Raw genomic sequence first — 57,671 nt, forward strand, 5'->3', positions numbered from 1 at the left:
TATTGTCCGTAGTTTTTTGATAGGTGGCATTGACAGCGATATTTAGCAAATCTTCATGTTTAAATTTAACTTCAGCATCTAGGCCCTTTACCAATACTTTTGAGGTGTTTTCATAACGTATTATTTGGGAATTAGATAAATAGACCACTGGGGCAATAAAATTTTCAGCATCCCGCAAAAAACCGCCAGTTTCAAAAAAGAGACTATTGCTATTCCAATTGATACCATAGAACAACCCCAAATTGAAATTATGACTGTTTTCTGGTTTCAATTCGTTATTAGCTATTACAGTATACCCGTTACCGAACAGTTCGCCCACTTCCTGCAAACGATATGCTTTTTCATAAGAGGCTTTAAGCCCAAAATTCTCTTTAAAACTGTAACGAGACCCTATACCATAACCTATATAATCGTTCCACTGGCTAAGTGTAACCCTTTCTCCTTGAGATCCTAAACCTACAGCAAAAGGCTCATCTAACTGTAGTCCATAGTACTTAACAAAAAAAGTATTAGTTAATTTTTTGTCCAAAAAAGCTTGTTGATATGAGAGCCCTATATTGTGTTTTGCCAATTTTCCTGGAGCATCGTCTTCATCTACATTCAATTCATCCCAATTAAAGTTCTTTATATGGTCCAAAGTGTAATTAATACCAAAAGAATGCTGTGGTGTCATCTGGTAACTGAGATTGGTACGTACAAATTTCTTTGGGCGATTTATATGGAAAATAGACGTGTTGCTCCCAAACTCGCTACTGGGTCTTTCTTGATAGGTACCATCCCAATAATAGCGTCTGTTTAAAGTATCGGAAACTATATATTTATCTTCGGACAGAGATGCAAAAAGACTAACATCAAAATTTTTGGTTAACAGGTCTTTTTTTGCATAGCGTAATGTTCCCGAATAGGCATTTCCATTTCTTACAACACCTCCATAAACGACATCTTGATTGGTTCCAGTTTGGATTTGTTTATCAGTTTCGGAATAGCTTCCTCCAATAAAGAAAACATCTGCCCAAGGTTTATTGGTAAGTCCCAATTCCAATTGCCCAAGTGCGGTTTTATATTGGTCATGAAATCTTTTAAAATCACCCGTAACGAACTCTGAATTGTCTTCATCAATGACCTTAATGGCACGCACACCATACATGGTGTAATCGTTATCGGAATAATTTACAAATCCAGAAGCTTTTAATAATAAGCCTGTTTTTTTGTTTATGTATTGCCCTGTAATAGATGCCTTGTGGGTATTGAACGAACCAGCACTATATGAAGCATCTAAATAGTTGGTCACATTTTTATTAGTTATAATGTTAACAGCACCGCCTAGAGCATCAGACCCCAAATGTACTGGTACCACGCCTTTATACACTACAACCCTTTCTGCTATATTTACTGGTATGTTATTCAATGACATACTACTCCCCATGACATCTAATGGAATACCATCTATAAAAAATCGTACTGCCTTACCTGAAAGTCCGTTAATAGAGAACTCGAAATCTGAACCTACACCGCCCTGTTCCCTGACCTTAACACCAGTACTTTTATTAAGAACCTCGTTAAGGTTTAATGTCGTGTTAGACAGTTCTTTTAATTCAATGGCATTTACACTTAAAGGTAGTTCCTTTGTTTGACGAGATTTTGATTTACTCATAATCATAACCTCATCTAAATCATTGGATGCTTCTTTTAAAATGAAATGATGGGTAATAGTTTTACCATTTTTTAGTACAACCTCTTTTTCAACAGAAACATACCCCATAAAGGATGCTATTAGGGTGTAATTTCCTGGTGGTGCTGAAAATATAAACTGTCCATCATCATCTGCAACAGCTCCGTAGGTTGTATGCTTTAAACTGATGTTGGCAAAACTTATGGGGTCTCCACTTTGGGTTTTTATAGTCCCTGATATTTTACCTGAATTATCTTGAGCGTGACCAGTAATTATCCAGAAACATAAAGATACCAATAGCAAATATTTAGTATATTGCATACTACTTTTAATTATTAACAGTTAAAGGTTAACCTACACCGTTTTAATGGTTTAGGACAGTCTAGGTAGGTACGAACTATCTAGGCTTTTTTTATTTATTATTGTGTTTAGCTTAGAAAAAATTGTAATCGAGGGAAATAAGCCTTAAAACCAGCCTCGTCCACCAAATGAGTTTTTTCAAAACCATTATTATCTTTTACTTTGAAAGCAAAATATCGGATGCCTTCTTTATAATTTACACTTGCATTTTCTGAGTTAAGTACGCGATATCCTATCGCTCTTTTATGATTGTGCATAATTTCTACTTTTCCAGAAAAGACCACTTCGCTTTTCGTTTTTTTCCAATCGGAAATAATATCTTCAATACAATCGTTCTGTATTAGAGTAAAATTTCTACCAGCTATAGGTATTTGTTTTGTTTCTTTAATACAATTACCATTGATAGCCACTGTAGAATTGTTTGATGTGTTATCAAAAATTGATATTGACGAATACCCTACAAAAAATAATACAATACATGCCGCAGCATAACCCGAAATTTTTTGGTACAACGGAACAATTTTAACAGTAGGTTTCTTAAAAACTTCGGAAATCTGTTGCCACATTTTTTGTTTGTGAGCTACTTTATTTTCCGCTTTGGAAAGTTGCAAAGGTGCATCGTCAAAAATATCGGATGTTAACCATTTTTCTACTACTTCCTTTTCAATTTTGGTACAGTGACCTTTGTAATATTTTTCTAAAAGTTTGCCATCTACTTTCATTTTTTTATTCAATTTTAAGATGAATTAAAAAAAGCTCGATTAGGGCTTCATTATAGTAGTAGCATAACTCTTATTTTACCGAAGTATAAAATGTATTTTTTTTTGAAAAAAAATTAATTACGTTGGTTTTAGCTCCTAAATTGGGACACCGATTTTGAGGAAAGTAGCATTAAACAAGCTGTGTACTTAAGTTTGTTTTTAAGAACTTTAATGCTTTACTAATGTGATATTCTACTGCTCGTTCAGTTATCTGGAGTTGAGATGCGATTTGCTTATTACTTATTCCCTGCTCACGGCTCATTTTAAACACATTTTGGCATTGACATGGTAATTTATCTACTAAAAGCCCCAATTCTTCAACCAAAAGTGAAAAAGAAACGTCATTCTCTGTACAATTTGCAGCATCACAATAATTTTCACAGGCTTTGTTTAAGTTGTTTTCTCTAATTACCTTATTTCTGTAATATTCAGCTACTTTTAATTTTGTTGCTCTAACTAAATAATTTTCGATATTCTTGATTTGTAAATTTTCTCGTCTTTCCCATAGCGATTTAAAAATTTCCTGAGTCATACCTTGCGCCAACTCAACCTTTTTGGTATTGTTATAGCTAACGGCATAAACTTTTTCCCAATAAGTATTATAAACCTTTTCAAACTTCTTTGGAGTTTTAAAGTCAGTAATCTGAAGGAGATTTGTATTTGATTTTTTACGGAACAATTTTAATGGTGCAATTTTTGCCAAAGGTAGTCTTATTTGGAATAATTCCAAATAAGTATCAAATACTTTTATGAAAACCCTCTTTTAATGTCCTATAAATTAGATATCATATTATTATAAAACCTACAGAAAACTCTTGAAGGTCTTTGGTAATTCAGTATACAAGACTTAAGTCATGTCTGTTTTTAAAGTGAATTATATCTACTTTTAGTATGATAGCTAGTAAGACCATAAATCAAGAAATAAAATAATCGGTCCTTACCCTAAAAGAAAGCAAAGACCGAAAATTGTCTAACTAAAAAGTGATGATTTTATATAATTACTACCATAATTTACCAATGTTTTGAATTATTCCTCCATCTAAAGTACTAACAATAGTAAAATCATTAACAGAGTTTTGTTTTAATATTACGGCTTTATCGTTCGCCTTTATGAAACCAGAGTAATAATTGATTCCATCAAAATTACCTCGAAACAATATTCTACGATAACCTTCAAGTGCAGAATATGGTTCTACCGCTTTAGAAGCAAGATCAATTAACACCGTGTGGCTTACTGATTCGTCACCCCACCAGTTCCATGCGTCATCATAAGCATCGGGCCAAGCAACTTCATCATATTCTAATACAAGCTGATTTTTGTAAGCAAATACAACGTTACTACCATATGTAACAGGAACAACGTCAGAAAAATTAAATTCAAAACTAGGGTCAAAGTTTCCTTCAGCGTCTATTTTTAATAATGTATATGGAGAACCATATTTAGAGCTATCTATATCATAATAATTATAATAAAATCCATTTTCTGTGTTTGGTTGTATAAACCTGTTCCCATTAATATCTGTTAAAGGCCAGTAACCCGCATTAAGAATACGGTTGTCTTGTTCGTATGTTATACTTCCCGATGATGGATCAAAAACTCCTAAGGTAGAGCCTCCTTGTGGGAATAGATTTTCACAACAAGTATATTGAGCGTAGCATACAGGCCAAGCAACTTTTTCATTTAAGGCAAAACCATACCCTGTTGCCCACATAGAAAGACCACTAGAAGCACCATTAAGTGCGGATTCTACATTGTATGTATTGCTAATTTTCATAGTTGTAGGATTCCATTCCATCACTACGCCTTCTTCCAAATCAGCTAAGAATGCTTGAGTTTCAGAAAGAAAAACAAGTGATCTTGTTGCACTAATTCCAGTTGATGCATAACTAAGTACACTTTCAGTTTTAAATTCAAGAGTTACTTTATCTACACTCCATTTTGTAATTGTAGCTGATGAACTGGCTATAGTATAAACATATTCCTCAAAGAACCAAGTACTTACGTCTGAACCTAACTCTAAGCCTTGTGATATATCAATAGTAGTAAGCGGTTCTTCTGACGCAATTAAGTAAAAAACATGACCTTCTGGATATTCAATAGAATAATTTTGTACCCACGCTGACTCTTTTTCATCTCCATCGTTTATAGTAGTTTCTGTATCATCGTCTTTGCAAGAAGTAAACCCTGTTGTTATTATTGCAATTAAGAGCATAGTTTTCCAAGCCCATCTATTATTTGTTTTCATTTTTATATTTTTGGTTTTACAATTATTTAAATTGGCCTGCGTTTATGGAAATGTGTCCTTGTCCGATACATTTCCTAGCAGGTTTTTGTTTTTTATATCGCTTCTCTCGATATACGTTATATTTATTCTTCGTTTATTACATAAGTATTGGTTTTAAAATTGAGTGGTGAGTTTTAAATACAAAGCCCTGCCTGGTCGTTGTAAACCATATAAATCAAAAGTCTTTGCGTTCGTAATATTTTGTGTTTCTATAGTTAAGGCATTCTTACTATCTATTTTATAGGTTATACCAACAGCATGTGTTGTTTGCTTTGGTACTTCTATTTTATATTGCGATAAACCTGAACTTTCCCAACCAATAAAAAAAGAGTGTACATAACGGGCATTCCAAAATAAAGATAGTTGGTCATTTTTTTTCAATACATTTTGTAATTGGTATTCTGCTCCACCATTAACAAAGAAGTAAGGTTCATTTGGTATTCGATCATCCTTAAACAATGAAAAAGGACCTGTATCGGAAGTATTGAAGTAAGATAAGTAGGTAGTGTTGGCGTTTAAACTAAATCCTTTAACAAAATCTTTTATTTTTCCACCTAATTCTACACCCTGCGAGTTGGCACTCCATACATTTTGATATTCACCAAAACCTTCGGTATCTACAACCAAAAATATAAGATTATCTATCTTACGTATAAAGAAGTTTCCCTGTAGTTCCCATTGTGTAGTATGGTTGATATTGTTTTTATAATGCCATTGTAGGTTGACATTGTGACTACTTTCCGGTACTAGCTCTAAGTTTTTTAACGTCTTTTGTCCATCTCCAAAAATTTCATCTTGTTGTGGTAATCGGTACGCATACTCGTAACTTATTTTAGTAGAAAAACGGGAAGACCAATCATATCTTAATCCATTGCCTGCACCGAAATTGTTAGCAGAACGTTTATCTATATTCACTATTTCTAGGCTAGGATCCAGCGACTCGATTCGTATATTTTGTTGGTAATTTTTTACAAAAGCAATGTTTTGCAATTTTCCTTCGTTAAAATCTGCTGTGTATTCTAGTCCAGTAACAAAATCAAAAAGGTAATAATCATCTAAAGCCTCATCAAACCGTCCATCTACTAATAAATCATCTCCAGTACGGTAGGTATACGTAGGTGCAAGAGCTAATTTTAATATGTGATTATTATTAATAGCATACACTGTTTGTTGTCTGGCAAACCAATTTTTGCTTTTGGTAATTAAATTATCGGCATCGCCAAACTCACCTGCTATACTGTTCTCTCTTACAATTTCTCCAAACCAATTGTATAAATTATAGCCTAGGTCTAAAGATTCTCGTTCGGTATAGTTGTAACCTCCATTAAGGTTTAACTTCCAACGGTCTGCTATGTTTATGTTGTATCGTAGATTAGTACCAACCGAAAAATTGGTAAAATGCACTTCACCAAATGGATTGCCCGCTACCGCATTGTTGATACCAAAATCGGGGTAGCTAATAAGTCCTGGAGATTGGCTATTTTGCACTTCATTGGTATAATTACCAAAATAGCTTTCTACACTTAATTCATTTGCCCATTTTTTGTTTCGGATACCTAATCTTAGGTTTGTACCATAAGCACAGTAGGCATCATGAAATCGTTCTACTGTTTCTTGATGTAATTGCCCTTCATCATTATCAACAGCAACATCTATTTTGTAATTGTTGTCCGTGTAGTCGTAAAAACCAGCAACATTAAAAAAAAGTCCTGTTTTATCACTAACATAACCAATACTACCTATGGCACGATGAGTATTGAAAGATCCTAATTGATAGGATGCCGACCCCGACCAGCCATTACGTTCTTTTAAGGGGACTAGATTTACGGCACCACCCAAAGCATCCGCTCCAAATACTATAGGTACCATGCCTTTGTATAATTCAATTCTACTAATAGCGTTTACAGGAACATTGGCAATACCAAAGGCATAGGATGAAAAATTCAAAGGAATACCATCGTAAAAAAACCGAACTTTATCCCCTGACAAACCGTTAAGTGAGAATCGAGTATTAGAGCCTAATCCTCCACTACGTTGTACCGTTACACCTTCGGTTTTTGCCAACACTTCTCCCAAATCTGCAGATTGAAGCTTAACTTTTTTGGTTTCGATAACTCCTACCGCTTGTGCTGTATGCTCTAATTTTCTCTTTTCGGTCTCCGCACTGATGACTACTTCGCTCAAACTGGTGACATCTTCTTCAAGGGTAAAATTTACAGAGGTCAATGGGGCATCTTGGATACGAACGGATTTCGTTTGGGTTTTATACCCTACCATTTTAGCAGAGATACGATAGGTTCCGTTAGGCAATTTCTGTAAATTATAATTGCCTTCCTCATCCGTGGCAGTAGCCATATTAAGGGAGTCTATGATAACATGTGCATATATAGCCGGTTCTCCGGAGGAATCCGTGACCTTACCATGAATCGCAAAAGTATTGTTGTTTTGTGACATTAATTGGATGCCTTGTGTAAACAAAAGCAATGCTATAATATATTTCATATTCTTATGCTATGTAAGGTTCAATACTAAAATCACCTTTTAACATGCTAAATATTTTTGGAACTGAACGATGAGGAGTATTATCGGCTATAAGTGTAGATTTATGGTTATTACCCATTAAATAATAGGTCTGTTTAGGTATTAAAATATAGGTATTATCACCTACTTTAATTGTTTTTTTAGATTTGGAGTCATTATTTAATTTTAAGCTTCCGTTAAATTGTAGGCTAAAGACATCACCTGTTATTTTTACATGGGTTTCATCCCCGCCATAAACAAAAAGGTTATTGGATTGTTGTTCGGTAATAGCCTCTGCCATGGATGTATTACTGGTCGTGGAAAAACGACCTGCAAAGAAAACAGCGATAATAAAACATGCTACAGCTGTATAACGCATAACCGTTCTATACAATGGCAAAACTTTTGATTTCGATTGATGTTCGAATAAAGTTGTGTGAAGTTTTTGTTTGATATTTTGAATGGAATCGCCGAATTCTTCTTCGGAAAGGGTCATATGGTCATCTTCGACCAACAACCATAGTTCAATTTCCTTTTTTTCGGCATCGGTACATTTACCTTGGTTATATTTTTTGAGCAGTTCTTTGGTGATTTTCATACTTGTGCTTTTATAGTATATCGCACAAAAGGATACCAACCCTGAGCCTTAAGTCAAAAAAAAAGATTTATTAAAAATTTGAGTAGAAAAATAGAAGCACCGTATAAGAGTATTCAGTAATATTTTCCCGTAAATACCTTAGTGCCTTGGTCATGTGGCTTTCTACCGTTTTAACGGAAATAACCAATTGCGATGCAATTTTTTTATTGCTCAGCCCTTGTTCTCTACTCAATAGATATACCGTTTTGCAGGTCTTGGGAAGCTGTTCTACAAGTGTATCCACTTTGGTTTGCAGTTCAGCAACGGCATAATCGTCTTCCGTGGTATTGACAACATCAGAGAGCAATTCCATATCTTCAACATGGTGTAGCGCTTGCCTATGTTTCTTTCTAAAAAAATCTATAGTTTTTAGTTTTGTGGCTCTTATCAAGTATTTTTCAATGGAACCATCTGTATTATATATTTGGTTTCTTCGTTCCCAAATCGACCTAAAAATATCATGTACTATTTCCTCTGAATCTTCCCTATGTTGTATTCGGCTATAGCAGATAGTAAACAATTTACGTGCGTAACCTTCGTAAAGCGTATCAAAACCCTTTTGGGTTCTAAAATCTGTAGGGGTTTTATAAATTTGGGCCTTTTTCAAAAACAAGTTTTGCCATTTAGTACTTAATGTACTTTAAAGGGCTACATTTTTTTGTCAAAGATAATGTTATTTGGAATAATTCCAAATAAGCATCAAATACTTTTATGAAACCCTCTTTTAATGTCTTTTAAAATTAGATATCATATTATTATTATAACCTACAGAAATACTCTTGAAGTTCTTTGGAAATTCAGTATACAAGACTTAAGTCATGTCTGTTATAAAGTGAATTATATATACTTTTAGTATGATAGCTAGTAAGACCATACATCAAGAAATAAAATAATCGACCCTTACCCTAAAAGAAAGCAAAGGCCGAAAACAATCTAAATAAAAGGTGATGATTTTATATAATTACTACCACAATTTGTTTATAACAAGTGGTCCTTGTTCAAAAGTAATTACAACTGTAAAATCATCAACCGAATTTTGCTTTAACACATCGGTTACCCAATTGTTAATACTGGTGTCCCAGGTATATGCAGAGAAATAATTAGAGCCATCAAAAGTACCTCTATAAAGTATTGTACCATACCCATCTAAAGCAGTGTATGGTGTTACCTCTTTAGTGTCCATATCGATAGACACTGTATGGTTTATTGAGGTGTCTCCCCACCAATCCCATGCGTCATCATAGGCATCTGCCCATACAGCTTCATCATAATTCATTACTATCTTATTATCATATACATAAACAATTCTACCTCCATATGTTAAATCAGGAATTGCATCGGTATAATCAAATTCAAAACTAGAATCAAAACTTCCATTTTGGTCCATCTTTAATAACACAAAAGGAGAACCAAATTCATCACTATCTATATTAAAATAATTATAGAAAAATCCGTTTTCTATATTTGGTTGTATATACCTGTTCCCATTTTCGTCGGTCACAGGCCAATAACCTGCATTAAGTAAACGGTCGTCTTGTTCATATGTTAAGGTTCCTGTTGAGGGGTCGAACACAGCTACGGTAGCCCCTTCTTCTGGAAACAAATTTTCGCAACAACTTTCAATATAGTAATTCACTGGCCAAGCAACTTTCTCATTTAACGCAAACCCTATTCCTGTCTATAAATCCTTTTAATAAGGCGGGGGCTGTACCCCACCAATTTGGATAAACAAAAACAAGATGTTTTGCTTTTTTTATTAATTCCCAAACCATGAGCAAATCTGGCTCTGACTCCGTTCTTTTCCTATACCCATATTTCAAGTTTAGAGAAAATTCTAAATCAGCTAAATGGATGAGTTGACAATCCGCTTTAGAATAAGTTAACTCCTATTTTATATTGTTCGACTAAAGCGGAACATAAACTCTATTTATATGTATATCAATTAATTAATAGTGTGTTTTTTATGATTTTTAATAAAAGTACTCGTTCATCTACTACTTTGTTACTTTATAATTTCCTGCGGTAGATTTGAAAGTTCTCATTAACCTTGTCCAGGTATTTATTTGAGAAATAGCTAAAGTTAGATTACAGATTTCTTCTGTGCTAAAAAATCTCGTTAATGAATCAAAAATTTCATTTGAAATATCTGTTTTACTTAATTCTGTTAGTGATTCTGTAAACTGAAGAACTGCTTTTTCTTTATCTGTAAAGAACGACGTTTCATTCCAAACACTAAGCGTTGACGTTCTTAATTCGGTTTCTCCAGTATGTTTTAACTCTTTGTAGTGCATATCAACACAATATGCACATTTGTTAATTTGAGCCACTCGTAAACGTATTAGTTCTAAAAGTTGAAAATCTAATGATGAGTTATTGATATAATTTTCAGTAGATATCATATTACCCATCATTTCTTTTGGGATTTCATTAAATGTAATTCGTTCCATAATTTTATTGTTTTAATTTTGAAACAAACGTATTACATGTGTACGTCTTAAAAATTAAGACATCTTAAGAAATAAAATTTATTTAGTTTTTCTTAATTCGCTTAAATATTCAGGTGTCATTTTTAAATAAGAAGCTAACATATATTGAGGAACTCTTTGAATAAAATTTTGGAAAGAAATTAATAAAACCATGATACCTGTCTTTACTTTTCATTTGTAAATAAAAATCATGTCTACGCTTATTGGCAATTAGCATATTTTCAGTAACAATTCTAAAGAATCGCTCTAGTTGAGGAATTGAAAAATAAAGTTCCTCTAAAACATCTTTATTAAATAGTAATAGTTGTGTTTTTTCAATGGCTTGTATGTATAAACGAGATGGGGTTTGCGTAATATAACTTTCCATATTTGTTAACCACCAATTTTCAAGAGCAAATTGAGTTATTTTTTCATTCCCTTTATGGTCAATGTGAAAAGAACGAATTAATCCACTTATAATGAAATATTTGCTTTTACAGATTTGTCCTTGTTGAAGAATATATTCTTGTTTTTGAAATGTTTTTGATTCTAGTTTGGTATAAATCTCATCGATTGCTGTATTACTAAAATCTACGTATCGATTAAAATAATTTTTGAGTTGCTCTTTATCAGTGTTTAATTTCATTGAAATAATGTCTGTTAATGCATTCCTGATTACCTTTTTAAACAAAAAGACATTTATGAAAGTTACTTTACATTTAGGTGTGTGACTTGTTCATAATGATCAATATAAGAAACTTATGACAAGGTACTGAGTAAGTATAAAAACTAATCAGTATAAATTATTCTCTAAACAGCACCAAATTTTAGAGTTTAGTTAAAATAATGTTAAAAAGGGGCTAATTCGGGGGCACTAAATTTTTAGACTTCTTAAAAGCCCTTTAAAACTTGACAAAACAGAAGTTATGGATAGTTCCTCTTTCTCCGCTGAGGAATTACCAAAAGCCGATAAATATAGTGTTTATCGATTTTTTTAATTTTATCAATTGCTAAATAATAGCAAAAAATGAATCATGCCTAAAAGTTGTGTTTAGGCAAAAATTCTGGTTAATCTGAATAAAAAGAATTCTACATTTTTTGACGTCTCTAAAATCATTTTCTAACTTGACTAGGACTAATTCCAAATTTTCGTTTAAATGCCGTAGAAAAATGTTGTGGATTTTTATAGCCTATTTTATCTGAAACTTCATTGATGGATAGTTGTTGATTCCGCAGCATTTTTTTAGCCTGTTCCATTTTCGTGTCTCTTATGTACCCGAAAACAGTTGTCCCAAATACATTTTTAAATTCTTTTTTCAATGTGCATTCGTTTGTACTCACTATTCTTGCTAAATCGGACAAACACATTGGGCTATTTAACTCACTTAAAATTATTTCCCTAGCATAATACATCTTATCAATAATAGTTTTAGAAGTATTCGCATTGACAAAACATACGTCACACAATCTAATTTGATCCAATTGTAACAATAAAAGTTCTAAAACTTTAGCTTCCAAAAATAACTGCCTGTATTTACTTTTCCATGAGCAGTTTATTATTTCGTTTATGATGACGAGCATTGGAGATGTTATAGGGTGATTATGTGGACTTAAAAAGCCTATTTCTTTATTCTGTATTATTTTTTTGAACATATCAAATAAACCATCATCAGGTAGATATTGCTCAAAAAAAGTTGGCTTAAGATTTATCTCAAAAATGTACATATCTGGTGAATTCCATTCCATTTTTCCTCGAATATGATTACAATAAAAAATGTTATGCGTATTGTTTCCGATAGAAAAATTGTTAGGTAGACTATTTATTGAAGTATTCGAACTTCCTTGAAGAGTAAAATGCATTTCCACCGTTTCTTCATCAAACTCAAAAAACAGTGTTGTCTTTTCCGAAAACGTACTACTGCCATAACCTATCTTGAAATTATCCAATATAATTTCTTTATACCTCCCCTTTAAATCTTTGTAATCGAAAAACATGTCCAACTCATGAATACCTACGTCATCAATACTGTATTCATGTTTTCCAGATTCAAACACAATATTCTCAACATCTTTTAAATGTAATTTTAATCCCATAATCTTATTCCGTTTGGCGTAAATTTTATTCCGTACAGCGTAGTTGATGTAATCATTTGACAACTACATTTGCGTCGTAAATTTAGTTATTTATAATTAATCTAAATAATATTTTCTTGTATTCTTATAATGTTCAAAGTCCAAAAATTAACCAAAATTATTACCATGCTTAAACTAAAAATATGCTTGTTACTCTTAATTTTTCCAATTGCATTTGCATTTGCTCAGTCCAATCAAGCAACAATAAAAGGAAGTGTATATGGAAAGAATCAAAAAACGTTGGTCTTTGCGAATATTTTTATTGAAGAATTACAAAAGGGAGCCATTTCAGATAAAGATGGGGAGTTTGAGATTACTAACATTCCTTATGGCGATTTTACGGTTACGGCTTCTATGGTTGGACATATTACTATATCAAAGCAAATAACAGTGAGCGACAATAAGGTAATACATATTGATTTTGTTTGCCCAGAAAATAACACTCAACTTCGAGAAGTTGTTGTAACTGCTGAAAAATATGAAAACTCACTTCAAAAGGTGTCCGTGGCAATGACTGCTTTGGGAGCAGAGATGATCGAGCAACAAAAAGTGGTACAAATCGGTGATCTTTTAATGAGTTCCCCAAATTTTATGGCCATGAGCGCAGGTTCGCCTACACTCAACACAATAGCTTCCAGGGGTATACTTACCTTTTCTACCGATCCAGCCTTAGGCGTATATATAGATGGTGTACCTATGTTCGCAGGATACGGAAGTTCCTTGCAGTTAATGGACATTGAAAGAGTTGAAATCCTCCGCGGTCCACAAAGTACACTATACGGCAGAAATGCTCTTGGAGGAATTGTTCAGGTGATTACAAAAAAACCTACCAATCATACACGTGGTTTTGTCGAAGTCAGCTTGGGGAATTATAACCACCAACGTTACGGTACAGGTATCTCTGGCGCTCTGATAAAAGATAAATTGTACGCTGGGTTTAATGGTCTATATGATTCACATAAGGGGTATTTTATCAATGAATTTACAGGAAAGGACTTTGATTTTCCCAAGAGTTACAACGGAAACCTATATCTAAAATACCTGGCTTCTGACAAACTGAGGTTTACCCTGAATGCCAAGGCGGAAAGAAACGATATTCAGGGAACCTTTCCCTATGCCATGAATTTTGAAACAGCCTTGGCAAATCCGCGCACCGTTAACCAGAACGGAACCAATATAGAGGTAAGAGATTTGTTCAATACTTCCTTTACCGCCAATTACAGAGCCTCAAAGTACAAGCTGTCCTCGATTACTGGTTATACTTACAGGCAACAACTTTATGAGGATTATGATCAGGACTTTACTCCTTTTGATCTTATTATATATGAATCTAAGGCACAAGATCAGAAAACAATAACTCAGGAATTCAAAATAGTAACGGATCAAGGTGAAAAATGGCAGTTTACAGGGGGCCTTTTTGGGTATTATGACCGCTTTAAATCTCCAAACACTTCGCGATTCAATGCTGATTATGCCATGTTCGACCCCAATGCACCATATGCCAGTATACTGGTTAGTACAGCTAGTCTGTTCGGGTTGGCTGTCTATGGCAATATAGTTTATAACCTCTCAGATAAATGGAAATTATCGGCTGGACTGCGATACGATATCGAGGATCGTGACATGATTACCTATTCCGAATTTGAAAAAGAACCGAATCCTGTTCAAGTTTCCGAAGAAACCAAAATAAACGGTAGCAACAATGCCTTTTCACCAAAACTGAACTTATCGTTCAGTCCTAATGATGATCTGATGTTCTATGCTGGGTATGCACGTGGGTTTCGTCAAGGAGGATTTAATCTGTATACTACCGATTCTAATCATTTTACCTATGATCCAGAATATACAGATAATTTTGAGTTGGGGGTAAAATCAGAATGGTTGAATCATAAGTTGCGTGCCAATTTAGCCTTGTTCCATATTAATTGGAATAATCAACAACAAAGCATAAATTATCCCAATTTATACATAGACAATGTGGGCGAGATGTCTAGCAAGGGAATCGAATTGGAACTCACCGCACTGCCGTTCAAAGGCTTGGAGGTATCCTATAATTTTGGATACACCGATGCCGAGTATCAAACACTTATTCTTCCAGATACCAATGGTATAGAACAAAACTATGAAGGCAATAAGCAAGTTTTTACACCTAACTTCAACAGCAGCTTGTCTCTAACATACAATCAAAAACTGGGCAATAACCTAGAGCTTTACGTATTGCCCCAATGGAAATTATTGGGCAAACAATACTTCAACTATTATAACGACTTGGAACAAGATCCCTTTAGTCTTTTCAACCTCAATATAGGTGTTACATACAAAAACTACGAAATCAGTTTATGGGGCAAAAACTTGGCAGACACCAAATATCTTTCCTTTGCCTATGCTACCGCTACAGCAGATCAAGCCCCTGTACTCTATGGTGATTCACCACGTACCATTGGAATTACCTTAAAGGCAAAATTCAACGGTTTACATAATGACTAGTCACCCCTAAATTATCTAAATGATGAAGATTGCTAGATACATTATTCGTTTTTTATTAACCTCAATGTTTATTTGGGCAGGAATTGAAAAGCTTTTTCTTCCGTACAATCCGTCGGTATTTCGTGCTAATACCGCTGAAGCTGCCGAAGGCAACCTACCATACTAAAAAAACAAACCACATGGATTTAAGTCTAAAAGACAAACAAAAACAACTTATTTTAAAGGAACCTTTACATAAAGTCATGTGGAAAATGTCTATTCCCGCCATAGTCGCTATGGTATTATATGGGTTAAATGCTTTTATGGATACCATTTATGTTGGGCAGTTACTAAATGAAGAAGCATTAGCAGGTGTTGCCATTGCATATCCATTAACAGGTATAATGCTGGGTTTTGGATCTTGGGTTGGTACTGGAGCAGGTAATTATATAAGCATACTTTTAGGTAAAAATGATAACGATATATTAATTAAAGTTATTCCCAATGCAACGCTATTTACATTAATTGGCACGTTAATTTTTGCTATTCCCTCTTATATTTTTTCTGAAGAACTTATTGCATTTATGGGTGGTAGCGGCACCGTATTAAAATATGGAACTTGTTATTTAGAAATCACACTATTGGCATCGCCATTATGGGTATATGCCTTACAACTTAATTTCATTGTTAGAGCAGAAGGAAAAATGAAAACTGCTGCCATTATTATGGCTTACGGACTAGTTATAAATATTATTCTAACCCCTATATTCATTAATTACTTTAATATGGGAATTGGTGGTGCCGCTTGGGCAACCAATATAGGCATGTTTATATATTGCATAGTTGGATACCTTTATTATAAAAATGGGAAAGCATCATTTGTAGCAAATATCAACCTTATCAGATACGACAAGGAGATATTCCTGAAGATTATAAAATTAGGATTCCCTGGTTTTATAATGAGTCTGATGGGATTAATCCAAGCCGCAGTGGTTTTTAATGCCATAGTAAATGTAGGAACAGAAAGAGATTTGGCCTTTTTTGCCGCAGCCAATCGTATTATGCTCTTTTTAATGACACCTTTATTTGGATTGATGCGAGCTTTACAACCCGTTGCTGGCGTTAATTTCGGAGCAGCCCAATATACACGTGTCAAACAAAGTTTTTTGCTATTTTCTAAAACAGGCTTGTGGCTTATACTACCATTTTGGATGTTTTTAATGGCATTTCCAGAACTCAATATAAAAATGGTATTGCCTAATATGGTATTAACACCTGCCGATGTTTTCAATTTTAGAATCTATATGGCCATTTTGCCTTTTTTACCCTATGTATTTATGGCATTAACCTACCTACCCGCCATCAATCGTCCCAAACCTGCCAGTATTATAGGTGTGGCAAGACAGGTGCTATTTTATGTACCTATCATGATTTTTTTACCAAAATATATAGGTATTAAAGGCATTTATTATGGTGCTACCCTTATTGATATTGTAATCACGTTTTGGATTGTGTATGTGGTCTGGAAAACATTTTCAACGGTATTAACATTAAAAAAATGAAGCTAAGCCATATTCTATACAAAGTCGATAATTTGCATGCAGCAGTTAAAAAATTCAAGGAAGAGGGTTTTGTGATTGAATATGATACCCAAAACAGATTATTAAAGCATAAGGTACTATTCCCTAACGAACAACATATTCCGTTTTTAATGACCTTTTTCAATAAGAATCCAAAACCAAGCAAAGGTTTTGCGTATCCCAATGGGATAAAGGGTATTAAAAGCATCTCATTTGGAACCCAAGAAAAGTTCATTCCTCTTATAAAAGAACTCTGTAACGACCCAGCCCTAAAATTATATTTAGGCAATGATGTAAAAGATTTGGAATACGAAACAAAATAATAAACATAATAGATTATGAAACTTGAAATAAAAAATCTTTCAAAAACATATAGTAATGGCGTAAAAGCATTGCAAGATGTGAGTTTAACTATAGAAAAAGGTATGTTTGGATTACTTGGTCAAAACGGAGCTGGTAAATCTACCTTAATGCGAACTATTTCTACTTTGCAAGACCCAGATTCAGGACAGATAAACTTTAACGATATTAATGTTTTAAAAAAACCTGAAGACTTACGAAAAGTGTTAGGATACCTTCCGCAAGAATTTGGAGTGTACCCCAATGTAACAGCAGATGAATTACTAACCCATATTGCAGACATGAAGGGTATAGTTAACAAAGGAGAACGCAAAGACACTGTGGAAGCACTCTTGCAAAAAGTAAACCTCTACGACGTTCGTGACAAAAAACTTGATGGTTACTCAGGTGGAATGAAACAACGTTTTGGTATTGCCCAAGCGCTTTTAGGTAACCCTGAACTCATTATTGTAGATGAACCCACCGCTGGACTAGATCCCATGGAGCGTAACCGTTTTTATAATTTGCTATCTGAATTAGGTGAAGATGCTGTGGTTATTCTTTCTACTCATATTGTTGAGGATGTAAGCACACTCTGTACCGACATGGCTATTATTGGAAATGGTAAGGTTATGCTCACTGGTAAACCTAATGAAATTGAGGAAGCCATGAGAGGTAAAATTTACGAGGTTCCAATAGACAGAAATAAACTTACAGAATACCAAGAAAAGTATAACGTTATTTCACAACGTTTTTTTGCTGGTAAATTGATGATAACCGTTTTAGCAGATGAATTGCCTGATGGCAAATTTGACACAAAAAAACCGTCTTTAGAAGATGCCTATTTTAAAATTTTAAGCGAGAACTAAGATGAAAACCATACTTTCCATTATAAAAAACGAACTTAAACAACGTTTGTTCAGCTGGGTTACCCTCATTTTCTTTGTTATGCTAGTATTTCAAATGATATGGTACACCGAAGGATCCTTCAAATATTTTACAAATGAGGGTGTATTGATGAATGCTTCCAGTATTTTTTACCGTAACTATGCCGGTATGGGTATGCTCATGATTATTATAATTGCCATTGCTACAGGTAGCGTGCTATACAAAGAAATACAATATAAATCTGCACAATGGACCTATGCGCTACCCATAAGTGATAAGCAATTTTTTATAGGTAGGTTCTTGACGGCCTTTCTATATCTTGTAATTCTTAGTACTGCAATGATTGTTGGTAATTTGTTATTGCCCTATTCTGGTATTGGTGGGGCTAATCGCTTTGGTCCAGTACAATGGGGTCCTTTATTTCATGGTTGGATTATGTTTACCATACCCAATCTATTTTTTTATGTATCAATTGTATTTTTTTCAATTGTATTTACTAGGAGAATAGCAACAAGTTATTTAGCTGTTTTTTTGGTGGTCATTATATTTTTAATTGCACAGACCTCTTACGAAACAGGAGGTGGCGATAATTTAATTGCTTATATTTTGGCTGATTCTGGTGGCTATGTGTCTGCTCAACATTACACTGAATTATTGACTCCAATTCAAAAAAACACCGCATACTTTAAACTTTCTGGATACGTTCTTCAAAACAGATTACTTTGGTTGGGTATTGCTCTTTTACTTGCTATGGTATCTTATTTTAAGTTTTCATTTAAATATTTTATTCAAGCTGGCGTTGATAAATCTAAAAAAATTAAGGAAACTAAAAACAGTGTATTTACAGTTCCTTCAATAAAATTACCCGAAGCAATTAAACAATTTCGTATATCAGACTTTCTAAAAAAGTTATGGTCCCTATCTAAGCTCGAATTCATGAATATTGTGAGACCCACATCGTTCAAAATCATATTGGGTATTATTTTATTAATGGTCTTTATGCAAAACGTAACTTGGAATGCCACCTATTATATTGGCAACGAGCTACCTATTAGTAGTAATATGACATATTTCCGGATGCAGTGGGGTGTATTTGTTAACATGTTGATTATGATTTGGGCGGGAGAGTTGTTTTTTAAAGATAAAACAGTAAACATATGGCAGATTACAGACTCATTGCCTATTCCAATGTGGGTCGTCCAACTTTCAAGATTGGTAGCCATAATTGGACTATCGTTTGTCTTAAGCATTAGTTTTATTTTTATTTCAATATTCACCCAAATCTTGTTGGGAGGTGCTTCTTATATTGATTTAGAACGTTTTGTTGAAGATTTGTTACTATACCGATGGGCATTTCTCAATTTTGTATTGTGGGTTTCCCTAGTGTTTTTTGTAGCATCTCTAACCAGTCAACGTATACTTACGCATATTCTTTGTGTTGGTTTTTTCATTTTTTTAATCATTTCATATGAAATGGGTCTTATAGAAGACTTAAGAGTTGGTTACGGTTTTACACCTGGGGTTGAAGATTATTCTGAAGTTAGTGGATACGGCATATTCCAACAATCTGCTAATTGGTTCTTTTCGTTATGGTTGGCACTTGCCATTACTTTGGTTATGGCAGGTATTTGGCTATGGAAACGTGGTTCAGAAAAAAAATGGTCCAATCGACTTTCATTCAAAAACATTCAACTCGGCACAATTTCTAAATTTGCTATGGTAGTTTTTTTTGGTCTGTTCTTGTTTTTAATGTCTTTTATTAATAAAAATGTCTATGATATTGGAAATTTTACTCCAGAGGCTGAAGAAGAACGCTTAGATGCCGAATATGAGAAAGCATACAAGTATTTGGAAACAAAATCACAACCAAAATACGAAACGATAGATTTGGCACTAGACTTTTTTCCTTCGAAAAGGAGGGCCAACTTTTCGGCAGATATTACCTTGAATAATGAAAAAGGTGTAGATACATTATTCTTCAATACTAAGGACTTTGCTCAAATGACTACTATAAAACTCAATGGACAAGAATTAAAGGTTGTAAAAAAGAATGAAGCCCAGAATTTAACAGCTTATCTTGTACCACATGAAATACAAAAAGACAGTTTGTTACAGCTTACTTTACAAGGAAATAAGCAATACATTGGTCTTGTTCAAAGTGATTTTCAGGCAGACATTACATATAAAGGAAGCTTTGGAAGTATTCAGGATTTCTTACCTGTTATCGGTTACGATAGTGACAAAGAACTCCAGGAAAATCGTAAACGCCAAGAACAAGGTTTACATAGGCTAGATTCTAGAATGGCAAACATTGACGATTCTTTTGCTCTTACTCAAAATGTATTCTCCACGGATGCCAATTTAGTAAAAGGAAACCTTACCATAAGCACAGAATCTGGACAAATACCCTTTACGGCAGGGGTATTGCAAAAAACAGAAACGGTTGATGGTCGTACAGTAGCTCATTACACTATCGATAGTCCACAGGTATTCAATTGGCATTTAGGCTCATCAGACTATAACGTTGCCAAAGACAGTGCAAATAAAGTTGCTTATTCCATTTTACATAAACCATCACACATGTTTAATGTGGCATTGTATAAAGAAGCCATTACTAAAGGTGTATATTTTATGGAGACTCATTTTGGTCAAAAAGCAGTTAATAACAAACTTCAATTGGTTGAAATTCATCGTTGGCAAGATGCTAAATACACCTTTGCAAATACCATAGCACTTTCTGAAAAAGAAGGATGGGTTGCAAATACAGAAGGTTTGCAAGAGAAAGCATATATCTATCAAACCATAGGAAGTGGATTAACTAGTTTGTGGGTGCAAAAAAACGTATCTATTGCCAACGTACAAGGCGCAGATATGCTTGTATTAGCATTACCAGAGGCAATGGGATTGCAGTTTGTGAAAGAAAATCTAGGTAAAAAAGCTGCCGAATTACTTATTGAAAAGAAAACAGATAAATATGCTAAAGACAAAAATAATGAACCTAATACAGAGCCTACATTATTGTTTTCAGATGGCACCGACTATTTGGAAGAAAACAAAGGAGCCATTAAACTTTACGAGTTAATAGGTATTATAGGTAAAGCTACATTTATGGAAACACTAAAATCATCAGTTAAAAGTGACAAACCATTAATTTTCAAAAACTTATATTTTAATTTGCTAAGACAAGTTCCTCGAGCCAAACAAAAGGAAGTAAAAGAATGGTTTGAAACTGTAAAACCAATTTGATATTTTATTGATAGATATTATGTAGCTGCAATAGCGTCGCTTTCTCTTGTGTTTTATTTAAAATAAAACCAAAAATTTAAATGCAAAATGCATTTGAAAAGAACCTTATAAGATTATGGAAACATTTCTATATTAAACAGCTGAAAAAGCTAAAAAAATAGCTGAACATGAGAATAAAGAAAAGCAATTTGAACATAAAATATCAAAAATAGATAACAATAGTAAAAAACCTCCGTTAAAAACCTACCGTGTGGACACAAAAATATTTTTATTTTTCGCGATAAAAAATGCAGACACGATATTTTGAAGATTTAAAGGATAAGCGATTGTTGAGCCGAGGTAATTCTATTCTGAATCGCTTATTTACATCTAGCGTACATTCGATACGTCAGTTAACTCAAAGTGATTCAGAAGCCAAAGCGATGTATCGTTTTTTACAGAATGATACTGTTAACGAAAGTGATATTATCAAAAATATGACCTCTAACTGTGTGAGTGCTGTTGGTAATAAATCTGTACTGTGTATTCAAGATAGTAGTGAGATTAATCTATACAATCATAAAAAAAGAATAAAAAAAGATGATAGCATTGGTCTTACTAATGCTAGTATTGGAGGCTTAGGTTTTCACATACACCCTAGTTTTGTGATTGATTCACAGACATTGATGCCTTATGGTTTTTCAGATGTAAAAGTATGGAATAGATCATATGACAAGCGTGAAAAAAGAACTCATAGTGATAAAATGCTTCCTATTGAACAAAAAGAATCTTATAAATGGATAGAATCCTCATTAAATAGTAAGAAAGCTTTAAGCAATGCCCAAGAAATTATCATTGTTCAAGATAGGGAGGGAGATATTTATGAGCAATTTTGTAGTATTCCTGATGATCGTACACATTTACTGATTAGAGCAAAGACCTATAGGATTCTGGACTCCAAAGAAAAACTTTTTGAATATCTTTCGAGCCAACCTTTACAGGGTACTTATCAGGTAAGTCTCGAAGGAGATAAAAAAAGGATAGCCACGATAGAGGTACGTTTTACTCCAGTGACCATCAAAGGCAATCGGTATACCTCCAAAAATATTCCCCAGAGTGTTGTCCTTTATGCTATTGAAGCAAAAGAAGTTGGTCAAGATATTGAAAAACCCATACACTGGAGATTACTTACCACCAAAAAAGTAAAAGATTTAGAGACAGCATTACTTTGTATTGAGTGGTATACTTGCCGATGGATTATAGAAGAAGTCTTTAGAATTTAAAAAAAAGGAGGGTTTAATATTGAAGCTAGTGAATTAACTAGAGGTAAAGCCATAAGAAAATTGTGCCTAATGATGCTAGAGACTATTGTCAAGCTATTTATTATGCAAATTGCTTATAATACTGAAGAAGAAACAAACCCTAGAAGTTGTTTTTCAGAAGAAGAAATAAAATGCCTTGAACATCAAATTGAACGATTAGAAGGGAAAACCGAAAAACTAAAAAATTTATATAAACGGTCTGATCTCAAACGGTACATATGGGGTATCACCAGATTGGGTGGGTGGAAAGGCTACCTTAAACAAAGAAAACCTGAGATTAATACATTCTGGAGGAGGTTTCAAAAATTCTCTGCAATTATGCAGGGATGGATGCTCTTCAGAGATGTGTCCAGACGGTAGGTTAAAAACGGAGGTTTTTTACTATTGATAGGTGCGACAGAACCAAAAACTATAAATTATAGCATTTTTTTGTCAGCTTTAATTCTTTTTTTCAACATACTTCTAAAAATTAAAAGAAATATTGTAGTTGCAATAAATACACCTAAAGACTGACCGTGTATAAACCATTCTTTTCCGATATTTCCAACTAACAAATAAGTAAGAATGTATCCAAATAAGACAGAAAAAAGGCTTTGTAAAAATAAAAGATAACTTTTACCCAAAGTAATGAAACCAACTTGACTAGCTCTTGGGAGAATATTTACAAGAAAGTAAAAATATAACGATATGAGTAGTACTTCCATAATCTTGATCATACTCTCACTTTCAATATTAAAAAGCCTAAACAACAAATCTGAAAAAAAGAAAATTAACAATGCTTCAAAAATGCATATGGCGGCAATTATAGTAGTAGCTGACCAGTATAATTTCCAATAAGTATTTACTTGCCTTAAAGATATTGCTTTCTCAAACATAATCAAAAATGCTCCAGTAACACCTCGAGTTGGGAATATCATTAATAATTTAAGTTGTTCAATTAATCCAATTACCGCTAAGAACTCATTCCCTTGTTTAATAGCTAATTGATTAAAAAAGATACTTCCCAAAGCAAAAATTGCGATAGCTAGAAATACAGAAAAGGCAACTTTAGACTGAACTTTAAGAATAGTTCCCATCTTTTTTAAATAATCTTTTGGTTTCACAACTAGTGATAAAAATTTTTGAAGCCTTTTTTGTCTTAATGCAAAATAAAGGTTTCCAAGTGTCAACGATACTATTGATGCCAATGCCGCTCCAATAACCCCAAGATCTAGATAAAATATAAAAATTGGATTTAGAATTAGATTTGATATTACTATGATGGAAAGTATATAAATAATTTCCTTATTTTTATTTCTATACGATAAATATTGAGTAACAACGTTTAGAACTAAAACAAATAAATAAAGCGGTACAATAGCAAACCAATATTGGGTAAAAAACACTAGTATTTTTGCGTTAGAATGATCTTGAAGATTATTAAAATTAATGAACCTATCATAACCAAAAATTGTAAAAATTACAATTATTATATAACTAATTAATATTAGAAATATTGTCGAAAAATAGACCCTTTGCTTTTCTCCTTTACCTTCATAATTTGCCATTGAATTAACAAGGGCCGCTCCGATGGCTATCCCCATACTACCAACAATTCCTAAAATCGGTATTATTAAGGATAATGCTTTAAAAGCTTCTAATGAATAATTAGAAAGGTAGAGGCTATCTATGAAGCCTATCAAAACTGAAAGTAAACCTGCAAACGCTAAGGGTAGAGAGTTAAGGAACATTTTTTTTATATGCTCCTTATTTTCTTTTCGGGTCACCCCAATTAAATACTGTATCATCAACTATGCTTGGATAAATTTAAAATTACTCGTTGTTAAAGACAATTAATTAATTTTTATCAAAATAGAATCAGCCATCACCTTGCAGATGAGAACTAATTTTCTGAAATTAATTTTGTTAATATAGTGAAGCTTCAAGCTTAGATTAATAGCTGTTTTTTAAACTGCTTAACTTTTTTGTTCTATAGAGACCTAACTCTAAATTCTCTCGAATTGTAGAAAATGCATCTATAGTCTTCTCAATATCATCATCTTTGTGAGCTGCAGTAGGGATCAATCTAAGCATGATTAAATCTTTGGGTATAACAGGATATACAACAATAGAACAAAAAATACGATAGTTTTCTCGAAGGTCATATACTAAATGCATAGCCTCAGGAATACTGCCTTGGAGAAATACAGGAGTTATACATGAATTCGTATTACCAATATCAAATCCTTCTTCTTTAAGGCCATTTTGAAGTTTCAGTGTTTGCTTCCATAATTTGCTCTTTAATTCTGGCATTGTTGATATCATTTCCAATCTTTTTAAAGCTCCCTTTACCATGGCCATGGGAAGTGATTTAGCGAACATTTGAGAACGCATATTATACTTCATAAAATTTATTATGTCTGCGTCTGCCGCGAAAAAACCTCCTATTCCAGCCATAGATTTTGCAAATGCGGCAAAGTAAATATCAATGCCTTCCATTACTCCTTGCTCTTCTGATGCACCTGCTCCATTTTTTCCTAAAACACCGAAACCATGAGCGTCATCTATTAAAAACCGAAACTTATATTTTTTCTTCAACCTTACAATTTCCTTCAATTTACCTTGAACTCCTCTCATTCCAAAGACTCCTTCCGAGACTACAAGAATCCCCCCACCAGTCTCATCAATAAGCTTAGTAGCTCTTTGTAAATTAACCTCTAAACTATCAACATCATTGTGCTTATAAGCAAACCTTTTGCCTTGATGTAATCTCACTCCATCAATTATACATGCGTGAGATTCAGCATCATAAACAATAACATCATTTCTTGTAACTAATGCTTCTATTCCTGAAACCATTCCTTGGTATCCGAAATTTAGAAGATAAGCTGCTTCTTTTTGTTCAAATCGAGCTAGGTTTTGTTCTAATTCTTCATGAAACATAGTGTGGCCTGACATCATTCTTGCTCCCATTGGGTAAGCCAATCCATATTCTGCAACTGCTTCGTTATCTGCTTTTCTGACTTCTGGATGATTTGCTAAACCTAAATAATCATTTATGCTCCATGTTATAACTTTCTCTCCTTTAAATCTCATTTCACTTGAGATTTGTCCTTCAAGTTTAGGGAAAACGAAATATCCTTCAGCTTGTTTAGCCCAATTTCCAAGAGGCCCTTTGTCTTTTTTAATTCTATCGAAAATGTCTTTCATTAATCTTGTATTTGGCTAAGTGTTAATTTTAAATTAGTTTGCTATCTATTTTATTATGGTAAAATATCTCATTTTGCTTTTAAATTTGAAAAATAGACGAAGGTTAAATAAGAAATAGTATTATAAGTTACAAGAATACATAAGTAATTACTCACGTGAAATCCTAATTTAGTTGTTTTTTTGTAGGACACCAAAAATTATATAAAAAAATATTTAACACAGTACTATGCATTTTAACACTGTCTAACTTTTTAGTAAGGAAAACGTATTGAATTTAAAACGCTGTTTGGGATTTCAAAAATTGCGATGTTTAATTAAGTTCACAAGAAATCATTTGCATAGTTCCAAAGAGTAACTTTTCATGTTTTACTTTTTTTAGTCCAACTTTTTCTAATGTAATATCAAAATCTGTTTGCAAAAATTTTTTATATAACGGTGTTTCAAATTTGGTCAGACTTTTATATATTAGGACTCCAATACCTCTTTTAGGCTTACAATAATCAATAAACATGACTCTTCCTCCTTTTTTCGCCACTCTTTTCATTTCTCTTAAAGTATTCTCTCTTACATCTGGAGTCATACAATGTAGTGCAAAAGACATAGTTACTATGTCAAACTTATTATTATCAAAGGGTAGTTTGGAACCATTAGCACAATGAAAATTAATCATTTTGGATTTGTCATTTAACCTTGCGTAATGTAACATGTCTTCAGATAAATCCATACCAGTCACTTTAGCACCTTTTTTTGCAAAAGCTAAAGCTTGTTTTCCTGTTCCAGTAGCAACATCCAATATTTCTAATGATTTTACATGACCTGTAAATTTACAAAATGCCTTTCGACATCCCGAAGCTATTAAATCAAGCCATTTATATTTAGGAGCTACTTTTTTAAAAAGTTTTTTGTTATAGATTACAAATTCATTTTCATTCATTTGATACAGTTTTGAAAGGTTCTTTCTTTTGTTTTTTTTTATTTAAATGAGAATCTACAAATATTTGAGACGTCGTATAAATTGTCTCCATTGGATTGGCACCAACTGAAGATGGAAAAACACTACTATCAACTACGAAAACATTTTCTGTTCCGTACAATTTATAATCTTGATCTATGCATCCTTTTTTAGGATCTTTGCTCAACTTAGCACCAGACATCATGTGAGCGGCAAACAGCATGGTCTCATTAGGTCTAAATTTTAAATTCTCTACAGCTTTGTCTGCTTCTTCAATTCGATCTAATATATTAAATCCAGTGTCAGAATCTGGATTTCCACATAAATTTTCAAAACTTGGAATTATCACTTTTTTAGCTCCCCCTTTAAACATTATTTTTATTGCTTCTGCTACTCCAAATCTAAATCTCGAAATGTCATTATCACTTAAAGAGTAGAAAATTTCTGGAACGCTATCTTTAGATTTTTCTATTCTATTTGTCTTTTGCATTTCTTCAATAAGTAGAACTCCAAATCCGCCAATATGTCGATATTTTTCGATTATTTTAAGTACTTGCTTCGGACTTCCAGGAATTAACATTGCACCTATTTCAGGTCTAGCGCTTGCAGATTCAAGAAGAAAATCTACTTTAGGTAAGCGATGATTAGAAGTAAGATAATCACCAATATATATGGATGATTGTGTGCCAATATGATTATCTATCTTTTTATCGAATAAACCTAGAACTAACATGAAAGGATGCATTACAAAACCTTTTCCAATCATATCGTTTTTAAATCCAGAACTTTTCAATAAGGAAGAAGTTCCAAGGTTGCCTCCAGCAATTATGATATTTTTGGCCTTTAAGCTAATCGTTTTATTTTGAGGTAAATTTAGTCCAAAAGGATCTTTAATTATTCCAGAATAATCTTCTGGATATCGAACTTTAAAATTCACTCCCATAGCTCTTCCTTTGTTCATTTTAATATTAAGAACTTCTGCATTGGGAATTAAGGTTAAAGGGTTATTATGATCTTGCATAGGCTGAAGAATATAATGTTCTACAGGTCCCTTCTTATCGGTTCTTGAATATGGTGATTCTCCTTTTTTGTAAGTATTGAGTCTATAATAAGAGGCATTTAGTCCATGCAGTTCTGCACCCTCCTTTAATATGTTATTATGGAGATTTACTTCTTCCGGTTCAACCTGACGCGTTTTAAGTCTTGACAATACTTTAGTATGTGATTCCTGTAAATCTTCATGCGTCCAAAAATCTGAATCAATATACCCCTGTTCATGCCATAAATCAAAGCGAGATCTTATCGTATTTAAGGAAGGTTCAAACGCCATATCTACATTCACAGTAGCACCACCACCAACGGCACTTCCGTTAAGTACAAAAACACCTCCATCCATTGTAGTGCGGAATCCTTTATCCTCGTAAAAGTCTAGACCTGCTCTCCCATCAAATGTTCCTGGAATGAAAAAAGAACCAGATTCTAAAATTGCAACTTTTTTGCCATTTTTATGTAATTCTGAAGCCACTAAACATCCAGATGGACCAGTACCAACTACGATATAATCTAAATCACCTTGGATTTCGTTAAATTTTTGATCATACTGAAGATTTGATTTAAACTCAGGGATTTTTATCTTTGGGTCTGCTATAAAAGCATCTTTTTTATATTCTCCTATGTCTGTAATTAACCTTCCAACTTCTCCTTTGTACGCATTTACTATGTAATAAACTCTAAGACTGGAGCCGATTCTACGATAAAAATTTATATTTGAACTAGTTAATATGTTAATAAAACGAAGCTTTTCATTATAACTCATTTGAAGAAGTGAGTATTTTTTTGATTCTTCAAAAAACTCTTCCAACTTCTTAACAGAAGGCTTTATTTCTGAATATGGAGGTTTTGTTTTCTCTACATATTTATAATAGATATTAATCCAACCAGAACGAAGTAATCGTTTTGGTTTCGAAATCAATACTAAAATCCATTTTACTGGCTCGTTAATTAAAAGTTGTTCATATTGTGTTTTTTTGGATTGTTTTATAGATGAAATGATTTTAGGATCTTCACCTTCATATGGCAGAAAAAAATCAAAAAGCACGTTATGTAAATGCCATAAATCCTCATACGATGGCATAAGCAATTTGAGTAATGCTTTATTTTTTTTTTCTAATATTTTCTGTAATAAATTTTTCATAAATATTGTATTTTTTATATACTTTCCCTCCCATCATAGTAGCTAGTCTATTTATAACATGATTATCTTCTAGAGTCCAACTTCCTTCGCAATGAAATTTATTTAATTTTAAAGCATTGAGAGCAGATTGATAATATAAAAGTGCATCAATTCCCTTACTTCTGTATTCAGGTAAAACCCCAATTAGCATCATTCGCAACCATCCTATTTTATTTTTAGCATTTAATAAGTGTAAAAAACCAAAAGGAAATAATCTTCCTTTCATTTTTTTCAGTATTTCGTTATAATCATACAATGTTACTATCATTCCAACGGGTTTATCGTCGATTTCGGCAATCAAAATCAATGATTTCTCTACAATAGGCTTCATACTCTTAGCCATTATTATAGCGGCTTCTTGTGAAATTGGGATAAACCCCCAATTATTGCACCAACATTTGTTAAATATATCGACGATAGTATATATTTCCTCCTGAAAGTTTTTCATTTGGATTTCTCTGAGCCTTACACCACTCCTTAGTTTAATTGATTCAGCAACTCTAGCTATTTTACTATTATCGGCAACATGCCTACTATTAATTTTATATGCCCAAAGTTGTTTCACCTTATTAAATCCTAAGTCAGTAGTTAGATATGGATAATATGACTTGGTGTATGGCATCATCAGGCGAGGAGCGTCATCAAAACCTTCAACTAGAAAACCAGATTCGTAGTTCATTGAAGGACTAACTGGACCTCTAATGGCAACCCTACCTCTTTCTAATAACCATTTGGTTGCTTTTTTCAGAAGTAAATTTGCAATCTCTGGGTCATTATAACATTCAAAAAAACCAAAGAAACCAATATTCTCGTTATGTACCTTATTGTGCTCATGATTGTCAATTGAGGCAATCCTTCCTACGACTGATTCATTCTTCTTAACCAGATATAATTGCATATCGCCCTCTGCGAAAAATGGGTTTAATTTCTTATCGAATAGTTTTATATAATCTTTTTTTATTGGTGGCACCCAATTCGAATCATCTTTATAAAGATCATATGGAAAGTCAATAAAATCATTTAAAAGTCTCGCATTATTAACTTCTTTGATAAAATATTTATTCATTTATGGTATTCTCTATTTCGGACATTAATTCGTTTTTCACTTGTACTAACCCATGTTTAAATTCGAAATATTCTGGATCTATCAAATACTTATTTACAATTTCGAGTAACAAACTGGTATTATCATAGTGCAAATAATGTGTGCCTCCCTTAATAATTGCACAGTCTACTTTTCCAGATAGCCCTGCTGCAGCTTCTGTAATTTCACAAGAAGAGATATTGTCTTCCTCACCAGAAATCATTAATACTGGAATATTTAGATTTATTAGCATCTCTGTCACATCTTTCTCCCATAACATTAAGAGTTGTCGAGCATAATTCAAAACACTTGATGGCGTTAAAAATGGTTCAATAATCATCGGCTTAATATCCTCTCCTATAAGGGATAAAATATCTTGAACTAAATCTCTTTTTTTCTCTTCATCTTGAAGTTCATCAAAAGCAATTACTTCTTCTTCCTTAATGAGAATATTTTTTAGAGCTTCTATTATAATTGAAGCTATATAAGGGTTTTGATTCACTCTGTCGCAAATTTGTTGCATATCATTTTCATAGGTTGTATGATATTTTTCGAATCCAGGCACTCCTTTAAAGCAGCTGCTAAGAAAAATCATGGTGTTTACCAATTCAGGATAATCAGCCTGAAACTGTAAAGCTACTTTGGGACCAGTACACCATGCCATTATATTACATTTTTGAACATCTTCATTGTTAAGAATATGTTTTATATCTTCTACATGAGTCTGGATCGGATAACTTTCTTCAACACCTCCTTTTTGAGATGCTGTGCCTCTCATAGACCAAATAATTACGGTGTGATTTTTATAAAGACCATTTACCATCCAATCCCAAAAAGACAAACTCTGTCCATAGGCATTAAGAATAACAAGAACGGACCCATTCCCTCCAATATAATATGAAAGGTTATCTTTCCCTTCTACTACGACTGTTTTTAAATCCAATCTATGAACGACGCTTTGAAGTCTTTTACGCTGTACTTTCTTATCCTCGTCGAACTTTACTTTTGCATTTACCGTGACCTTGTACTCTACATCGTATCCAAGTTTTGGAATATCCTTATCTAATTTAGCCAAATTATAGCCTTTGTCACATTCAAAATAATGAACAGTTTGAAGGTATGAGTCAAAAATATCTTCTTCATGTAATAACAACCTATCTATAGGACCTAATTCATCGATATTGCTAACCGCATAAGAATTAATTCCAAAAGCATCTCCAATGGTAGACATATAACGTTTTAATGGTGTCGGATGTGGGTTTGTTAGATGAAAAACTTCATTCAATGTATTGGCATTTGTACATATTGCCATGAACAGAGTCACTACATGATCCACACAAATTAAATTGGCAGAAGCACCTTCTGTCACTAACATTTTAAGAGCGTTATACTTAAAATACTCAGGCATCTTAAGTTCGAGTTTGTCTTTTAAACGCAATAAGATTGCTAGATATCCGTACAAACCAGAATTGGTATCTACACCATATGTTATCGAATCACCTATTATTATTGAAGGTCTAAGAATGCGAAATGTAACCCCATATTCTTTATGATAATCTAATAACTCCTTTTCACACATTCTTTTGGAAAGCTCATAGGGGTTATGGGTTTCATCTTGATGTTCATATATTTCCTCTTTAATTAGACCTGTTTTTTTGCCTGAAACATAAGCAGTACTGACGAAGTTTATATGGGGGATTTTATAATCTGTAAGAAATTTAAGTACGTTCTTTATGCCTCCATAATTGATTCGAATAGTTTCCTCTTTTTTGTGATGTTCAAAATACAACACAGCAGCACAATGCCAAAACTCATCTATATGAACGTTAAACGGTTCTTTTAGACCTAGATTTGCTTCAGTAATATCTCCATGAATTGGAATAATTCTTGTCTTTTCAATGTTACTTAGGTCTACAACTTGTTCGAGCCGGTTCCAAAGTCTTTCTGAACCCGTCATTCGTCTTGCGCTTCGCACTAGGCAGTAAATGTTATGTGGAGTTGTTGTTAGAAGCTCTTTTATTAAGTACCCTCCCAAGAAACCAGTTCCTCCAGTAAAGAATATATTCTTTTTCATGTTTATTAATTTTTAATGTAATTTGATAATGTTAGTTGAATCCAAGGATCTTTAAAGTATCCAAAAAGACTTTTTATAATTTTATTTTTAAGGTCACATACCGACATAGTGCCTTCTATTGTAATTGTTTTTCCATCTATGCTCTTCGGGTTTTTTGCATAGTAACTTGAATATTCTCCATCTGGATTAAGAAATGATAGAATCTCGATTGCTTTTTCAAAGTCAATTTGTCCATAATTTTTTTGTATTTGGCTATTTAATATATCGTACCTCCATTGAATATCGTCATACGTATTTCTAGCTGTCTTGACTCCTTTAGGTTTTCTAATTTTATTTACTGTGAATTTGTTCATCATACAATACCTCATCTCAGGAATGAGATACATGTTTGTAACTAATATCACATCTTTTTGCAATACTCTAATTGGGGCAAAATAATAGGTATCAGGGCAATTTAGATCCCTAAAATCATTATCTAAAAATCCATTATTTGAAAACATTGTTGTTTCAAATTTTTTGTTTTTGAAATCAAAAAGCTTTCTATTATAATTTAAGTAAGCATTGGGATATTCGAAATCACTCCAACGCTCCATCATTCCATCTTTTTGATGTGGCTTCGATTTGTTAGCTTCTATAAATTCAAGTTTAGGTAGGATATCTTTATATTTCTTCGGAGGATATTTAAAAAAATCTATTCGTTTTTCTTTTTTTCCTGCTTCCACAACAACAGCTTTGTCATTGGTACCATCAGCAATTAGATATAACCATGGCACGCCTCTTTGAGATTTTCTAATCATTTCTACTCCGTCCTTAGCTGAAGTAGCAAATTGTGCACAATGACGAACAAGCATTATTGAATTTAACCCAGGTCTACTTCTATTACAATTAGCCGCAGGAACCGTATTTACACCTACTCCAATTCCTTTATTGTTCATGGCTGTAAGGGAGCCAACAAAACCTGGTGCAGATACACTAATAAAAGCCACAGACGGCTTGTCCTTAAATTTATTTGTGGGGTTGTAAATAATCATTGTTGCGACATTTTGCAAAACGTTTGCCGCACTTAACATAAAATCTCGACCAAAGAAGTGATCATTTCCTGAGAGAGTAGCATTACCAAATACAGAAAAACCATTACAAAAAATAGGAGGAACAAGCATGTTCGTTTCAAAAGAGGGCATTTTTTCTTTTAGATATAGCTCTAAATCTGTAAGTCCGTAACCAGTATATAAATAGGATAGAATAAAATCAAAAGCGGTATTAAGATTCCATAATTTATTAAAAGTAACTTTCATGCCCGACAGAGAAGAACCATCAACTAGTCCTTGAATCTCTTGTTTATATAAATCTGGAATATCTTCTGGAAATTTTTTATCTATTTTTATTGTCATTTTAGATATAAAACCCCAAATTAGTTTACATAGTTTTCTTGATTTTCTTGGATCCATTTCAGGATTAATCATAGCAGGAATAAAATTGTAAATGTATTCGTTTGCCATTTCATTTACCATATCTGGAGCAAGCCGCCCTAATAGAAACCCCATTTGATATGTGCTTCCCTCAACATAGTAAGTCGTTTTTGGTAGCCCAGTTTCATAATTTTTGGCTTGCTTACTATTTGCTAAAAACCCACGCATACCTTGAAATTTTTCAATTTTCACAACTTCATAACCATCAAGGTTAAATGATTCTAAAATACTCTCGGTCGATTTAAAAAGTGTTTTTTGTTGTTTATTTGTAGAAACAATATTTGAAAACATGGATATCTGATTAAATATATTGGATTATTGAATTAGAGTGTTTTCATAAAATGATAACAGATAATGTCCATGCGTTCTCTAAGATAAAATCGATGAGCTCCAAAACGTTGAACACCTGAATCAAGATCAATTCGTTTGCAGAGATTCTTCTTAGCATATTCAGATAGCCAATCCAGCATTTCCTTTCCATGCCCTCCAGATCTAGAGTTAGATGTGGTTATCAAATCATCGATGTATAGATATTTCCCCCATGCTATAGATTGGCTAATCCTAAAGCCAGAAACAGCTTCAATTTTATTATCTACTTCAACTCCTAAAAGCTGATAATTTGATTTGATTTCTAATTCGCGTATTAGGTCAACATAATTTGCCTCTTCAATACAAGGCCTTAACTCCTTCATAATCAAGTAAGAAGAAAGTATTTCTTCTTTTGTTTTTAATAATCTGAGTGTAATTTTCATATCATTTGTTAACTTTTGAAATTTCAATTTTATTAATTATATCTCCTACCGTTTTTAGCTTAACAATATTTTCAGGTTTAAAAGCACCTTTTTTGGCATACACTTCTAAGTCTAAAATCAGTAACAAAAAGTTTAGGGAGTCTATTCCTAAACAACTAAGTTCATCCTCTAACTTTATAGCGTTTTTATCTATTGGAGGTTTTGTTTTGTCTGCTATTAATTTTAAAATATCTTCCATATAATTTTATTATTTAAGTATTCTGCTAATGTTATTACACATTATATTGTTAATTTCTTCAGAAGAAAGAATACTTTCTATGTTAGTTTTGAAAGTATTGACTAAACTTTTTTGATTACCGTTTAATCTATGTATAGGCCAGTCGGTTCCGAATATTAATTTATTCAGGATTCCTCTTTTCTTATGTTCCATTAAAATGTTTTTGAAATTCTCCATTCTAATGGCGTTTGTGAAACCAGATAAATCTAAATAAATATTTGATCGATATTCTGCCAATATAGCTGCTTGTTGATGCATCATAAACCCAGCATGGGCAAGTATAAAATTGACTTTTGGGAATCGATAGGCGGCATCATCTATAAGTTCAGGGGCACTATATTTGAAAGACATTGTAGGACTTGTTGGGCCAGTATGTAACAAAACAGGAACTTCATATTGTTCTGCGATTTCATAGAAAGAAAAAAGAATGGGATCACTTGGCGAAAATCCACATGGTGGATAAAGTTTTAATCCTTTAAATCCCCAATCCTTAATCGCTTTTTCAAAAAGATAGAGTCCCTCCTGTCCTCTTCTAGGATCAATGCCAGAAAAAATAATAAAGCGATCGGGATATTTTAAAAGTAGTTTTCTATGTATTTTATGAATTTCTTTAATTGAAGGAAATTCTTTTGGAAACATAATTCCGTAATCAATGATTAGTAAAATAGATTTTGAAATTTCCGCATTATCCATTTCATTAATAAGCAAAGTACCATCATCATCACCATGCATGTAAGAAGATATAATACCTTTTAAATGTTCTTTTTGAGATTTTAATAATTTTTGTGGCACAGAAGATACAACGTTATCAGCTATTCCTTTGAGAAAGGATGCTGGAAGCACTTTATGAGATGCAAGATGAGAATGACAATCAATTATCATATGATAAAATCAGGTTTTTAAGGTTTTCTATTTTTGGTTTTCCCGTTTTCGTTCTAGGAATTTCATCTACAATATTGATTTGGTCTGGAATATGTATTGAATTTAATTTTGAATCAATATGATGGATTATTTCTTCCTTAATGTTTGCTTTGAAATTTTGAACTATCACGAATGTGATCGCACTATCCAATTTATCCGCTTGTAATATGGCCACACTAACACTTTCTTTTACCCAGTTAAGTTCCTCAATACATTGGTCTACATCCTCCAGATAAACTTTTTTCCCTCCTCTTATAACCATATTTTTTCTTCTTCCAGCTATATATAGATAGCCTTCGCTGTCGAAGTAGCCAAGGTCTCCTGTTCGAAAGTAGCCTGATACCGTATAACATTCTTTCTGCATAGTATCATTATAATAACCTGATTGTATAACACTGTCGCCCTTCATAATAATTTCTCCTATTTCTCCTAGGGGCAAGTCCATTTCATTTTCGTTAGTATCTACAACTCTAATACTAATCCCAGCAGGCTTACCCACAGTTCTTGGTTTTATAAATTGAAAAGGAGTGATAGTAGCGAAACAGGTAGTTTCACTTAATCCATAACATGGAATAATGTGACGATTAAATTTTGAAAAAAAATCAAGTCGTACCTTTTCAGATAAAGGTGCAGCACCAGAAATTGTAAACTTCAAACTGTTAGTATCTTCAGGTTCGAACAAAGCATTAATTGCTTGAAAGATAATAGGTACGGCACTAAAAGATTTTATTTTCTCCTGTTTCAAAGCCGTTTTAAGATTACGAGATGTTATAGCATTAAAAGCCTTACAAATAACGCATTTACCTCCCATTCTTATCACTGGAATAATATCACTAATAAGAGTAAATGTGTGAAACATTGGAAGAACACTTGCTGTGATCCAGGACGAATTATAACCAAAAAGATAAATAGCTTCATTCGTGTTTTTTATAATATTTGTTGACGATAATAATACCCCTTTTGGATTTCCTGTAGTTCCAGAAGTATAAATTAAAAGTTTACCTCTAATATCTAAATTTAGATCAGGTATTTTCTGAGAAGTTTTGCAGATGTTAGAAACGTCTGGCTCTATTATTACTATGTCTCTGCCTTCTTTGATTGATAGTTTATCCGAAATAATTAGTTTAGTTTCAGAATGAAGCAGGATTTTGTTTAACTCTTCTTCGCTATAATCTGGATCAAGTGGATTGATTGTATAAGGTAAATTTAAACCGCAAATAAGATATAGAGCTTGATGAAGCCTTTCTTTACAACTTATTGTAATTACACTTCCAGAAGAAATACAATTTTTATCGATTATTTCCTTCAGTTTTATAACCCCGTTTATTAACATGCCATAGGTAATTTGAATTCCTTCACTAATATCACATAAAGCTATTTTGTCTAAATCTATGTTAAAAAAGGTTTCTTTGTTATGAATTTCTTTTAAACACATTTTGCTAAAGTATTAATGGTTTTTTCTGCAAGTGCTGGAGCTAGCCTGTATCCAGAACCACCACATCCACCTGCGATAAGATGAGTTGGGTTTCTAAATTCTGCTACAGTTATAGGTTGTCTTTTAGAGGAATAGGTATCACAGAATACACGTCCTTTGGATAGATAAGGAATCATGTTTGGTACATATTTATTCAAAATAGCAATTGCTCTGTCCAATTCATCTTCAGTTATTTTTAAAGGCTCTTTCGGACTACAATTCCATTCTTCACTTGAAACGCTAAATAACCATTTTTTTTGTTCGAGCATTGGCATTAAAAAAGAATCTTCATCTAAAAAATACAGAACCGAATCTTTTCTATTTGGGAATATGTCTATATAAAAGCAAATTATTTTTTTTATTTTCCAGTCTACCTTAAATTTCTTTATCCAAGGAATTTGTAAACTCCAAGGTCCAATAGAAGTAATAACAAAACGAGAAGAAAATTCTCTCCCGTCGGCTAATAAAATATTGTTTAGTAAACATTCTCTATCATATTTTACATTTATTACTTCTGAGTGTTCAATTATTTCAACATTTCTGCCTTGATATTGTGAAGCAAGAAGAAGTTTTGAAATGGAACTTTTATCAATTGCACGGTAACATTCAATTGGACCATGAATCTCTTGCTCTTTTTGAAGCTGCACCTTCTTTTTGGAAATATTTAGTTGGTTACAGCTAGAATTTGATTGTCTTAACTTTTTCTCAAATCTATTTTTATTAAAACTATCAGGTTTTCCTATTGCATAAGCTTCTAATCTAACAGAAGGAAAATCCAGTATCTCAGATGTAATATTATTAAAATGAACTCGCGATAAAGCAGACATTTTTTTTATTTCATCTGTTAGATTGTTTGGAAAATCTAAATCAGCACCAAAATAAGAAGCTCCACTTCCCATTTTCGATTTGTCGATAACAGCAATTTTCCATTCAGAAAACATATTGGCTCCCAAAAAGGCACACCAAGCACCTACGTAACCACCACCAATGATAATAAGGTCAAAATACTCATTAGTTGTTTTTAAACGTTCCACCATATAGAGAATATCAGAATGTTTTCTTTTCCAGAATTACAAATTGAATGAGATTCATTTGAGTCAAAAAAAAGAATATCTCCTTGTTTTACTTTTCCTTCTTTCTTTTCATTACGAATAAGTTCACCTTCTCCTTTCGCAATAAACCAACACTCTCTTACTTCATGAACATCAATCAAACTAGATTTTCCAGGAAACACTTCCCATCTTGATGCTTTAAAAGGTGCCAACTGTATGTTATTTGTGTTAAATACCACCTCTTCGACTACCATAATTTCTTTTTCTATTAATGGCGGTAGGAATTCTAATTTTACGTTCCTCATAATTAATTAAATTTTAGTTGTTTTTCTATAATTGTTTTTGGTAAGCATGGTAAAAGATTATTGTAATCTAATATTTCAAAAAAGCTGGTAGGAATTTCTAACTTTTCAAGTGAGTTAATATTATTAAAGTTTTTATTAGTAGGAGCTCCTGTATTTCCAAGTGCTTTCCAAATTGTCTCACTAATTTCAGGCATTATTGGAAAAAAGAATAATGATAATGACTTCAACAACCAATATGGATTAGCTAACCAATCTTCATTTTTGATTGTTTTCAAAAACCAATTCTGAGAAAATTCAACAGCTTTATTTAAATTTTGAGTTGGAGGCATTAATAAATTTGCTTGTTGTTTAACAGCCAACATTAGATCTTTGTTAAGGTTTGATGGAAGTTTTTTTACCTCTTTCGTTTCTAATAGTTGATATAAAAGTTTTTGAACTTTTATATCAAATTCTTTTACTAAAAAACTATTATTAAAGTGAATAAAATCAGATATATTAAAATCTGTTTCCTTGTCTTTAGGATGGTTCTTTGCAAGATAAAATCTTATAGAATCGCTTTTTGCTTTTGTTTTATTAACTATGTCTCCAGCCCATATCACATGAAGTCTGCTAGTTGAAAACTTACTTCCCTCAAGTTTGTAGAAATGGTTTGTAAGCAAATAATCGAATGGTTTAAAAGTATTCGATTCGATAGCAGACCCCAAAACTCCTACAAACCATGGTATGGTACTGTCTATGCCAAAACTTGCTATAGTAGTTACCTCTGATCCCTTTTCGAACGGGTTTCTATCAAGATTCATTTCTTTCGAATACAATGCTCCACATACTCTTGACAGCGAGAAAAGACCAGTATATGGAAAAACAACGTGGTAATTTTTTCCTTCTAAATTTTCATTTCCCCATTTTACCCCCCAATTACCAGGATTGGTTATTCTCACTTCTCCTTTGTAGAAATCAAGATAACGTTCTATAATTTTGAAAAATTCTAAACGTGTTCCCATAGATGTAATATGATTCAATAACTTTTTGATATTTTTAATTTTCAAAAAGAATGTATTCACATTTTTTTCCTTTATATCGGTTTCACCTAAAGTGGGTTTAGTTTCTTTAAAATCCTCTGGATTAAACTGCATTCCACATACTTCACACAGATAACTTCCAGCGTCATTTTGACAATGAGGGCAATTTCCTCGAATCCAAGTTCCTACAATGTATTTATCTGTTTTTGAGCTGTAAAAAACCTTTTCGTTACGTCTATAATATGACTTGGTTTTTGAGAGGGCTTCCATGGTATTCAGATACATGTCATCAACTTGTTTTTTATATGCATTATCTAATGGGTTAAAATAATCACAATCTATCATTAAAGCTTTCAGGTCATCTTCTATAAGTTTATGGAAATGATTACAAACTTTATAAACGTCCATTTTAGTTTGATAAGACTTGAGAAGAACATATGATTCGTAGATATCTGAACTTGAAATAACTTTTGCCGAATCTCCATTTCGATTAAGAGATCTAGCAAGGATATCCATTTTTAAGAATGGGCCTCCAATATGCCCAAGATGAAGTCTTCCATTTGGTGTGGGCATCGCAGGAATCAGCAAAAATTTTTTTTTAGATTTCATGGCTTGTTGTGTTAAAAATTATGAGATATTAATTTTGTCCAGTTTGTTATTGGGTGCGTTTATTTCTGAATCCCACTCAAAGGTTGAACTTTCTCCTTTGAGGCAATAATACTCTTCTTGTAAAAGAGAGTTTACTATTTTTGCTGCTCGCCAAGAATTAAGGCTCAAATTGGGGTTTGGAACTCCCCAAATTTTTCTTGCACCGTTCTGAACATATATTTTATTGTTCTTGGGACCATTCCATGGAACAGAAAAATCTTCATTCATTTCTACAAGCTGGTCATTTTCTCTAAAGTCTCCCTCTATTGATTCGATAAATTTGGGTAACTTTTCTTTATAACCAGTTGCCAGTATTACAATATCTACATCCAACACTTTGATTTTTGGGGGAAGCATTTTATTTATTACTAGTTTATACGAGCTACCATTTTTATAAATATCTTCTAATTGACAGGAGGGGTGAAAATCGCATATTTTGTTACCAACCAGAACTTCTTTTTCGTAAAGTTTGCTGTAAATACTTTTTAAAAGATCTTCGCTTATTCCATCTGAAGTAAGTTTTTGATTTTCTATTAATTTAAGCTTTACGTTTTTAGGAAGTTTGAAAAAGTATTCACTATAAGAAGGAGTATATAATTCATTGGTAAATGGTGAGTCATCCATAGGCAAGAAATTATACCTTTGAGAAATCCAATCAATTCTTTTTGGTGAATTTTTAGAGTCAAGTGAAATAAGGTTATTAATAATTTCTGCACCACTTTGCCCACCACCAATAACAGCTACTCTTTTGTTACTGAATTGTGTGTTTTTTTTCATAAAAACGGAGCTATGAAAGAGTGTATCTCCAATATATTTTTGAAAAACTTCAGGCACAAATGGAATAAGTCCCGTTCCAATAACAATATTTTTAGAACGATAGGTCTGAGTCTTTGTTTTAACAACAAAGTAATCTTTCATGAAACAAGCAGAAATGACTTCATTTCCAAATTCTAAATTATTCATCTTCTGAATAACCCAATTATAATATTGATTAAATTCTGTTCTCTTAATATCATCTATTCCAGAAATTGAAAACCTATATAATCGCTTATTTTCAGATAAAAAATTAAGAAAAGAAAAAGGGTTTGTAGGATCTACAAGAGTAACTAAATCTTTAAGGAAAGATACTTGCAAGGTAACTCCACTCATAAGCATACCTTCATGCCAAATAAAAGAGGTTTGTTTATCCAGAAACAAGGATTTGAATCCTTGAATTGGTGATAATAATGCTGAAAGGCTTAAATTGGCAGGTCCAACCCCTATACCAATAGAATCGAATAGAGATTTGTGTTTCTGTTTTTTTAAATTATCCATTTAAAGCAAATATATTAGAAGGTTAATTATTATAAGAGACAAGAATAATCGGGTAATTAATTTTAAAATATGGTATAATAAAGTAAATTATTATTCTTGATTTTGATATGAAATTGCGGTTAATTGTTTGTTTAACTCCCAAGGAGAGTCAGTAAAAACACCATCAACTTGTCGTTGTTTTAACTCAGTGAATTTCTCAAGTGAATTGACCATGACCACTTTCTTACCAGTACTAGAGAACATCCAAAGCTCTTGCCAAACCCATATCTTCTTATTTCTTTTTAGAACATGGTTAAGAACTCTTTTTCGTAAAAAGGAAAAGTTTCCAAATTTTACTGGTAATATTAATATATCAGATTTTAAAGGAAAAAAATAATCTAAAAATATAAAAGCACTGCAAACTATTTTGGTTCCTTCTTTAACAGCTGCACCATAAATCCAATTTGGACGTTTTCCTTTAAACTTTTGTATAACTTTATCATAATGACTCACAATAACAATTTTGTTATTTACGCCATAAATTTCTATGATTTCAATTATTTTGTCAACGGCTTTTAGATTTTTAGAATGTATATCTAAAACAAGCTTGGCTTTTGGGAATAAATTAAAGACTGATTTCAAGGTAGGTATTCCAATAGTTTTTTTTCTATGAGTAAATTCTCCATTAATACTAAAATTAAAACCTGCATTTAACATTTTAATTTCGTCATAGTTCATTTTTCGAATATCACGTTTTATTCCTGTAATTTTTTTGGTATTATGATCATGAAATAGAACTATTTCTTCATCTTTGCTCATCTGAATATCGATTTCTATACGCCATTCTGGATTGATTTCTTGACAATGTCTTATTGCTTCTATAGTATTTTCTGGTTTTTCTCCTCTACCACAACCATAACAAATAATTTCCACCATTTTTCAATAGATTTAATGTGACTATAAAATATTATATCGTTTTACGTAACTTATGGGTACAGTTCCTAAAATGGCCATCTTAATAGAATCAATTCTAACAAAAGTTCTATTTTTTTTCGACTCTTAGAACTTCACAGTCTAGTCCAGAGAGTGGACTATAACCGATAATTATTTTCCCCAACTATAGGAGCTTCATGGATTCTATCAATTTCCGAGATTCTTTTTAAATTCACAAAATGTTTCATTTTGGTAATTTCCATTCCAAAAACAAAAGGATATTGATTTCCAAAATGTATATAGATAACGCACCATTGTAAATAAAAGCAGAAACGTATTAAAGCCTAATTAATATAGCCTTTTACTCACCTTCTTTCATGGTTAATCATGACATATAGTACATTTGAAAGTGCATGCTCATAAAAGGAGATGTAATACGTTCCGTATTCTATAATCATGCACATATTGTAGGTTCTATGGATTAAATCTTAAACATTCAAAACATACTAATTTACAAATTGTTACACCAAAATCATTTTGTGATGTATATTTTTTTAAATTTAATTAAAAGTAGGTTCTAAGTAACCCTCTTGGCAAACGGCAATAGCTTTTTTCATTATAACTATTGCATTATCAACAATCTTCTTTGTTGTTATTAGTGGAGGAACAAGGCGTAATACATTATTGTAATGCCCCCCTACTTCAAACAATAAGCCTCTTTGAAAACATTCAGTTCTCAGTTTTTTTACAAATTCTGGGAATGGTTCTTTTGTGCTTTTATTTTTTACAAATTCAATTCCTATCATCATTCCTCTTCCTCTCACCTCTCCTATAAAAGGGTTATCTAATTGTAATTGCTTAAGGTTATCCATTAAATATATACCTATATATTTTGTGTAATCTCCAATATTATATTCGTCTATAAAATCAAAAGCTCCTCTAGCAGCAGCAATACTTACCTGATTACCCCTAAATGTTCCAATATGTGCTGAGGCACCCCAGGCCTCTATTTCTTTTTTATAGATCAATCCAGAAATTGGAAACCCTATGCCACCAAACCCTTTAGAAAACGTAATAATATCAGGAATAGCTTTAGTGTTCATAAACTCTAGAAAACTTCCTGTTCTAAAGAAACCACATTGAATTTCATCAAATATTACCAGAACATCATTTTCATGAGCTATTCTAACTAATTCTTCTAGGTATCCATCCTCAGGAACTATATTTCCACCTTCCCCTTGAATTGGTTCTATAAGAATTGCTGCTGGTTTTATTATCCCAGAATGACCATTATTCAATATATTTTTAAAATATTCTATTCCAGAAATATTATTTTTATTCTCTTTTGTCGTTGATTTATCGCGATATGGATAGTTATAAGGAACAAAATGAACGTTAGGCATTAAAGAAGTAATATGATTTCTAAAAAATGTATCTGAAGTTACTGCCAAAGCGCCAGAAGTCATACCATGATAACCACCAGTAAAAGCAATCACACCATCTCTACCTGTTTTTATTTTTGCTAATTTAATAGCCGCCTCTACAGCATCAGACCCCGTTGGACCACCAAAACTTACTTTGTAATCTTTTTGAATCTCTTCTGGTAAATGACCTATTATTTTTTCAATTAGATTTAATTTATTTTCTGTGGGAAAATCCAATACGTGAATTAAATCAGATTGTTGTTCTTTGACATACTTTAATACATACTCATTACCATGACCTACATTTAAAACTCCTGCTCCTCCGAAAAAATCAATAAAATAATTACCATCAACATCTTCTATGATGCTTCCTTTTGCTCTTTTTATAGCTATAGGCATGCTTCTTGGGTACGAAACAATACTGCTTTCAATCTCTTCCTGTAATTTCAATAATGCTTTTGATTTTTCTCCTGGAAGTGAAGATGTTACAATTTTTGCCTCTTCAGACAAATGATACTTTTTTAGTGAATCCATAATTATAAATTATTTGTGTTAAAAAGTTGAACAAATTATTAAAGATTTATGGTTAGTTAATGCCTTTAATTATTTTAAAAGTGGTGTTTATATTATCCTTAAAATGTGAAGTATGAGCTTTCTAAAAGAAAAAAATTGGTTTTATATCTATTCCTATTTCTATATATAAAATTTCTAAGTCAACGCTACTTTATTTCAACATTGTTATATTCAAATAGAATCCATTGCTGAGCATCTCCAGTATCTGTATTTTTGAATACAACATGGGTACGTAAACTTATCCATTCCTGTTTTTTCTGAAGAAATTTCTCCTGCTACGGAATTACTTTACTTTAATTTCTGGAGCCAAAATAGGCGTTTTTCTTTGTGTAAGATTTAACTCAATACTCAACATCTACCGTAAAACCAATACCTACTCCTACCTTATTCCAATCTCCTTGGCTTGTTTTTCTCTCGATTATAGGGCTACCAAAAAGCCCTATCGAAAACATTAACCCATCTTTACCTAAATCTTCTATCCATTCCAACGATACAAAAAAATCATCTTCCACAACAATATTATATTTACTAAGATCTGCACTAAGCACTCCCTCTTTTATACCTGTAGAGAGTATAATATTTTCTTTAAGAATATTTTTATAAGGAAGCCCTTCTTTTAAATTATAAAAATTAAGTCTAAACTTAACATTATCATATTTATTCGAAGCAATAGATGCATTAAACCTATTGATGTAAGTAGGCTTTTTTTTGGTCTTGATTACTATACCTACTTCATTCCCTAATTGATTAGTAGAAAAACCTCCTATCATACTTTTGGATTTTGTTTTGTTCCCTAGAGTTCTTTCTTTTAACTTTTTATTAGAAAGTACGACCTCTTCTAACTCAGTAATTTCTTGTTCTAATGAGATAATGCTATCTAACCTTGGCATTTCTTTTTTAAATTCTTTTACAATTTTTATATAGTTTTTATACCCTATCATTGATATTTGTATAGTATCCAAATCGAATTTTGATTCTAATTCAATTTGAAAATTGCCATCATTATCGGATACTGTCCCTATATTTCCCCCAAGAATCCCAATATTAACATAAGGTAATGGTTCTTTAGTTTTACTATCTTTTATTTGTCCTTTATATGTTTCTTGTCCATATATTATATGAGAAATTACAAGTAACAACACACTGCTTATTATTTTTTTCATTTTTATAAATACTTTTTTTAATCAAACATAAATTAAAGATATTTCTTATATTGCTTTGTTGTATAAATTATTTCTAAAATTTAATTTTCACCTTATTGATAAGATTTTTTTAAGTAAGATCGGAATGACACTATTCCATTATTTACAAATACTAATTACTCATTATCAAAATTTAACACATCTAACTAACGTTATTACACTTCCACTTCTTTCTCCTTTACACTATAATCTTCGCTCTTATTAATAACGTCTACTTCATTTACCACGGTAATTGAATCTTTACCCTCCTTTAACATTCCTAACTCCTTTTCATACAAATTATCTAGATTATTAAATGCTTTTTTTTGTTTATAAACAAACGAGATAAGCGTTAAAAACACTCCACATAAACCAAATACAACTGCAATTGCTGCTGTAAGATTAGTGCCTGGATAATTCAGATATAAATTTGGAAAAAAATAATCGACAAAAAGCTTTACATAATCCACTAAAGGCCCTGCAATTAAATATGCAAGAGGAGCAGTAATTCCTACCAAGAAAGAAACTGTTCCCATAATCCTTCCTTGTTTCTCAACAGGGATCAATGTTTGTAGAAAAGCTTCACTAATAACCATTTCTACTGTAAAAAGAGCCATTATTATAATCCCAGCAATTGCTAAAGTATACTGATTCATAAAAAAAAAACATCCTAAAAAAACGACACTTTTTAAATACCCTAAATTAATAACAGTATTCATTGGACGTTTAAACTCTTTTAACACACTCATCAACCCTCCTCCTAGTAAAGCTCCTAGTCCAGCACACGACATGATAATTCCTAATATATATTCATTAGAAAAATCAAGTACCAAAGGAGTAAACAATACACTAATAAGACCTATCAAAAATGACATTAGAAAAAAGAAGAAAATGAAATATGAAAATCCAGCTTTCTCTTTTATAAAAGCTCTTACCAACTTAAAATCTTCTTTAAAATTAAATTTATCGCTAGATCGAGCAACTATTACAAATCCTAGTAATAAAAATGCTACCACTGCAATTGAAAAGGTAAATAGATCTATAAAAAAAATACTTCGTATACCTATCGATTTATATAATACAGGAGCTAAAATTGGTACGCCCATCTGAATGACTCCATACATAGTACTCGACATACCATTGGCTTTTACTAATTTATCCTTAGAAACCAATGTACTGGTAGAAGCCTGAAATGCATCAAAAACAAACATACTGGCCACAGACCCTATACCAGCAACTATCATAATATGCCATGCTTGTAATATTCCAAAACTATGTAAAGCCATTAATACTAAGCTTCCTATTCCTGCCACTATCTGCCCTCCTACTATCATTTTCTTTTTATCCCAACGATCTACCATACTTCCTATAAAGGGAGCTAATACAACTCCAGGAACGGCTTCAAAAAACCAAACCAAAGAGTAGGAACTAACACTGGATCCAGGTTGTTCTAAAATCCATACACTGAGTGCAAAATCTGTTAAATCCGTTCCAAAAAGAGAAATTATTAACAGTGTCAAATAAACCTTAAATTTTTTCATTTTATACAAAAATCAATTAGTTCTTTATTTGCAAACATTTTACAATATCTGCTACATAAGGCATGTTTAACATATTCAAATGATTACCAGAAACTTTAAAAACCTTAACCTCTTTTGTTGTTAATGCTTTCCAGCCGTATCCATCAGCAGCTAATTTTACATCTAATATTTGTTCCTTTTCATCTAATTCCTCATTTGCCTTAAATAATTTAATCGCTGTTTTTATCTGGGAGTTTATCGGTGGTTGATAATTGCTGTATTCATTTGCCATTATCACTCCAATTGTTCCCCGCATTTGAGCCTCTGTGATCTCTATCTCTGAAGTTCGTATCAAATCATATAATTTTTCTAATTGTTGTTCTTCTTGTTTATTTTCAAAATCAGAAATATTTGCTGCTATTGAAACATTGTATTCCTTATTAATTCCTTCAAGCATTACCATTAAAAATTCTTCATGACTAATTTTTAACTCCTGCTCTTTATCTTCCCTTATAGGAGGCTGCACATCAAAAAGCAACACCTCTTCTACCTCAAACCCTTGTTCTTCTAATTGCATTGTCATCTCAAATGCTATTTCTCCGCCAAAAGAATACCCTGCTAAACGGTAAGGACCTTCTGCATCTATTTTCTGCATTTCCTTTATATAAATAGCAGCCATTTCTTCAACAGTTTTTAGAATAGGAGAAAGACCATCCAATCCAGAAGATTGAAATGCATAAAAAGGCTGCTTATCACCCAAAGCGTCAGATAACTCTTTATACACTATAACTGTACCTCCTAAAGGGTGTACACAAAATATCGGCTTTTCTTCTCCTTTTTCATTTAAAGGAATCAAGGTTGTATATTCCTTCTTTTGATCAGAACTAATCACCTCACTAAATAACTTAATCGTAGGGTATTCGAATACGGAAACTATTGGTAATGCTTTAGAAAACTTCTTATTTATTTGAGAAATTAATTTCATTGCCAATATAGAATGCCCTCCTAATTCAAAGAAATTATCCTGTACTCCTATCATCTCTACCTTCAATAATTCTTGCCAAATAACAACCATTTGCTCTTCTGTTTCATTTTGTGGAGCTACATATTCTTGAGTGGATAATTGAGAACTATCTGGATCGGGTAAGGACTTTTTATCTAATTTACCATTACTATTCAAAGGCATCACCTCCATCTCCACCCAAAGCATAGGAACCATATATTCTGGTAAACTTAATCGTAACGCTTCTTGTAGTTTTTCTTTATCTAATGTATCATCTACTACTACATACCCTACCAAACTCATAGTACCACTTACATCTTCCTTTGCCAAAACGCAGCACTGAGTAACAGATACTATAGAGGATAAGGCGTTCTCTATCTCTCCTAATTCTATACGATAACCGCGAATCTTGACCTGATCATCTTTTCTACCAATAAACTCTATAGTTCCATCAGGAAGCCAGCGTGCTAAATCCCCTGTCTTATATATTCTATCACCTTCTACAAAAGGATTAGAAACAAATTTATCTTTGGTTAACTCTTCTTGATTTAAATATCCTCGGGTCACTCCTGCTCCACCGATACACAATTCTCCCACTACACCTATAGGTAAAAGAGTATGGCCCTCATTCATAATATAAATCTGAGTATTACCTATTGGGTTTCCTATACTTATTGCTTTATTGCCCTTAACCTCTTTATAAATAGACATAACAGAAGTTACTGTTGTTTCTGTTGGTCCGTATTCATTATAAAATATATAATTCTCGCTCCAATCTAACATCAATTCTTTACTACAAATCTCTCCACCTACAACTACACGTTTCAATGATTGTAAAACTCTTCCAATAGGTAAAGTACTTAGCATACTAGGAGTCGTATGGAGATGTGTGATTCTTTCATTATCAATAAAATCAAGTAAATGCACTGGATCAAGAATGATTTCCTCATTTATAAGAACCAATTTACTCCCACTACATAATGCAATAAAAATTTGTTCAACAGAAGCATCAAACACAAAATTTGAAAATTGTAAAACAACATCACTTGAATCAAAATTAAATGTATGAGTCTGAGAGGTAATTAGATTTGTAACATTACTATGCTCAATCATTACCCCCTTAGGCTTACCAGTACTTCCTGAGGTATAGATAACGTATGCTAAACAATTAGGCAACACACTACTTAACTTCCTTGTAGAAAAACCAGAAATACTGTCCCAATGACTATCCAATAAAACAACCGATAAATCATCACGTTCAATTATTACACTTACACTGGATCTACTACTCAATACCAAATCAATTCCTGCATCTGTAATCATATAATCAATACGCCCCTTTGGGTAAGCAGGGTCTATAGGTACATAAGCTCCTCCTGATTTTAGGATCCCTAAAATACCAATCAACATCTCTAAACTACGCTCCAAACAAATACCTACCAAAGTATTTGGTACGACTCCTTGTTCTCTTAAATAACGTGCCAACTGGTTCGAGCGCTTGTCCAACTCCTTGTAGCTTAATTCCTCGTTCTCATAGACTACAGCAATTGCATCTGGAGTATTTATAACTTGTTGTGTAAACAAATCTATTACGGTCTTATCCTTTGGATATTCTGCTGATGTGTCATTAAATATCCCTAGCAATTCATTCTCTTGATCAGAAAGCATATTCACTTCAGAGACCACAGCAGCATCAGGTAAATTTAATAATTGCTCTAGCACCTTATTAAAATGCCCTTTAATCATAGTTACTTTTTCAGCACTTAATAATGACGTATTATAACTAAAATCAATTTCCAACTCTCTCCCCAAACTTACCGTAATTGTTAATGGGTAATTCGTTTGTTCTTTAGCCTCTATGCTTTTAACCTCTAATAAGCTTTCTTCTTTGAAAACTTCTTCTGAGATAGGATAATTTTCAAAAACTAAAATACTATCAAATAAATCCCCTTGAACACCACTATAATGCTGTACAGTAGCCAAACTTGTATATTGATGTTCTCTACAAATTGTATGAGCCTTTTGTATTTCTTGTAAACTAGTAACTACAATTTCATCATGATTGATAGATGCACACAGCGGAAGCGTATTTATATATAATCCAATCTTGTTTTCAGAGTTTTCCATATCGGTGGGCCTACCAGAAACTGTAACGCCATAAACAACTTCTGTATTCCCTGTATATTTGGACAATAACAAAGCCCATACCCACTGCACAATAGTATTCACTGTTACTCTATTCTTCTGGGCATACTCTTTTATTCCTTCCGTATAATTACTATCAAGTACAAGAAGTTTATTTTTGTATTCCCCAAGACCTTTGTTTCTAGATATGGAATCCTCGAAAAAAGGTAACAACGTTGGTGTTTCTAATTTCCCAAGATACTCCTTCCAAAACTTCTCTTCTTCATTAGGATTCTTAGCCCTTATATATTTAATATAGTCTTCAAATAAGTCTTCTTCTATTTTTGGTAATTTTTCTCCTTTTGAAATTGTTTCATAAGCTATCATTAGTTCTCCCATCATCATAGAAAGTGACCATCCATCCATTACAATATGGTGATGTGTAAACACCATTTTATAAACCTTCGAAGTCGATTTAATAATTGTAATTCGCATTAAAGGAGGCTTAGAAAATTCAAACCCCTTTTTTTTATCCATCTCTAAAAAAGAACTTAACAACACTTCTTGTTCTGATTCTTTATGCATATTATAGTCAAACTGCTCAAAAGGAAGCTTTACATCTTGATGTACTCGTTGAAGTGGAATACTAAACGCTCCATATATAAAAGCACTCCTTAGTATACTATGATTTTGAATCACATAATCCCAAGATTTTTTCATCGTTCCTGTATCAATCGGCTTAGAGAAATCTATCACTAATTGTTCTACATAAGCATTAGATTTTTCTGTAAAAACACCATGAAACAACATTCCTTCCTGGAGAGGGCTCAATCTATACAATGGTGCAAAAGTTAGTTCTCCGTTTCTATCCTCTTCTACTAATGTCTCTGCATATACACTAAATTCATCATATCTTATTTCCTTTTGTAACCCATAATCGGAAGGCGTTAATTCACGTTGTTTTATATTTTTACAATGGGCAATTAATTGCTTAAGATTATCCAAATAGCTTTCCGCTAATTTCTCTATGGTTTCTATCTCATATTCTTCTTTAGAAAAACTCCAGCCCATAATTAACTCACCTCCTGCAACAGAACTGTTAACTGCTAATTTTTCGTAAAATGGAACATCACCACCTATCTCTTCTCCTACGGACTCATCAGCTCGACCTATGGTATCACTGGCCTGTACTGTATTATCTAATTGTCCTAAATAATTAAATACAATATCCCAAGAAGTTCCTGATAATTGGTTTCTTATATCTTCCAAAGGGTGTAAATATCGCAAAGCTCCATACCCCATTCCTTTTTCAGGAATACACCTTAACTGCTCTTTTATAGATTTAATTAAATTTCCTAAAGTGATATCCTTTCCTACCTTTAATGAAACTGGATATAAGCTGGTAAACCATCCAACTGTGCGACTGATGTCTATTGTTTTAGAAACATACTCACGACCATGTCCTTCCATGCCTATATTTACGGTATCCTGATTTGTCCATTTGCTTATTGTAAGCACTAAACAACATAATAGAATATCATCGATTTCTGTCCCATAGCTTTGATGAACCTCTTTTAATAGTATAGCGGTGTATTCCGCATCCAGTTTTATAGAATAGTCTATTAGATCCTTATATCTTGTCCCTTCATTCTTCTTATCTACTGACAATGGTGTATATGCATTAATTGCATTCTTCCAATATGGTAATTGTGCCATTACAGATGTGTCAACAGCATATGCCTTCAAGGCTTCCCCCCACTCTCTATAGGAAGTCCCCTTTATTCCTAAATCTATTTTCTCCTCCTTATTAACAGCTTCTAAAATTCCATTAAAATCATCTAGGATAATACGCCACGATACACCATCTACTATCAAATGATGTGATACAATGAATAATCGATTCATCATTTCATATTCTGGTGTTTTTATTAAAATCACCTTAAATATATCTCCTTTCTCCAGAGTTAATCCTTGTTGTCCTTCTGTACAAATTTCAGTTATCAAAGAAGCTATTTCCTCTTGATCTGCACTTTGTAGCTCTACAATCTCCAGAACACCTTCTTTAGAATCATAGTGTTGCTTCCACCCTGTCTCTTCTTCTACATACCTAAATCGCAAAGCATCATGATGACTCACCAAGGTTTTCACAGCTAGTTCTAAGGATGATTGTTTTATTTGCTTATTAATAGCAACAAAAATGGATTGATTGAACTGTGCTGTTTGAGAGTATGCTTCTTCAAAATACCATTGTTGTATGGGCAATAAAATACTTTCCCCTGCCAATATTCCTTGCTCTCCTTTTATCTCATTTCCTTTTAACAGCGCTACTTCTGATAAAGCAGAAATAGTCTGATGCTCAAACAAATCTCTAGGTTGCAAATGATATCCATAACGTTTTAACCTACTTACTACCTGAATTGTAATAATTGAATCACCTCCAAGATCAAAGAAGTTGTCGTGTATTCCTATCTCAGGAACCCCTAACAAATCCTTCCACACCTGCGCTAAATTTAACTCTACATCACTACTTGGAGCGACATACTTTTCTGATGATAGACTTGTTAATTCGAGATTAGGCAAGGCCTTTTTATCTATTTTACCATTGTGATTCAAAGGCATTGAGGATAATGACATCCATAATTTTGGAACCATATACTCTGGTAATTGCTTTCGTAATGCTTCCTGAAGGATTGTTTTATCAAATTCTCCTTTAGATACAACATATCCCACTAAACGCGGATGCCCCTCCGCATCTGTTCTTGCTAAAACACAACAACTACTCACCAATTTCACCGATGCTAATACACTCTCTATTTCTCCTAACTCGATACGATACCCCCGAATATTTACCTGAGTATCTTTCCTCCCTGAAAAAATAAGACTACCATCGGATAACCTATAACACATGTCCCCTGTTTTATACAAAATCTCTTCTGTATTAAATGGATTTGAGACAAACTGTTGCTTCGTTAATTCTGGTTTGTTCAGATACCCTTTTGCCAATCCTGATCCGCCTACAAAAAGCTCTCCTATGACACCTATTGGATTCAATTGCCGTGCAGCATTTAAAATATAAACCTGCCTGTTGGCTATAGGTTTCCCTATTGGAATTGATGGCTCTAAAGCAGTTACCTTATGATAGCTAATACACACCGTACTCTCTGTAGGTCCATACGTATTATATACCGCCAAATCTTGATATATATTCGAAATATATTCTGGCTTTAATACATCTCCTCCACTAATCAATGCTCGAATATAAAGTGAAAAATCTTCCTTGTGTGCATTCAGATATTGAACCAAATATGGATTAGTGCTCAAGATGGTTATTCTTTCTCTTTCGCAAACACGTAACAATTCTTCAAAATCATTGGTTTTTTCTACGACACAAAGACTTCCACCTTTTACTAGTATTGGAAAAATCTCTTCAATAGAAGTATCAAAAGAAAGACTCGATTGTTGTATGATTTTATCTTTCTCATTCAGTTCAAAATAATCACTAAAAGTCAAGGCATAATCATACAATGAATGATGACTAATCAAAACCCCTTTTGGATTACCTGTTGTTCCTGAAGTGTATATAACATATGCTAAATCTTCTGAAGATACGTTTGACAACACCCTTTTTGGAGTATCTCGGACAATAGATTTCCAATCTACATCCAATACCACTATTTGCAACTCCTCTTTCTCTGAAAAAACCGAACTAGTGCTGCTATTCGTAAGCACCATTTGAATTCCTGCATCCTCCAAAATGTAATCTATTCGTTCCTTCGGATAATTAGGGTCTATTGGAATATAAGTTTTACCTGCCTTTAATATCCCTAGAATACCAATAATCATTTCTATAGATTGCCCAATACAAATACCTATAAAAGCTGATTCCTCAGCTAGTATATAAGCTGCTAACTGATTAGATTTTTCATGTAATTCTGTGTATGTTACCGAATCCGTTCCAAAAATAACAGCTGTATTATCTGGAGTTTTATTCACCTGATCGTATAACAAATCCAAAATAGTCTGATCTACCAGGTAAGAAGCTTTGTTGGTAGTATTAAAAGTATGCAATACTTGATGTTTCTCTTCCTCAACAAGCATCGGTAATGCCCCAACCTCCATTTCAGGTGCCTTAGCAATGCCAAATAATAATTCTTTATAATGCATCAACATACGCTCTATAGTTTCCTTCTTAAATAAAGCAGTACAATATTCTAGATTGAAAGAAATTTCAGTTTCACTATTCACAGCTGTTAATGTCATATCAAATTGAGCTGTAGTTTCCTCTAAGTCATAAGAGGATAATTCTAAGTCATCAACCACTCCTACTCCCAAATTATCAGCTTCTTCTTTTGTTTTAATCGTATTTTGTAATGTAAACATTGTTTGAAACAGAGGGGTTATACTTCTATCCCGTATCTCTACAACAGCATCAACAACCTTTTCAAAAGGAACCGCCTGATGATTATATGCATCCAAAGTAACTTGCTTAACCTGTTCCAACAGCTCTATAAACGATGGGGAATCACTCAAATCACTCCTCAATGCTAATGTATTTACAAAGAAACCTATGATACCTTCTGTTTCTTCCTGTGTCCTGTTAGCAATTGGAGTCCCAACACATATATCATCTTGACCACTATATCTATGGAGTAACACTTTAAAAGTTGTCAGCAAAAGCATAAATAATGTGACCCCTTCTTTTTCACATAATTCCTTTAGCAAAAGACTTAATTCTTTGCTCAATACCAAGAAATTATTTGCTCCTTCAGTATTTTGTATGGAAGGACGAGGATAGTCCATAGGTAAATATAATGGAGAAACGCTTTGCAATTTCTCTTTCCAATATAACAATTGCTCATCCAAGACATCCCCTTCTAAATACTTTCGTTGCCATAATGCATAATCGGCATATTGAATTGGAAGTTCTGGTAAGTCTGGCTGCTTCCCTTGGTTATACGCTTCGTATAATGCTGTAAATTCTTGTACCAAAATACTATTTGACCACCCATCACTAGAGATATGATGAAAAACGCCAGCCATAACATATGTATTCTCCCCTAAATCGAATAATTTCATTCTAAACATATATTCTTTAGACAAGTCAAATGGACGGGATATTTCCGCTTTCAAAAGCGCTTCTAATATTTGAGGGTTATCTAATTTAACAACATCAAGCTTCCAACCTTCTGAAGAAAGCACTTCCTGATACCCTATCCCATCTTCTGTCTTAATAACTGTTCTAAGAACTTCATGCCTAGAAACAATTTCTTTAAAACAAGCCTCAAAAATTGTGACATTCAGTTTTCCCTTCAGGTTCATTATAATGGGCAAATTATAAGCAATACTTCCTTCCAATTTATCAATAAACCATAATCGTTCCTGACTAAAAGACAATGGAATTCTTCCAATTCGTTCTTCTTGTATTATTTTAGGTAATATGATCTGCTTTGTTTGATTCTCGATATGACTACTTAAATCAGCTATTTTGGGGTGGCTAAAAATACTTTTAATAGTAATTTCTAGTTCCATTTCCTTACGGATTTTAGAAACTAAACGAGTGGCTAATAAAGAATGACCTCCTAACTCAAAAAAGTTATCGTTAATACCAATCTTATCCACACCCAATAATTCTTCCCAAATGAGCACTAATTTTTTCTCCTGATCATTTCTAGGAGCAATATATTCCACTTCTGACAGTTGAGATTTTTGAGGTTCAGGAAGCGTTCCTTTATCTACTTTACCATTACTTGTCAACGGCATCTCATCTAAGACAACCCATAATTGTGGAACCATGTACTCTGGCAAACGCTCTTTTAAAAACGCTTGGGTTTTCTGCTTATCAAAATCATCGGTACTGACCACATAGCCTATCAAACGATTCATGCCTAGGTCATCTGCTCTAGCCAGAACACAACAACTCTTTATACCTTCTAATTCGGATAAAATATTCTCTATCTCTCCCAATTCTATACGATACCCCCGTATTTTTACCTGATCATCCTTACGACCTAAAAACTCCAAAGTGCCATCTGGTAACCAGCGAGCGATATCTCCTGTACGATACATCCGATCTCCTGAAATAAAGGGATTTTCAACAAAAACCTCTTGAGTCAAAGCATCCTGATTCAGGTACCCTTTTGATACTCCTCCTCCACTAATACATATCTCTCCTGAAACACCTTTAGCCACCAAATTCTGAAATTCATCTACAATATAGATCTGTGCTATATCTATGGGTTTTCCTATTGTAATTTGCTGCTCTGGTTCTGTTATCCTACTTACAGTAGACCATACCGTGCATTCTGTTGGACCATATTCATTGTAAATAGGAATATCTGGATATAATTCGAAGTGTCTGGATACAATACTACTACTTAAAGATTCGCCCCCTAGAATTACGCCTCTAAACACAGTATTATCCAAGACCTTTTCATCTAACAAAAATTGATAATATGTTGGTACACATAATAGCAAATCCATTTTTCCTTCTAATAACGATTTCATCGCCGAAGCATCATTAATCGATGTGCTTTCTGGAATAATCAATCGGCCACCTGTTAGTAACGTTCCTACAATCACTGATACAGAAGGATCAAACACAAAAGAAGGTAATAAAATCATTGATGTCACCTCTCCATAATAGGAAATTCTAGAAAAAGCTAAACTTTCCAAATTTCCATGAGAAACTGCTACCCCTTTAGGTGTTCCAGTCGAACCAGAGGTATAAATAACATAAGCTGTATCTTCTTTTTTAATCTGATTAGATACTAACTTTCCTGAAATAGCTTCTACAGCTCTCCAATCCTTATCCAATAAAAGACACGTTATTTCTAATTGATTTCCTAAATTAGTAATACTATCAGTACTACTAAGGACTAGTTGCATTGCTGTATCTTCTAGAATATACTTGATACGTTCTTCGGGATAATCTGGGGAAATAGGGACGTAGGCTCCTCCTGATTTTAAAATACCCAAAATACCGATAATCATTTCTAAAGAACGGTCAACACAAATCCCGACAAAAGTGTTTGGTGAAACATCTTGCTCTTGTAAATAAATTGCCAATTGATCCGTTCGTATATCTAATTCCTGATATGTTAAAGCAGTGTCTCCATAAACCAAAGCAATATCATCGGGTGTCAACCCGACTTGCTTTCGAAACATATCTAATACCGTGATTTCCTCTGGATAGACTACATTTTTAGGGTTCAGCTCATATAATAAATGCTTTTCCTCAACCTTAGTTATTATTGAAAGTTCATTTATTTTCAACTCAGCATTATTAACTATATTTCTTAACAACTCTCTATAATGAACTGCTAAACGGTGAATTGTCTCTTCTGTAAATAAATCAACACAATACGCTATACTAATTTCAAATCCTGAATCAACTTCTGATATTGCCAATGTGATATCAAAACTCGACACTTTTCGATCATAACCATACGATGATAACTGTACATCATCTAATGACATCTCTTTTTCATTCGATATCTTATCCTGAAATACAAATAATAC

39 protein-coding genes and 1 pseudogene (2 of these 40 only partly in view) are annotated in these 57,671 nt (G+C 32.9%); 8 read left to right on the forward strand and 32 right to left on the reverse strand.

All coding sequences use genetic code 11. From position 1 onward, the window contains the following. The 12 genes and pseudogenes from Q4Q40_RS19190 to Q4Q40_RS19245 all read right to left on the reverse strand — a co-directional run. A protein-coding gene (locus Q4Q40_RS19190) for a TonB-dependent receptor (protein ID WP_303303613.1) crosses the window boundary here: on the reverse strand, positions 1–1,993 show its 5' portion. It extends 392 nt beyond the left edge of the window; 1,993 of the gene's 2,385 nt are visible here — the first part of the coding sequence; it begins with the start codon at positions 1,991–1,993; its stop codon lies beyond the left edge, outside the window. A 107-nt stretch (positions 1,994–2,100) separates the two neighbouring features. After that, on the reverse strand, positions 2,101–2,766 hold the full coding sequence (locus tag Q4Q40_RS19195) for a hypothetical protein (protein WP_303303614.1): 666 nt from the start codon (positions 2,764–2,766) through the stop codon (positions 2,101–2,103). Between the two features lie 157 nt (positions 2,767–2,923). Then, positions 2,924–3,496: a sigma-70 family RNA polymerase sigma factor gene (locus tag Q4Q40_RS19200; RefSeq protein WP_303303615.1), complete on the reverse strand. Its 573-nt coding sequence runs from the start codon at positions 3,494–3,496 to the stop codon at positions 2,924–2,926. A gap of 298 nt (positions 3,497–3,794) precedes the next feature. Continuing rightward, entirely contained in the window at positions 3,795–5,039 is a 1,245-nt protein-coding gene (locus Q4Q40_RS19205) for a hypothetical protein (RefSeq protein WP_303303616.1), read from the reverse strand. Between the two features lie 153 nt (positions 5,040–5,192). Then, positions 5,193–7,580, reverse strand: a complete 2,388-nt coding sequence (locus Q4Q40_RS19210; protein ID WP_303303617.1) for a TonB-dependent receptor — start codon at positions 7,578–7,580, stop codon at positions 5,193–5,195. A 4-nt stretch (positions 7,581–7,584) separates the two neighbouring features. After that, positions 7,585–8,196: a hypothetical protein gene (locus Q4Q40_RS19215; RefSeq protein WP_303303618.1), complete on the reverse strand. Its 612-nt coding sequence runs from the start codon at positions 8,194–8,196 to the stop codon at positions 7,585–7,587. Positions 8,197–8,266: 70 nt separating this feature from the next. Next, a complete protein-coding gene (locus tag Q4Q40_RS19220; protein WP_303303619.1) occupies positions 8,267–8,842 on the reverse strand; it encodes an RNA polymerase sigma-70 factor in 576 nt (191 codons plus the stop codon). Positions 8,843–9,199: 357 nt separating this feature from the next. Next, positions 9,200–9,871, reverse strand: a complete 672-nt coding sequence (locus tag Q4Q40_RS19225) for a hypothetical protein (protein ID WP_303303620.1) — start codon at positions 9,869–9,871, stop codon at positions 9,200–9,202. Positions 9,872–9,887: 16 nt separating this feature from the next. Further along, positions 9,888–10,097 (reverse strand): annotated as a pseudogene (locus Q4Q40_RS19230) (NAD(P)H-dependent oxidoreductase); the annotation flags it as partial. A 132-nt stretch (positions 10,098–10,229) separates the two neighbouring features. Further along, complete coding sequence (locus Q4Q40_RS19235) at positions 10,230–10,682, reverse strand: carboxymuconolactone decarboxylase family protein (RefSeq protein WP_303303622.1); 453 nt, start codon at positions 10,680–10,682, stop codon at positions 10,230–10,232. A 109-nt stretch (positions 10,683–10,791) separates the two neighbouring features. Continuing rightward, a complete protein-coding gene (locus tag Q4Q40_RS19240; RefSeq protein ID WP_303303623.1) occupies positions 10,792–11,346 on the reverse strand; it encodes a Crp/Fnr family transcriptional regulator in 555 nt (184 codons plus the stop codon). 467 nt (positions 11,347–11,813) lie between these two features. Continuing rightward, complete coding sequence (locus Q4Q40_RS19245; protein ID WP_303303624.1) at positions 11,814–12,794, reverse strand: helix-turn-helix domain-containing protein; 981 nt, start codon at positions 12,792–12,794, stop codon at positions 11,814–11,816. A 165-nt stretch (positions 12,795–12,959) separates the two neighbouring features. Here Q4Q40_RS19245 and Q4Q40_RS19250 point away from each other — a divergent pair, with 165 nt between their 5' ends. The 8 genes from Q4Q40_RS19250 (at position 12,960) to Q4Q40_RS19285 (ending at position 23,013) form a co-directional block, all read left to right on the forward strand. Next, positions 12,960–15,320: a TonB-dependent receptor gene (locus Q4Q40_RS19250; protein ID WP_303303625.1), complete on the forward strand. Its 2,361-nt coding sequence runs from the start codon at positions 12,960–12,962 to the stop codon at positions 15,318–15,320. Positions 15,321–15,339: 19 nt separating this feature from the next. Next, positions 15,340–15,486 carry a hypothetical protein gene (locus Q4Q40_RS19255; protein ID WP_303303626.1) on the forward strand — a complete coding sequence of 49 codons (147 nt, stop codon included), beginning with the start codon at positions 15,340–15,342 and terminating at the stop codon, positions 15,484–15,486. Between the two features lie 13 nt (positions 15,487–15,499). Continuing rightward, positions 15,500–16,861 (forward strand): MATE family efflux transporter, encoded by a 1,362-nt coding sequence (locus Q4Q40_RS19260; RefSeq protein WP_303303627.1) that lies wholly within the window; start codon positions 15,500–15,502, stop codon positions 16,859–16,861. Beyond that, positions 16,858–17,202 carry a VOC family protein gene (locus tag Q4Q40_RS19265; RefSeq protein WP_303303628.1) on the forward strand — a complete coding sequence of 115 codons (345 nt, stop codon included), beginning with the start codon at positions 16,858–16,860 and terminating at the stop codon, positions 17,200–17,202. Before Q4Q40_RS19260 ends, Q4Q40_RS19265 begins: the two co-directional genes overlap by 4 nt. Positions 17,203–17,217: 15 nt before the next feature. Next, positions 17,218–18,087: an ABC transporter ATP-binding protein gene (locus Q4Q40_RS19270; RefSeq protein WP_303303629.1), complete on the forward strand. Its 870-nt coding sequence runs from the start codon at positions 17,218–17,220 to the stop codon at positions 18,085–18,087. Position 18,088: 1 nt separating this feature from the next. Further along, positions 18,089–21,352: an ABC transporter permease gene (locus Q4Q40_RS19275; RefSeq protein WP_303303630.1), complete on the forward strand. Its 3,264-nt coding sequence runs from the start codon at positions 18,089–18,091 to the stop codon at positions 21,350–21,352. A 287-nt stretch (positions 21,353–21,639) separates the two neighbouring features. Beyond that, positions 21,640–22,614 (forward strand): IS4 family transposase, encoded by a 975-nt coding sequence (locus tag Q4Q40_RS19280; protein WP_303303631.1) that lies wholly within the window; start codon positions 21,640–21,642, stop codon positions 22,612–22,614. Positions 22,615–22,716: 102 nt separating this feature from the next. Next, positions 22,717–23,013, forward strand: a complete 297-nt coding sequence (locus Q4Q40_RS19285) for a hypothetical protein (protein WP_303303632.1) — start codon at positions 22,717–22,719, stop codon at positions 23,011–23,013. Between the two features lie 56 nt (positions 23,014–23,069). Here the strand turns inward: Q4Q40_RS19285 and Q4Q40_RS19290 are convergent, their stop codons facing one another. From Q4Q40_RS19290 to Q4Q40_RS19385, 20 genes are all read right to left on the reverse strand, one after another. Continuing rightward, entirely contained in the window at positions 23,070–24,440 is a 1,371-nt protein-coding gene (locus Q4Q40_RS19290) for an MATE family efflux transporter (RefSeq protein ID WP_303303633.1), read from the reverse strand. A gap of 145 nt (positions 24,441–24,585) precedes the next feature. After that, complete coding sequence (locus Q4Q40_RS19295) at positions 24,586–25,842, reverse strand: aminotransferase class I/II-fold pyridoxal phosphate-dependent enzyme (RefSeq protein ID WP_303303634.1); 1,257 nt, start codon at positions 25,840–25,842, stop codon at positions 24,586–24,588. A gap of 310 nt (positions 25,843–26,152) precedes the next feature. Next, on the reverse strand, positions 26,153–26,776 hold the full coding sequence (locus Q4Q40_RS19300) for a class I SAM-dependent methyltransferase (protein ID WP_303303635.1): 624 nt from the start codon (positions 26,774–26,776) through the stop codon (positions 26,153–26,155). Further along, entirely contained in the window at positions 26,769–28,988 is a 2,220-nt protein-coding gene (locus Q4Q40_RS19305) for a GMC family oxidoreductase N-terminal domain-containing protein (RefSeq protein ID WP_303303636.1), read from the reverse strand. The genes Q4Q40_RS19300 and Q4Q40_RS19305 overlap by 8 nt, the downstream gene beginning before the upstream one ends. Next, positions 28,948–30,093 carry a GNAT family N-acetyltransferase gene (locus Q4Q40_RS19310; protein WP_303303637.1) on the reverse strand — a complete coding sequence of 382 codons (1,146 nt, stop codon included), beginning with the start codon at positions 30,091–30,093 and terminating at the stop codon, positions 28,948–28,950. The genes Q4Q40_RS19305 and Q4Q40_RS19310 overlap by 41 nt, the downstream gene beginning before the upstream one ends. Continuing rightward, the gene (locus Q4Q40_RS19315; protein ID WP_303303638.1) at positions 30,086–32,185 is read right to left on the reverse strand and encodes an alpha/beta fold hydrolase; all 2,100 of its coding nucleotides are present in this window, start codon (positions 32,183–32,185) and stop codon (positions 30,086–30,088) included. The genes Q4Q40_RS19310 and Q4Q40_RS19315 overlap by 8 nt, the downstream gene beginning before the upstream one ends. A 5-nt stretch (positions 32,186–32,190) precedes the next feature. Next, positions 32,191–33,945, reverse strand: a complete 1,755-nt coding sequence (locus Q4Q40_RS19320; RefSeq protein WP_303303639.1) for a C45 family peptidase — start codon at positions 33,943–33,945, stop codon at positions 32,191–32,193. A gap of 32 nt (positions 33,946–33,977) precedes the next feature. After that, positions 33,978–34,406 carry a GNAT family N-acetyltransferase gene (locus Q4Q40_RS19325; protein WP_303303641.1) on the reverse strand — a complete coding sequence of 143 codons (429 nt, stop codon included), beginning with the start codon at positions 34,404–34,406 and terminating at the stop codon, positions 33,978–33,980. A 1-nt stretch (position 34,407) separates the two neighbouring features. Then, complete coding sequence (locus tag Q4Q40_RS19330; RefSeq protein WP_303303642.1) at positions 34,408–34,644, reverse strand: phosphopantetheine-binding protein; 237 nt, start codon at positions 34,642–34,644, stop codon at positions 34,408–34,410. A 9-nt stretch (positions 34,645–34,653) separates the two neighbouring features. After that, on the reverse strand, positions 34,654–35,565 hold the full coding sequence (locus Q4Q40_RS19335; RefSeq protein ID WP_303303643.1) for an amidohydrolase family protein: 912 nt from the start codon (positions 35,563–35,565) through the stop codon (positions 34,654–34,656). Beyond that, positions 35,555–37,039: a class I adenylate-forming enzyme family protein gene (locus Q4Q40_RS19340; RefSeq protein ID WP_303303644.1), complete on the reverse strand. Its 1,485-nt coding sequence runs from the start codon at positions 37,037–37,039 to the stop codon at positions 35,555–35,557. The genes Q4Q40_RS19335 and Q4Q40_RS19340 overlap by 11 nt, the downstream gene beginning before the upstream one ends. Next, entirely contained in the window at positions 37,030–38,115 is a 1,086-nt protein-coding gene (locus Q4Q40_RS19345; RefSeq protein ID WP_303303645.1) for an FAD-dependent oxidoreductase, read from the reverse strand. The genes Q4Q40_RS19340 and Q4Q40_RS19345 overlap by 10 nt, the downstream gene beginning before the upstream one ends. Beyond that, complete coding sequence (locus Q4Q40_RS19350; protein WP_303303646.1) at positions 38,100–38,435, reverse strand: cupin domain-containing protein; 336 nt, start codon at positions 38,433–38,435, stop codon at positions 38,100–38,102. Before Q4Q40_RS19350 ends, Q4Q40_RS19345 begins: the two co-directional genes overlap by 16 nt. 2 nt (positions 38,436–38,437) lie before the next feature. Beyond that, entirely contained in the window at positions 38,438–40,063 is a 1,626-nt protein-coding gene (locus Q4Q40_RS19355; protein ID WP_303303647.1) for a class I tRNA ligase family protein, read from the reverse strand. A gap of 18 nt (positions 40,064–40,081) precedes the next feature. Beyond that, positions 40,082–41,416, reverse strand: a complete 1,335-nt coding sequence (locus tag Q4Q40_RS19360; RefSeq protein WP_303303648.1) for a lysine N(6)-hydroxylase/L-ornithine N(5)-oxygenase family protein — start codon at positions 41,414–41,416, stop codon at positions 40,082–40,084. 90 nt (positions 41,417–41,506) lie between these two features. Then, positions 41,507–42,331, reverse strand: a complete 825-nt coding sequence (locus Q4Q40_RS19365) for a glycerophosphodiester phosphodiesterase family protein (RefSeq protein ID WP_303303649.1) — start codon at positions 42,329–42,331, stop codon at positions 41,507–41,509. A 557-nt stretch (positions 42,332–42,888) separates the two neighbouring features. Then, positions 42,889–44,286 carry an aspartate aminotransferase family protein gene (locus Q4Q40_RS19370; RefSeq protein ID WP_303303650.1) on the reverse strand — a complete coding sequence of 466 codons (1,398 nt, stop codon included), beginning with the start codon at positions 44,284–44,286 and terminating at the stop codon, positions 42,889–42,891. Positions 44,287–44,666: 380 nt separating this feature from the next. Continuing rightward, entirely contained in the window at positions 44,667–45,488 is an 822-nt protein-coding gene (locus Q4Q40_RS19375; protein ID WP_303303651.1) for a carboxypeptidase-like regulatory domain-containing protein, read from the reverse strand. Positions 45,489–45,682: 194 nt separating this feature from the next. Beyond that, the gene (locus Q4Q40_RS19380; RefSeq protein WP_303303652.1) at positions 45,683–47,047 is read right to left on the reverse strand and encodes an MFS transporter; all 1,365 of its coding nucleotides are present in this window, start codon (positions 47,045–47,047) and stop codon (positions 45,683–45,685) included. Between the two features lie 16 nt (positions 47,048–47,063). Further along, positions 47,064–57,671 carry part of the coding region annotated (locus tag Q4Q40_RS19385) for a non-ribosomal peptide synthetase (RefSeq protein WP_303303653.1) on the reverse strand (this coding region is incomplete at its 5' end). Its footprint extends 2,387 nt past the window's final position, so 10,608 of the 12,995 annotated nt are shown.

The sequence above is a fragment of the Flavivirga jejuensis genome, assembly GCF_030540765.1.
Classification (GTDB): domain Bacteria; phylum Bacteroidota; class Bacteroidia; order Flavobacteriales; family Flavobacteriaceae; genus Flavivirga; species Flavivirga jejuensis.

What these genes read in the sequence shown, in the direction of transcription:
- Q4Q40_RS19205 (WP_303303616.1), bottom strand. Translation starts at nt 5,039, where the DNA reads ATGAAAACAAATAATAGATGGGCTTGGAAAACTATGCTCTTAATTGCA.
- Q4Q40_RS19210 (WP_303303617.1), bottom strand. Translation starts at nt 7,580, where the DNA reads ATGAAATATATTATAGCATTGCTTTTGTTTACACAAGGCATCCAATTA.
- Q4Q40_RS19215 (WP_303303618.1), bottom strand. Translation starts at nt 8,196, where the DNA reads ATGAAAATCACCAAAGAACTGCTCAAAAAATATAACCAAGGTAAATGT.
- Q4Q40_RS19235 (WP_303303622.1), bottom strand. Translation starts at nt 10,682, where the DNA reads ATGGAACGAATTACATTTAATGAAATCCCAAAAGAAATGATGGGTAAT.
- Q4Q40_RS19240 (WP_303303623.1), bottom strand. Translation starts at nt 11,346, where the DNA reads ATGAAATTAAACACTGATAAAGAGCAACTCAAAAATTATTTTAATCGA.
- Q4Q40_RS19245 (WP_303303624.1), bottom strand. Translation starts at nt 12,794, where the DNA reads ATGGGATTAAAATTACATTTAAAAGATGTTGAGAATATTGTGTTTGAA.
- Q4Q40_RS19250 (WP_303303625.1), top strand. Translation starts at nt 12,960, where the DNA reads ATGCTTAAACTAAAAATATGCTTGTTACTCTTAATTTTTCCAATTGCA.
- Q4Q40_RS19255 (WP_303303626.1), top strand. Translation starts at nt 15,340, where the DNA reads ATGATGAAGATTGCTAGATACATTATTCGTTTTTTATTAACCTCAATG.
- Q4Q40_RS19260 (WP_303303627.1), top strand. Translation starts at nt 15,500, where the DNA reads ATGGATTTAAGTCTAAAAGACAAACAAAAACAACTTATTTTAAAGGAA.
- Q4Q40_RS19265 (WP_303303628.1), top strand. Translation starts at nt 16,858, where the DNA reads ATGAAGCTAAGCCATATTCTATACAAAGTCGATAATTTGCATGCAGCA.
- Q4Q40_RS19270 (WP_303303629.1), top strand. Translation starts at nt 17,218, where the DNA reads ATGAAACTTGAAATAAAAAATCTTTCAAAAACATATAGTAATGGCGTA.
- Q4Q40_RS19275 (WP_303303630.1), top strand. Translation starts at nt 18,089, where the DNA reads ATGAAAACCATACTTTCCATTATAAAAAACGAACTTAAACAACGTTTG.
- Q4Q40_RS19280 (WP_303303631.1), top strand. Translation starts at nt 21,640, where the DNA reads ATGCAGACACGATATTTTGAAGATTTAAAGGATAAGCGATTGTTGAGC.
- Q4Q40_RS19285 (WP_303303632.1), top strand. Translation starts at nt 22,717, where the DNA reads ATGCAAATTGCTTATAATACTGAAGAAGAAACAAACCCTAGAAGTTGT.
- Q4Q40_RS19290 (WP_303303633.1), bottom strand. Translation starts at nt 24,440, where the DNA reads ATGATACAGTATTTAATTGGGGTGACCCGAAAAGAAAATAAGGAGCAT.
- Q4Q40_RS19295 (WP_303303634.1), bottom strand. Translation starts at nt 25,842, where the DNA reads ATGAAAGACATTTTCGATAGAATTAAAAAAGACAAAGGGCCTCTTGGA.
- Q4Q40_RS19300 (WP_303303635.1), bottom strand. Translation starts at nt 26,776, where the DNA reads ATGAATGAAAATGAATTTGTAATCTATAACAAAAAACTTTTTAAAAAA.
- Q4Q40_RS19305 (WP_303303636.1), bottom strand. Translation starts at nt 28,988, where the DNA reads ATGAAAAATTTATTACAGAAAATATTAGAAAAAAAAAATAAAGCATTA.
- Q4Q40_RS19310 (WP_303303637.1), bottom strand. Translation starts at nt 30,093, where the DNA reads ATGAATAAATATTTTATCAAAGAAGTTAATAATGCGAGACTTTTAAAT.
- Q4Q40_RS19315 (WP_303303638.1), bottom strand. Translation starts at nt 32,185, where the DNA reads ATGAAAAAGAATATATTCTTTACTGGAGGAACTGGTTTCTTGGGAGGG.
- Q4Q40_RS19320 (WP_303303639.1), bottom strand. Translation starts at nt 33,945, where the DNA reads ATGTTTTCAAATATTGTTTCTACAAATAAACAACAAAAAACACTTTTT.
- Q4Q40_RS19325 (WP_303303641.1), bottom strand. Translation starts at nt 34,406, where the DNA reads ATGAAAATTACACTCAGATTATTAAAAACAAAAGAAGAAATACTTTCT.
- Q4Q40_RS19330 (WP_303303642.1), bottom strand. Translation starts at nt 34,644, where the DNA reads ATGGAAGATATTTTAAAATTAATAGCAGACAAAACAAAACCTCCAATA.
- Q4Q40_RS19335 (WP_303303643.1), bottom strand. Translation starts at nt 35,565, where the DNA reads ATGATAATTGATTGTCATTCTCATCTTGCATCTCATAAAGTGCTTCCA.
- Q4Q40_RS19340 (WP_303303644.1), bottom strand. Translation starts at nt 37,039, where the DNA reads ATGTGTTTAAAAGAAATTCATAACAAAGAAACCTTTTTTAACATAGAT.
- Q4Q40_RS19345 (WP_303303645.1), bottom strand. Translation starts at nt 38,115, where the DNA reads ATGGTGGAACGTTTAAAAACAACTAATGAGTATTTTGACCTTATTATC.
- Q4Q40_RS19350 (WP_303303646.1), bottom strand. Translation starts at nt 38,435, where the DNA reads ATGAGGAACGTAAAATTAGAATTCCTACCGCCATTAATAGAAAAAGAA.
- Q4Q40_RS19355 (WP_303303647.1), bottom strand. Translation starts at nt 40,063, where the DNA reads ATGAAATCTAAAAAAAAATTTTTGCTGATTCCTGCGATGCCCACACCA.
- Q4Q40_RS19360 (WP_303303648.1), bottom strand. Translation starts at nt 41,416, where the DNA reads ATGGATAATTTAAAAAAACAGAAACACAAATCTCTATTCGATTCTATT.
- Q4Q40_RS19365 (WP_303303649.1), bottom strand. Translation starts at nt 42,331, where the DNA reads ATGGTGGAAATTATTTGTTATGGTTGTGGTAGAGGAGAAAAACCAGAA.
- Q4Q40_RS19370 (WP_303303650.1), bottom strand. Translation starts at nt 44,286, where the DNA reads ATGGATTCACTAAAAAAGTATCATTTGTCTGAAGAGGCAAAAATTGTA.
- Q4Q40_RS19375 (WP_303303651.1), bottom strand. Translation starts at nt 45,488, where the DNA reads ATGAAAAAAATAATAAGCAGTGTGTTGTTACTTGTAATTTCTCATATA.
- Q4Q40_RS19380 (WP_303303652.1), bottom strand. Translation starts at nt 47,047, where the DNA reads ATGAAAAAATTTAAGGTTTATTTGACACTGTTAATAATTTCTCTTTTT.